Consider the following 54893-nt stretch of genomic DNA (forward strand, 5'->3'; position numbering starts at 1 on the left):
GTTCCCCTTGAGCTCGCTGCAGGCGATCGTGGTCGTCAACGACGCCGACGAATATTGCGGACTGGTGCTGCTTCCAGAACTTTATTCCGTCGAGCTCGATACCATCGCGGACGACATCCAGGTGGTGGAGCTCGCGCGCTATTTCGACGACGTGCTGCTGCCCGAAATGAACGTGAAGACCGCGATGGCCGTGTTCGACAAGGCGGAGGCGGATCTTCTGGCCGTGGTCGAATCCGCCGATAGCCGAAAGGTGATCGGCTATTTGCCCGAGTCGCTCGCGCGCCGTCGCTATCTCGAAGAGATCGACCGAGCAACCGGCGGCGTGCTCGGGGCAGTGTGAAGAGTTTTAGCAAGGGGACCACCGGACCGGCAGCAAGCCGAGTAGGAAAGCCTCGTAACTGGTCCTGGACTTGCCTCGGTGCTCGGATCAGCTTGCCGAGTGGCTTCTGGCTTCGCAGGCAACGGCCGGCTCTTCGCTCCTGACCACCACAGAGTTTCTCGATCTCGGGCTGGCAGGCGCTGCGAATCTGTCCCTCGCTATGTGGTGTCCCCCCGATCCTTTGCGCGAAACCAGCCACGATTTCCTCAGGCTTGCGGCCTGTCCTTGCGAAAAACGCCGACGATATTGATCGACCCCAAATTGGTCGCATCGACCCCGATTTGTCCGGGGTGGCGCTCCCCACGCTGTACTAAATCACGCTGTGTCGCGGCCCTCCGCGTTGCTGCGGCCCTAACGGGTGCAGTCCCGATCTTTGAAGGACGGAAACGATGTTTTCTTGCTTGGAGGTTCATCGATGAAACTAACAAAGTGTCTTGTCCTCGGTTCTGCGGTCATGTTTGTGGGCGCCAGCGCGCAGGCAGCCGATCTTCCCGTGAAAGCGAAGGCCGTCGAGTACGTGAAGATTTGCTCCTTGTACGGAGCTGGATTTTACTACATCCCCGGCACCGATACTTGCATCAAGCTCGGTGGTTATGTGCGAGCCGAGGTTGGATTGAATACAAACGCATTGCACGATACTACCAATACTGGTGTCGCTGGTGCGCAAAACCGCCTCCGCAATTACTATACCACCAAGGCCCGTGAAGACCTGAACATCGATACGCGCACCGCGACCGAATACGGCGTGCTCCGAACCTTCTTCGATGGGGCCTTGACTTGGACGTCGGGCGGCTATGCAGGTACCGGCACAACGGCTGTGAATGGCTCGACTGCCTACAGCGGAGCTGGTGTCGCTGGTGGTACGCTCGGTGTCTACTACGCGTTTATCCAGTTCGCTGGTTTCACAATGGGCAAGGCGGTCTCGCAGTTCTCCTCGCCTTGGGTCAACTATCCGGCCAATAACTTCGACGGTCTGCCCGGTGCTGGCGGCTCGGTTACTGGTGTGAACCAGTTCAGTTACACGGCTGAATTCGGCCAGGGCATCACGGCTGCGATCTCCGCGCAGGACCAAGTTCAGTATAATACGACCAACATCTGGAACGTGAGCGGTGCAACGGTCGCCGGACTTGCGACCGGAGCTTACGGCGCGAACGACATCGGAGGCGCGTGGTCTCCTGACCTTGTCGCCATGGTTCGCGTTGATCAAGCTTGGGGTCTCTTCCAGGCGTCGGTCGCCGCGCATGACAACCATGCCGCCTACTACGGCGCCGACGAAACGACTGGCCATCCGGACGACAAGTGGGGCTGGGCCGCTCAGTTGGCCTTGTCGATCAAGAATCTGCCCACCGGCGCGGGTGATACGATCAACATGTCTGGCGTGTATACGAACGGTGCGAGCCGTTACAACTTCCAGGACCTGATGACGACCACATACGCAATGTACGGCGGTACCCGTTTGGCGGGTGCTTACCAGAGCGTTGGCCTTGCAGGTCTGTCTGACTCCGTGTTTGTGGCTGGCTCCGGCCAGCAACTGACCACGACTTACGGCGTCCAGGGCGGCTATACGCACAACTGGAATCCGTACTGGAACACGGGTATCTATAGTGCTTGGGCCGCTGTCCGGTATAACGGCACAGCTAAAGGCTACATCTGCGGCGCCTTCGTTGCAGGCCTAGCGCTCTCGAGCGGCGTTGCCGGTTGCAACCCCGATTTCAACTACGGGGTAGTCGGTGTGATCACGCGCTGGACACCGGTCAAGAACCTGACCTTCTCGGCCGACCTCGCTTACAGCATGCTCGACCAGAAGTATGCGAGCGGAAGCAAGGTGACCCTGCCTCTGCAGTCGGCTATCGCGAAGCCCGGCGCCATGTATGAGCTTAAGGATCAGAACGCTCTGACGCTGCTGATCCGCGCTCAACGCACCTGGTGAGGCTCTGACAAACTAGTTGTACGCCAAAGGCGGTGCGGCTCATCCGCTGGCGGCTGCGTCCGACGCGCCGGGTCTCGGCATCGATTGGGACTGGGACGCGATCGGTGCGATGCGCGTCGATCAAACCGGAGCGTATCGCCGAGTATAAGCGGCTGCATGGGGCCGCCTGGCCAGAGATCCTGGCCAGGATCTCCGAATACAACATCCGCAACTGCACGATCTTCCTGCGCATGCCGGAGAACCTGTTGTTCGGCTACTGGAAATATCACGGCGAGGATTTTTCCGGCGACAGCGCGCGGATGGCGGCCGACCCAAGGACCCGCGCATCGTGGGCGCTTGCGGACCCGATGCAGGTGCCGCTCGTGAGCCGCGCGGAGGGAGAGCATTGGTCGACGATGGAAGAGGTATTACACCATGACTGAATCGCTGACCGAGCGTTTGTCGCGCTGCTACACTGGCGTCGTGCATGACGTCATGCGCGGCAGGGGCCTCGCCGACTTCACGCTGCCGCCGGAGATCACGCCGCTCGTTCCGGAAAAGGTGCTGTGCGGGCCGGTCTTCACCATCGAGGGCCACGTCGACGATCGCGCCGAAGCGCACCAGACCTTGCTTGAATGGACCGGGCTATTGTCCAAGGCTAAACCCGGCCACATCTGGGTGTGCCAGCCGAACGACCGCGTCATTGCCCAAATGGGCGAATTGTCGGCCGAAACGTTGCAGAAGAAGGGGGTGCTCGGCTGTGTGATCGACGGCAATATCCGCGACGTGAACTTCATCCTCAAGATCGGTTTCCAGTGCTGGCGGCGCCGGCATACGCCTCGCGACGTTGTCGGCCGCTGGCTCCCGCGCGGCTTCGACGTGCCCATTACCATCGGCGACGTGCTGATCCGGCCCGGCGACTATCTGATCGGCGACCGTGACGGCGTCATCCGCGTCCCGCAAGAACTCGTCGGGGCAGTTACCGACGAGGCCGCCGTCGCGATGAACACCGAAAACAAGGTACGCAAGGCGATCCTCGACGGGATGGACCCGCGAGAGGCCTATCTGACATACGGCAAGTTCTGACCATGCGGATCGCCACGGTCGACATACGCTGTTGTCATCACCGCGAGGTGTCCCTTGCTGAGGATACGCTGCTCGGCACCAGCAATCGAGATGGGTTTGAATTCGTCGTCTACACACTGACGACGGAAGAGGGGCTCTCGGCTTCGATGTTCGGCTTTGCCGGCCGCTCTGCACGTGGCTCAGGCGAGCTTGCGGCGGCCGCATTGAAGCCACTTCTGATTGGCCGTAATGCGCTCGACCGCGAGGCGCTCTGGCACGAGTTCCGGAAAGTTGACCGCTTCTGGAGCCATCTGCCGATCTATTCCTACGGGCCGGCCGATGTTTGTCTTTGGCTCCTGGGCGCTGAAGCCGCCGGACAGCCGCTGCATCGCTACATTGGCGGCTGCCGGACGGAGGTGCCGACTTACTTGAGTTCGATGTTTCTAAAAACCGCGGACGACTATGTCGCCGAGGCGGTTGCGGCCAAGGCTGGCGGCTATGCGGCGTACAAGCTGCATCCGCCGGGCCGGTCCGTCGGCGAGGATATTGAAATCCATGCCGCCGTGCGCGCAGCGGTAGGGGCCGAATTCACGTTGATGAGCGACCCGGTCGCCTTCATGACGCTCGACGAAGCGATACGCTATGGGCGAGCTCTCGAACGACTTGACTATCGCTGGCTCGAAGAGCCTATCCCGGATGAAAACTTCTCTGCGTTGCGCGAGTTGTCGCGGGCGCTCGACATTCCGGTCATTGGCACTGAAGTTTTAGCCAAACATCCCTACAGTGTGGCCGAATGTGTCGCTGGTCGCGTCGTCGATGCGGTTCGCGCCGATGTCAGCTGGGCGGGTGGGGTGACCGGCGTCCTGAAGACCGCGCATCTTGCCGAAAGCTTCCACATGAATTGCGAGATTCATTCGGCCATCTTCCAGCCGCTTGAACTCGTCAATCTTCACCTCTGCGCAGCCGTGAAGAACTGCAGCTATTTTGAGCTGCTTTGCCCCCGCGAAAAATTCGAGTTCGGGCTGGCGTCTCCGCTGCCGGTCGAAGGCGGCATCGCAACATTGCCGGAAAAGCCAGGTCTCGGCGCCGAGCTTGATTGGGATTTGATCGACAATGCCACTGTCGCGCAGCTCTGAGGCGGAGGCTCGGAGGGAGCAATCTTTTCGAGTCTGACAATCACAAACAACACTGGGAAGACGTTCATGACCTTCTCTATCCTTGCGTTCTGCCCGAAAAGACACGCGGTCAAATTATGAGCGCGGATCAGAAAGCTGCTGGTGCAAGCTACCGCGCCAGCGCCCTTGAAGCCTGCGCCAGTGCTTTGCTCGAGCGTGCCGGGCTTGCTCGTGACCGGACAGCCGATATTGCCTCGGTACTGGTCGAGGGCGACTGCTTCGGGAAATCGACCCATGAGCTGGCGCTACTGCCTCTCTATCTGCGCGAGATTGAGAGTGATGAGATGTCTGTTGTGGGCGAACCCGAAATCGTCAATGACTTCGGCGCGCCTGACTTGGGATGGGCACAAGCTTCCCGGGCCCTGGCTGTTGCGGCGCGCGACGCAAGAAGCAATGTCGCGGGCGGCCCGGTTCGGGATGGGGGCGATCGCCATCCAGCGCAGCCACCATACGCCTGCCTCGGCGCCTATCTGAGGCCGGCAGTTGACGCCGGCTACATGATGCTACTGACACTGACCGATCCCGGCCATAGCAGCGTCGCGCCGTTCGGTGGGGTAACGCCGGCTCTGACGTCGAACCCGATGGCGTTCGGCACACCCGCCACCAATGGACCGGTGATGATCGACATGTCCACCGCGCTGTTGACGAACGGCGCGATCGCCGCCTATCGGCAGCGCGGTGAGCAGCTGCCGCACCCCTTTTTGATGGATAGCCAAGGCCAACCCTCGACCGATCCCAACATCATGGCAGCTATCCCGCCAGGTACGGCTCTGCCTCTCGGCGGTCTGGAGGCCGGCCACAAGGGCTATTCCCTCGGTCTCATCGTAGAACTGCTGACGGGCTGCCTTAGCGGGCGGGGACGTGCTGACGCAACCGACGGCTGGAGTGCGGCGGTTTTCATCCTCGTCATCGACCTCGCCGCATTCGGAGGGGCCGACGCTTTCCGGCGTCAAGTAGCGGCGCTTGCCGGCATGTGCCACGCATCTCAGACGCGGCAAGGCTTCGAACGTGTCGAACTGCCAAGCGCTCACGCTCTTGCGCGGTGGGAGTGGCAGCTTCGGGACGGCGTCCGACTGTCAGCCAGCATCAGCGCTGAAATAGTGGAATGCGCGAGGCGCTTCGAGGTGCCGATGCCGGATCCGATTCCTTGAGACCGGTGCCGAGCAAGACCCGATCGATCCAGAGAAAAACATATTTGAGGAAACACCCATGACGATGTCCATCGCGGTAGACAAGGCGCCCGCCGAGCGCGCCAACATCAGACGCGCCGTGACTGCGGCGACCATCGGCACGATTATCGAGTGGTTCGACTATGCGCTTTACGGCGCCGCGTCGGGCTTGTTCATCAACAAACTGTTCTTCCCGCAGTTCTCCGCCTCGGCGGGAGTGCTGGCGGCGTTTGCGACGTTCGCCGCCGGCTTCTTCAGCCGGCCGCTCGGCGGCATCCTGATTTCGCATTTCGGCGATCGCTTCGGGCGTAAGCCCGCGCTCATCTTCACGGTCTCGCTGATGGGCCTGTCCACCGTCGCGATGGGTCTCTTGCCAACCTATGCTCAGATTGGGGTGTTAGCTCCCATCCTCTTGGTCATTTGTCGCCTGCTGCAGGGTTTCGGCGCTGGTGCGGAATATGCGGGAGCCGTGACGCTCGTCTCCGAATACGTCCCCGCTCATCGCAGGGCGTATTTCACTGCCTATCTGTCGTCGGCGACTGTCGCCGGCATCATGTTTGCGACGCTGCTCTTCCTTCTTGTTGCCTATCTGCCTGAAGAAACCCTGTTCGGCTGGGCGTGGCGCGTGCCGTTCCTCGTCTCGGCACTCCTCATTGGCGTCGCGCTCTACATTCGCCAGAACCTCGACGAGACGCCTGAATATGTCGAGGCGATGGAGCGTGCCGCCGCCCACCGCCGCGAAGCGCGGGTGCCAGTCGGCGAACTTATCCGCAATAGCCCGCGAGAGGTCGTGTGCGGCTTCCTTTCGATCACTGGGCACAACGCGAACGCGTACATCCTCAGCGCGTTCAGCCTGAGCTACATGACCAACACGCTGGGCATGGCCCGGACGGACGCGCTGACGGCTGTTATCATCGCGACGCTGACCGGCATCGTGCTGACGCCGCCTGTTGGTGCGCTCGCCGACCGCGTCGGCCATGCGCGAGTCTATCTCTTCGGCGGCGTTTTCACAATGTTGTACGCGTTCCCAATGTTCGCAATACTTGGCACGAAGAATGTGGTGCTGGCGACGCTGGCTCTGAGCATCGGCTTCGGCATCGGCTATAGCGGGCTTGCCAGCGCGCAGGGCGCGTTCCTCGCCAACCTGTTCCCGACCCGCTACCGTTTCTCTGGCATCGCGCTGGCGCGTGAACTGAATGCTCTCCTGATCGCCGGTCCGACACCGTTCGTGGCATCGGCGCTCGTGGCCGCCGGCAATGGCAAGCCGACGTGGGTCGTTGCCTATCTGATGGCTTGCTGCGCGATCACCGTCGTTTCGGTTACCGCCATTCGGTCGCGGTCCTACGAGCGAGGCAGCGACTGACACGGGTGCAAGGGTCATGCAGATCCACGATCGAAAGGGAGGGTCGATTGAGGTTTGTTCCTAATGACGGGGGTGGGCGCGCGAACGCCAAGCCTGAACAGAGCGACTCGCGGCTCCTGCTGCTTTCCAGCGCCGACAATGTGCTGGTCGCACGCGGCAAGGTCGCTGCAGGGGAGACCATAGTTGTCGATGGCGTGGCGGTAACGCTCGCGATCACGATCTCGCTTGGCCACAAGATCGCCCGCTGCGGCATCGGGCTAGACGAAAGGATCGTCAAATACGGTGTGCCGATCGGTTCGGCGACGGCGCACATTGCGCGCGGCGAACATGTTCACGTCCACAACGTGCGAGGATTTGCAGGCCAGCCCGCATGATAAACAACCGGCGTGTCGCGCAGGCGATCATGGATCTTCGCGACGACCTCGATCCGCGCCAGCGCGGACGTAATCGCCGCCTGCACGTCGGCATTAGGGTCCGACCGCGCCTGCAAACGGAGGATCGACATGATGGTCGCGAGGTCGTTCCTGGTCCGGTGAGCCAACTCCATCATGAGAACGTCCGCGTAGGCCTTCGCCTCCGAGTGCTTCTGGAGCGCTGCGCGCAAGGCTTCCGTTACCCCTGCAAGACATAGCCCGCTCGCCAGGAAGATGAGGAGCGGCAGGATCGCGGCGCTCGGCGGCGGAGGGATAAAATATCGCGCCGCCAGCGCCGCGCTCGCGCCGGTGGCCAGAAAGCCTGAACCGCGATCGAAGATGACAGAGGCCAGGAAAATGGCCGGGATGAACAGCACCAGCGGATAGGGTCTCAACTGATCGTCCAGCAGGAGCTTGGCGACAAATGCCAGCCCGACGAGCCCGAGGCTCAAAAGGTACCGCGCCCACAGGGGAATATCTGGGCGTGACGGACATGAAGCGAAGCAGGAGCCGGTCCATTGAAAGCAACGAACCGGCTTGTCGGCCCGTTCCTGTCGCTTGCTTCAAGCGCTTCGGCCGGCGCGTGGACTGTTGAGCCTAGACCAAAGTCTGGACGCTGTTTGCCGCAGGGCCTGCTGAGGAACGATTCAACAAAGCTTGAGTTCGTCCCAAAAGAACCGACCAAAAAATCCAAGAGGGTAAAATCCAAGAGGGTAAAGCCATGACGCGATCAGTGGAGGAGCTGAGGCGGCAGTCCGAGCGCAGCCGTGCCGAACTCGCGGTGACGGTCGATAGGTTGAGGGAGCGGATATCGGATACCGCTGACGACCTCCGCCACAAGGTCTCGCCGCAACACATCAGATCGGAAGTCTCCGATTACATCAGCAACAAGACCCAGAGTTGGGTCGAGGCGCTGAAGCAACAAGCGATGGATAATCCGATGCAGGCGGTCGCTGCGGGGACTGCGGTCGCAATCCCGCTTCTGCGCCTGGCGCGCGGTTTTCCAGTGCCCCTTCTGATGATCGGGGCTGGCCTTGCCCTGACCTCGAAGACGGTGCGCGACCGGGCCACGGAAGCGGCTGCACCGGTGATGGAGAAGGCGGGAGAGATGCTGGATCAGGCCGCCGACCGGGCCGACGCGATGAGCAGCGACGTGAGAAACCGGCTGACTTCGGCTCAAAACCAGGCCGGCGATATGGCTGGCGACGCGCAAGATGCCGCCGCCGCCCTGGCCGACGACCTTGGCAAGCGAGCGGCGCAGGCCGCCGGCACCGTCGGCGATACGCTCAAGAGCGGCATGGATGCCGTGAAGGACAGAGCGGGCGCGGCCAAGAACGCGGCGGCCACGGTGCCTGCGAAGGCCCGTCAGGTCATTGGCGACAATGCCGCCTTGATCGGCGGTCTTGGGATCGCGATCGGCGCCATCCTTGCCGCGGCTCTTCCCGAAACCAGCGCCGAAGCCAAGGCGGTGGGCCCGGCGAGCAACAGCGTGAAACGAGCGGCGGGCGAGGCTGCACAATCCGGTTTCGAGGCGGCCAAGGACGCGACGATGTCAGCGGCCGACGCGGCGGCGCGAAGCGTCGGCGAGGCCGATCTCGGGGGGCATGCCGGCCGGATGACGGAAAACGTGGCCGACAGGCTCAAAGAGGCTGCCGACGACGTCGTCAGGGCGGCCTTCAGTCCTTCCCCAAACCCGAACACCTGAAAGAACGATCATGAGCGATGTGGACCTGAGTAAAGAGACGAATTCCACGCAGAACCGGAATACCGACCCCTCGCAGACCCTCAAGGAGCAGATGGCCGATGCCGGCGCCGAGGTGAAGCAGCGCGCCGGCGATGCCGTCCGAGCGTCGACCGATGCCGCCAACGACAAGTTCAAGGAGGCGGCTGATGCCGCCAAAGACGTGGCTTCCGGAACGGTGGACCAGATCGAGGGCCAGGCGCGCGACAAGCAGCGGTCGGGCGCGAACTTCATGGCACGCCTTGCCGGTAACATTCGCGAAGCGGCGCGCGCCTTCGAGAGCGATGCGCCGTTCGCCGCCCGTGGCATGACTTTCGCCGCCGAATATGTCGATGACGCGGCCGATAAAATCCGTGACGGAAGCTTCCGCGACCTCGTCGACGGCGCCACCGATTTTGCGAAGCGGCAGCCGGCCGCGTTTCTGGGGATCTCGGTCCTTGCCGGTTTCGCGGCAGTCCGTTTCCTGAGGGCGTCGGGCGGGCGGTCTTCATCCTCGAAACGGCGCGAACAATCGTCATCCTCGCAACAAAGCAATGTGTCATGAGCATCCAGAACGATATCAAAACGAGTCAGAACGATCTTCGAACCATCTCGACATTGCTCGGCGATGCGCTGTCGCAGTTCGCCAAGCTGTTCCAGAACGAGGTGGATCTCGCCAAGGCCGAATTCGGCGAAAAAGTTCAGAAGGTCGGCGGCGCGCTGGTCTTCATCGTTGGCGGCGCCGTCCTTGTGATCCCAGCCCTGGTGATGGCGCTGCTCGCCTTATCGGCGGCAATGATTGGGGCAGGTTGGTCACAGCCGCTCTCCTATTTGACGTCGGCGATCATGGCCGTGATGATCGCGGCCGTACTGTTCGCGATCGGTATCAACCGGCTAGATGCCCGCAACCTGGTGCCGCGGGAGACCATTCGGCAACTCGATAAGGACAAGGACACCGTGAAGGGGATGGTGAGATGAGCAGCACGCAGGCGGGCTTTTTCGACAGTCTGGTGACCGCGGTGCGGGAAAATCCCCTCGCCGCAGCACTTATCGGAGGCGGTGCGTTCTGGCTGTTGGCTGGCGACGAGAAGCTGAAGAGCGCGGCGCGATCGGCGACCGCGGCGGCTTCGCCGATCGTCGATCGCGGCGTGCGCAATGTTCGCGCGGCCGCCTCCGAGCTCCAACGGACTGCCGCGCCACCGACCGCGCCTGAAACGGATCACGACGACGCTACGGGCTTCGGTGAAACCGTACGCGAGGCCAGTAGCGCGGCTTCAGATGCCATGTCGGGAGCGGCCGACGAGATCAAGGACCGGTTCGACGAAGGTATCGCCTATGCGCGCGAGAACCTCGGCATGCCTGGAAAAGAAGCTCTCACGAAAGCGCAATCATCGTTGGCCGACGTGCTTGACCGGCAACCGCTCGTCCTTGGCGCCGTGGGCTTGGCAATCGGTGCGGCCATCGCGGGTGCGTTCCGGACTTTCGATCTCGAGAACGAATGGGTGGGCGAGCTCAGCGACGATATCAAGGCTGATTTGAACACGCGCGCCGACGCGGTATCGCGAAGCCTACGCGAAGCCTCCGATACGTTGAAGGCCGAGCTCGGCGACGTCGGCACAGAGGCCGTCGATCGGGTGAAGCAGGCTGGCATCGATGCTGCGGATGCTGCACGGGAAAAGGTGAAGTCGCCATAAAGGAGGCGGTTCCAAGCCTCATAAGCTGCGGATTCGCCTAGGACGATGGCCTCACCGTCAATCACGAACTGCTTCTGGCGGTTCTTCAGCGCGGCCTTCACAATCCAAGGGAAGCGCTTCGTCCAGTCATGCCGCCCTTCGTGATCAGCCGGACGCGGTCTCCGTCGCGCTCGACGCGCAGGCGGTAGCCATCGTACTTGATCTCGTGGAACCACTCCGGGCCGGCCGGAACCAACTTTCCAACGGTCGGCAGGCAGAACTCGAATTTAGGCATGACCGGCACATGGGTATGTGTTGCCGGTTTTGGGAATCCGCAGCAGAGGCCCCGATGTGGCGCTTCTCCGGGGCCTCGGGTTCTCGGCCTGGAGAGGAGGAGTTAATTCAAACTCCCATCGACGACGGCGTCAAGTCTCGGGAAAAAGCGGAAATTGTCTCGCCGGGATTCACATGGTTTATTTTCGGACCGGAGCGTCGTTTGGGATGATCCGAGCAACAGGGCAGCTAATTTTCATTTCGTATTTTTTCAGCCCTAGAACGACGACCGTTGCTTCCTGGCGAGCGGCTCGGCGATCCAGCTTGGCCCCAGCATGATCCGGATGCTGGGGTCTCTTTTATGAGTAGGAACGAAGCGCAAGCATTGGCATTGGTCGCCCTGTTCAGTGCCGCACCGCTACAGGCACCGAGACGCCCAGCTACACACTGGCCCCAGCTTCACCGCTGGGCCCTTCCTTATTACGCCGTCCAGACAGGACACTTGCTGGGGCCGTTTTCTGTTAGAGGCCGCCAATTGGGGCAGCCTACACAGGCCTAATTTTCGTTTTCAGCTTACGATCGATCAGCATCTCGGCCCGGCGCTTTGCTAGTTCTGCCAATCGTGTGCGCACGGTATGGCGGGTGGTTTCTCCGCCGATCTCAATGATGATCTCGAACTGATCATCATATAGGCGTTTTACCTCGAACGTGACGCCCCTGTGGGTGAAGGTGCTTGCCATACGCAGGGGATAGCAAATCGATGTGCGGTCCTTGCACCGGGATGCTACGGGAAATTGTCCCACTGTAGGAATGGAGCCATGCAAGGCCGCTTGCGGAGGTGGCCTTAATCTCCCGCGTCGCTGGTTAGCGGACTTCCTAGGTCGAGGCCTTCATGGTCCGCTCGACCTCATCAGCTAGCTCCCGGTGGTGGGCCGCCAGCTTGGCAAACAGTTCTTTCTGTCGGATTGGTCGCCAGCTTGCTGATCAGCTCGCACTCCTCCGCTTCGACGCGAAGCTTCTGTAAGTGCGCCTGCATGTCCTTCATTTTGGGCTCCCGTGCCGAGATGTTATCACGGTTCCTGCCGACAGAATCTTGGAGAAAGTGGCAATTGCATAAGGGCGTGCTAACGTTGGTTCGTCGGGTCCGCACCCGACCATCCCGCTGGCCTCAGCGACGGCCTTAAGGCCCCCAAAGGTGCTGGGGCCTTTTCTATGGCTGCTAGGAACGAACGTAGCCGAAGCTTGTTCGTCTGTCATCCGAATGCAGCTCTCACCATCCCGCCGACCAAACCGCATTCGGACAGTGTGCGTGGAAAGCCGATGGCCCCAGCGTGCTCCCAAGCGCTGGGGCCGTCTCTTTACTTCAGGACACCCAATGCCGGCGCACTTCTCCGGGCTCCATGTTGAGCGCTAGGACGTATTCTGCGGCGAGCTGTCGCTGATGAGGCTAACAACCCATCCTTCCGGGATGATTAGGAACAGGCAAGCGCGAGGGCGGTTATCGGCAGGTCCGCATGCTTTCCCCCGAGGCATCGGACACCATGGAGCCACGAACCCCAGCGACGCGACCGCTGGGGTTTCTCTGACCCCGGTCACGCGAACAGGTCTTGCCGGCCTGCGGCGTACTCCACGTCAGCCCAATACTCAGCCGGCGTCGCCTTGTCCTGTTAGATCATAGAAGGCATCTGGATCTAGGGGTGCAGAAGAGAAAGCAGGCGCTGGCGAAGCCTCTCGCGATCAAGCTGTACTTCGCGCATTACCGCAAGCTCGGCTTCAATCTTGCTCGTGTCCTCATTCAGCCGCCTACATTCGATGAGCTGCGCTTCTTTCTCCGCCAGCCGCCTTTCTCCTTCGACTGTCGCGAATTCAATCTGCCTTAACTCGTCAATGATCGGCTCTTTGTACATCTCGTTGCGATGGCTGAACCGTGCGTCATGCTCGTTTGTCTTGCAATCTCCAAACGGCTCAACAACGCTTCAAGTTCCTAATGAGCCTAGCGATAGGGGGAACGACCGCAAGCGCTGCACCTGATGTGCGCCGAGTTTTCAGGCGAGTCCCAATCCAGGCAGATCGGCGAGCTTCAGCCGGCCGTTGTGCTGGCACCCGACGCAGAACATGAGCACCGTCTTCCGCCGTTGCGATCGACGGGGCCGGACAGTAGCGGAGATGACGAGCGGGCTTGCGGCGCTAGGGCATGCGCCAATGATCGCGAATATCTCGCGCCGAGTGAAGCCGCTAGAGTTCGCGACCGCGATGCGCAGTTATCGCTAGCGATTGGTCAAGTGGCGGCGTCCTTTTCAGTCGAGGGGCCGCCTAGCTTTTTCATGATCCATTCCATGGCTGGATTAGGATAGCGAGAGTCCGTCGAATTGACATCCATTCGAGTGGCTGGGTTGAACGTCAGTTCGTAGAACGCCGTTGCCGCTATCCCTTGCTCTAGCTCTGGTGCCTGCTTCTTGAAGCCATCGACCGATGAGGCCACGGAGAATTTGTAAGCGTAATGCTGACGCAGTCTAAACAAGCGTTCATGACGGGCGCCGGCAAAACGAACTAACCAATGCCAAGAACCCCAGCCCAAGCGCTCCGCGGGCATATCGAAAATGGTCGCGTCGGGCTAAGCGGCTGGCGGATGATCTCGAGCTTACACCCAAGCTTGAGCACTATGAGATGGCTCAAAAGTGCTATCGAGATGCGCAGCATGGCATCGGTTTAGTGCGGGCCAGAGATCTCTCCGAACTTGCTGTAAAATCGATGGCCTCCATGGCTTTTGAGGGGGCGGCCTTGGGCGACGCCAAGGCGCAGTATCGCCTGCGCGACGAGAAGCAGATCGTCGCATGGTCCGTCGCGTTCGATCTCATATTGCTTGCTGGTAACCCGGTTGCCGCCTCAGCGTCGAATCGAGGAGGGCGATCACCGCAGGGCACTGATCCGGCTTTGGAGGCCATCGCAAAACACCAGCAGGCGGACGCGGACCACAATGCAGCCATCACGGCGACCGACGCCACCGAATATCGCTCTGAGGCCTATTGGCAGGCCGACGACCATCAAGGAGCATGCTGCCATGCGGAGGCCGATGCAGGTTGGGATCTGGCCAGGACAATTCCGACGACGTTGGGCGGCGTTGCTGCGGTTCTCGAGTACGTGAAGCAGTACGAAGACAAGGGCGAGGAATGGCCCAACAGTGACTGCATCGGTCGGGAGGGCTGGCATTATCAGCTACGGCAGATGATGGCCACTGCAGCCGTCAACTTAGCCTAGCGTGAAGGCGAGGCGCCCGCCGGTTCACGCCGGCGGGTTTTCCCCTGGCTCAATTTCCATCGTTTCCGGTGTTCGACGGTGGCGCGCGCTATGTTCGGCCATGGCTTTCACCGCCTCATCTTCGTCGGCGCAAAAAGCGATGCTTCGCCGATCGGCAAACACGAGCCACTGACGAAGGCCAACTTCCCTGATGACATACTCGGTCATTTTCGAGCGTCCCGCAGCGAGTGGGCTGCATCTTATGCAAACGACGTTGCTGTTCCATTAATCAGAGCCGGCCCAGACGGTGAGCGCGGGCGGCGGCCTGGATCTGATCAAAAAGTACGCCGCCGGGCTTGAATGCAGCATCCCGGCGGCGGTCTTCCAGCTGGCCCTGCGATCCCAGCAACACTGCGGTAGCAGGGCGGTCACACACGCGAGTGATGCAGATCAATCTGCCCGCCGGATGATCCTACCGACGGGCTTTTGCGCGAAATCACCAGCGGCGATAACCGCCGTGATAGCCGTAACCCCTATGATAACCGTAGCCCCTGTGCACGTATCCGTAGCGACGGACGCCGTAGCCACGATAGCCGTAACCGTAGCCGTACGGCCTGTAGACGGGCGCCGTGCGGACACAGCCGTTCGGGCCGCAGACTACGGCGACGTTCTCGATGTTTGAAGCGGGAGAAAGTGTCGCGAGCGGCATCGCTGACGCGCTTCCTGCCGCAGCAAGGCTGCCGAGCGCAGCAAGTCCAACAAGTGCAAATTTAAGCTTCATGGTTTCCTCTCGTGGAATCTAAGGCACCCCACACTGTAGGAAGTTGAACGTGAATGCTGGATGAGCAGGCCAGCCGTTTTTGCGTGATGAAAATGCGGCATGCTTGTGCTCTGCGCGGGGTGTCCCCAAGCGGTCCCCTAGGAGTATCCGGAACGATGAGGGCGCCAAGGTCAGACTAGCTAAATGCGACAACGAGCAGGCCCGAGCACAACAGCACAAGGCAGGTCGCGATTAGCGCGAGGAACCCATCGGACACGAAGTCATGATTACGCATGACACACCTCCCTGTCGCGGAAGGAAGCTGGTCCGAATTTATTAAAGATTTCGGAATCGAGTTTTTGAAGGGCGGGCAACTACTGTCTTTGCTGCCCAACTTCACGAAAGCCGTGTGGATCATCGAAATAGTCCCAAGAAAAGACGCCGCCGGTCTCAAAAATACACGCCCGGCGGCGTTTCCTTCCTGAACCGGGGGCCCTGAAATCCCCAGCGCAGAGTCAACCGCAGAACCTGTGGCCTCGGTGATCGGCCGAAGGGCACTTCTTGTTACGCACTGTGATGTTGCGAGAGGAGCAGGAACAAGTGGCAATGTCGGGAATCTTACACAGGCTCCCGCGATAGGTTGCCCCCGACCGGGAGTTTAAACGGCCTTGGCGTTCCCCGCGCCAGGGCCGCTATCGTTGTTGTGCGGCATCGCCATCCTCAGGAACAAGTGGTCGGGCCAATGAGTCCCTTCATTGCTCCCGGAGGCAGGTGGCGCGCTCGACCGGGAGTCTGGAATGGCGGCCTCGGCGCGCCGCGTCGGGGCCGTTCGTGTTTGTGGGCTGGACTGTGGGCTAATTTCGGTAGCTTAGATTAATTGTATTGTTTTCAGCAGCTTAGGTGTGTATTGATCGGCTGATGCCGCAGCGGCGCCGACTACCGCAACAACTGTTTCCTTGGCCAGTCCAGATGCCGAGCTGATCGACCTGGGGAGCCGGTTCGTCGAAATATCGCGGCTTCGGGATGCCGCGAACGATGAAACGGGCCGCCTGGTTGAGATCGCCCGCTGGTCATACCCGCCCGGGACCTATCGGGACGCGTGTCTGCGCGGCGAGGAGGCGCGCAGCGCGTACAATGCAGCTATAGCCGACGCTAACGAGCAGTCGGGCTTAGCAGCGGCGCAAGAGGCGTTTGATGGCGCCATGGATCAGTTGCGCGCGCACTACGCCCGCATGATCGCAATGCGCCCGACGACGATCGACCATCGCTTCGGCGGTATTCCATTTCGAGTGGGATAGGGTCGAATACGCCGAGGGGGCCATCGAAGACGCAGCGCTCGCCGTGCTGGTCGCCGGCCTACTCGATAAGTCACTTCCGGATCATCTGCCAGTGTCGAGGCGGAAGAGTGCGAACTAATCAGCAAGCTCGCGACCAACGCGGCAAAGAAGGCGCTGTTCGCCAAACTGGCAGCGCATCACCGAGCACTCGCTGACGAAGTCGCGCGCGCAATGATTCCTGCGAGAGGATGCGCAGCGCACCGCCTTGCGAGGCGGCAATCCCCACAGGCCGAAAGCCTACTCTCGGGCCGCCGACAGCCTGGCGGCTCTTGCCGTCCCGCTGGACGTGCTCATCGCCGAGGATCGTCTTACGGAGATCCCGGGCGTCGGCAATGCGATCGCCGACATCATCACCAAGCTTCAGAAGACGGGCAGTCATCCCAGCCTCGAAAAGCTGCGGAAGGAGATCCCCACCTTCGCTTTCGCAGAGCTTAAGACGATGCCCGATGCGATCCGGCAAGGTCGGCAGGTGATGCCGCCGCAGAAGGCTTCGACCGCGCTGGTCTCGGCGGCGGCAGAACCGACGCCGGAAATGCAAACTGTCTTCATGCTGCGCTCTGCGTGGTTTCGTGACGAGCATGGGCAACGGAAGTTCGCGGGCCAATACGAAGATGCGACCATGCCGATCGCAGCGGCACTCCGTGCCCTGGACCAATGCATCGCGGTCGACGTGACCGATCCGCGCCGCGCACAGCTCTGTGGCGTGCGCGGCGGGGACTTCAATCCGCAGGCGGCTGATGTGATCGATCTCGACACCATCGAGGAGCCGATGAGCGCGACGCCCGTCGAGCTCGATCGGGTGCTGCGCGATGCCGTCTTCACCGTGATCGACCGCAGCGCAGATGCGCGCACGATCCAGATTGAGGTGCCGCGCCTGTGACCGCGAAAACCGCACCTCCCGGCTGGGCCATCGCATCGAAACGCGTATCGACGGCTACATCGCAGCGCGGGGAGACCGCATCCCGGTCGCCGTGGCGAAGATGATCGCCCGCGCTACGCGGCAGCCGGGGCATGGCGCCGTCGCAGCTAGGGGAATCCGATTCCCTCAACGTGTCGCAGGTCTGAAGCCGGGCGACCAGGATGCGGCGCGGCATACGGCTACAATAAACGTGGTCCGGATCGTGCCGACGGCTCGGGAGATCGCCCAGGCCGGGACCGTTGCGGATTGGCCGGCATTGTTCGGGCATCAACAGCGCGACGGCGCGACAAAGCGGGTTGAGGAGCGCCGATGATCACCTTGCCGATTACACGAAGCCGATCCGGATTCAGCTGAAGTCTGAGGCCAGCCGTTGCTAGGCTGCAGCGCTCGGTGCCCGCCGCGGTCGAGAGCGCTCTCTGGGATGCCTGATGGAGGCATAGCGACGACTGCCAAGGCGGTTCAATGCGACCTGGTCCTCCATGCAAGGGGGATGGTTCGTGGTTGGGTCTGAAACGGCCACAGCAGCGGTCGAACTGGCCTTGGTGCGCATTCGCTCGTTGGCAGCCATGGCATGGCACGACCAGCTAAAACGGCAACACCGGGAATAGGAACAATCCCTTAACCGGTCGGTTGATCGTCTGTTCAGTGCCGACCGTCATCGGCGTTGAACAAGGGATGACGTAGAAAACTTGGTCTCGGCACTTAACCGTCTCGTGCTGAGGCCTTCCTTTGCGCGAAGCGATGCGATTTGAGAGAAAGCTGTATGACGCCTAATGAACGCCGTGACATGCCATGGATTATTGGGGCTGCTGCTTTGGCTTTTGTCTTGTCGATCGTTGCCGGCGGCATGACGTACTTCCGGTAGCGGCCGGTCGGTTAGCCCGGGCGAGTATCGGGACCATTCACGAGTTGGCTCTCTAGCTCGGAAGCGCGACTTTCCAAGTCATTCATCTCGAGCCGGATTTTGAGAGCTAAATCCGTGTCCTTGCTTTGCTTAGCCAGGGCGAGATCCGTCTCTAACTCGCTCAGGTCCATCAAAATCTTCCCCAATTCCACGCTCGTCGCATAGGTCGGATCATCTTCAAGGTGGCTGTATCGGCTCCCGACCGCTGTACGAGATCGAGCCTCCTCATCGCGTTCGCGGTCGCCGATTGCGGAGAGAGCGCTTTGCGGGCTAGCGTTCTCGTGACGTTCATCGGCGATATGTTGTCTTTGGCTATCGCGCTCACGCCGGGTTTTCCTCGCCAGCAGGTAAACGACCATCACAGTGGCTAGGCCGATAACGATCGCAATGGCTGGACCGATGACGCTCATTTGTTACACCCTTATCCTTCTCCACAGGTCCAGACCACGAACTGACTTTCGACGCAGCCGATATTTGCTCGCAAATCAGCTTGAGTGAATAGATGCGCCCGCGGCACAGCCGCGGAGGGTTTACCGCGCGTTTTCAAATGAGCACGCCAGAAGACGTTCCAAAGAAGAGAGAAACAGATGGCGCACGGGATCAAAATCGGCTGCTGCAAGAAAGGCACGCCGAACAAGTTTTCAGGGCAGCTGAGCGCTGACCGAACCCGCGCGGTATCGCCAGGCGCGACCGTCCCGCCGGCCCGCACCACGCCAAGCACCCCGGATTTGAACGGAGGGTCAGTTTCCGCCGACGAGAGCATGTGCCGCTTAAGGCCGGCTCGGAAGCGGTCCATGAGGACGCACGGCGTCTGGAGGCCAGTCAGCTCTATGATCGCCGTGGGTCCGAGCTTGATGAGGGACCCGAGCGGCATTCGCTCAAGGTCCAGGCCGGCAATATGTTCTCGGCGAGATCGCCCGCGCCGACGTCGAAGCCAGCTTCGAGAAGGGATGCGAAGATTTCGGATTGGATCAGATGGACCTGTCGGAGATTGGGTAGGCGGGGCTGGCGGCGGGAGAGATAGCGGTGCCGGACGAACGCCGGCGTGGGCGTCGCCTTCGACGCCGTGACCTTCCACCAGGACTATGCAGTCCTGCGTCGGTTTGCTGAAGTGGTGCCCGCGGTCAGCCGCGACCGCCACCACCGTTCCTTCGAGCGAGTGGTCTTGTGCCAATGGCATTAGGCGACGCGGAAGAGCGAGCGCCGCCTCTGGCCGAGGTAGCGCGTGATCTCGGGAAGCGTCATCGCGTTCAGGACCCTGTCCGGCGGCACACCGCCTTTGCGCGCCATCTCTACACCCCAATGCATGTGATTGAGTTCAGGCGCCGAGTGCGCGTCCGGATTGATGCTCATCATGCAGCCGAACTCGAGCGCCGCCTCATGCCAACGCCAGTCTAGGTCAAGCCGCCATGGGTGGGCGTTGGTCTCGACGGCCACGTCATGCTTCACACATGCCTGCAACACTTTCTCAACGTCGATTTCGTAGCCTGGCCGCCGCTGGATTTGCCGTCCGGTCATGTGGCCGATGATAGTGGTTTGAGGATGCGAGATGGCCCGGAGCATGCGCTGCGTCTGGGCCTTGTCGGTTCAATTTGAACCGGCCGCGAATGCTCGCGACCACGAAGTCGAATCGCTCCAGCACGTCGTCGGCATTGTCGAGCGACCCGTCGGCAAGAATGTCGGACTCGATTCCTTTGAGGATCCGGAAATCCTTGCCGAATCGCTTGTTCAGCCGGTCGGCTTCCCTGTGCTGCTGCGCGATCTCCTCGACAGAAAGACCGCCAGCATAGTGGCCGCACGTGGAATTGAGCATCAGCCGAACGCCAGCTCAGGCGGACGGCGTCCATCACCGAGGTCGGACAATTCCTGCGGCCTTCCGTCATGGAACCTGAAAAGATGGCTAGGGAAGGGCCGTGATGCGGTTCTTTGTTCCGCATTGTGTTGACGTTCTGAACGAAATTTCGTGCCCCCACCGTACCCGCTCGAAAGGGAACTCACCCCTGGGACCCTGCGTTGGCCAAGTGTACTTCTACAGCCTCTGGGGGCCGTCAAGAAAGTCGAGCTACTGACGCCGGCCTGCCTCCTTCCGGGATGTGGCATCCGCACTTTTGTCAGGGAGCATCGATGATCGAAGCTGACGACCTCACAAGCGCGCCCGATGAAATCAGCGCGGCCCAGTGGCGTCAGATCGTCAATGGCGCGACTGATACGGCCATCATCAGCGCCGATGAACGCGGACTCGTTACCAGCTGGAATACCGGCGCGAGCCGGATCCTTGGCTGGAGCGAACCCGAAATGCTCGGCAAGTCCTTGGACCGGATCTTTGCCGCAGACGCTGGCCAGGCGCAGTTGCGCAAAGAAATGGAAGATGCGACCGCGCACGGTAGGGGCGGCGGCGAGGAAGGCTGGCGCCTCCGCAAAGACGGGAGCCGTTTCTGGGCGGTGGGCGAACTGAGCCCGATCCGCGAGGGCGGAAAGATCGTCGGTTTCGTCAAGATCCTGCGCGACCGCACGATCCAGCGGGAGGCCGAGGAGATGATCCGTGAAGAGCGGCATTCGCTCGAAGTGCTCAATCGTGCCGGATCGGCCCTTGCCCTCGAGACTGATCTCCAGCGCCTGGTGCAAATCGTAACGGATGCGGGCGTCGAACTCAGCGGTGCCGAGTTTGGGGCGTTTTTCTACAACCTCACCAACGAGGCCGGCGAAAGCTACATGCTCTACACGCTTTCGGGAGCGCCGCTGGAGGCATTTTCGAAGTTTCCGATGCCGCGAAATACCGAAGTGTTCGCGCCGACCTTCAACGGCGAGGGCATCGTGCGCTCCGACGATATCACCAAGGATCCCCGCTATGGCAAGAATGCGCCGCGTCGAGGCATGCCCGAAGGCCATCTGCCCGTCCGGAGCTATCTCGCCGTTCCCGTGATTTCGCGGACGGGGGATGTGATCGGAGGCCTGTTCTTTGGCCACGGCAAGCCTGGCGTCTTTTCGGAGCGCTCCGAGCGGGGCCTCTCGGGGCTCGCCGCCGAAGCGGCCGTGGCAATCGACAATGTCCGTCTTTCGCAGGCGTCGCACCGCGAAATCGCAGAACGCAAGCGCGCCCAGGAGGCGCTCGTCGAGTTGAATGCCACGCTGGAAAAGCAGGTGATCGAGCGCACCGAACAGCTTAAGCGCAACGAGGAGGCGCTGCGGCAGTCCCAAAAGATGGAAGCGGTGGGGCAGTTGACGGGTGGGGTCGCCCACGACTTCAACAACCTCCTCCAGGTGATCATGGGAAATCTCGACACGTTGCAGCGTAATGTTCCTTCGGATTCCGCGCATCTGCAGCGCGCCGTGCGTCACGCGATGAATGGCGCCCAACGGGCGGCCTCGCTTACCCAGCGCCTTCTCGCGTTCTCGCGCCGCCAGCCCCTCGATCCCAAGCCGATCGACGTGAACGTTCTGGTCAACGGCCTTTCCGAGATGGTCCATCGCACGCTCGGCGAGACGATCGCCGTGGAGACCGTGCTCGGCGCCGGGTTGTGGCGCGTGGAAGCCGACCCCAATGAGCTCGAGGCTGCCATCCTCAATCTCGCCGTCAACGCTCGCGATGCCATGCCAAATGGGGGAAGGCTGACACTTGAGACCGGTAACGCCCACATCGACGAAGCCTATGTCGCGGCACATAGGGAAGTGGTGGCGGGCCAGTACGTCGTCATATCGGTCACCGACACCGGCGTTGGCATGGACCGGCAGACCGTGGCGCAAGCGTTCGAGCCCTTCTTCACGACGAAACCCGTCGGCAAAGGCACGGGACTTGGGCTGAGCCAAGTGTATGGCTTCGTCAAGCAGTCGGGCGGTCATGTGAAGATTTATTCGGAACTTGGGCAGGGCACCACCGTCAAAATTTACCTGCCTCGCCTGTTAGGCGACTCGTCGGATGACACCACACCTGATGAGACGCTCAATCCGGAGGCGACCCAGGAAGAGACCATTCTCGTCGTCGAGGATGACGCCGACGTCAGAGCCTACTCTGTCGACAGCCTCCGCGAGCTCGGCTATCGCGTGCTGGAGGCCCATGATGGGCCGGCGGCTCTGCGGATTCTAGACCGGCAACCCCGAGTGGATCTCCTGTTTACAGACGTGGTCCTTCCGGGCGGTATGACGGGCGCGCAGGTCGCTGCTCAAGCCAGAGCCATCCGCCCCTCCTTGAAGGTGCTGTTCACTACCGGATATGCCCGCAACTCGATCATTCATCACGGCCGGCTCGATAAGGGCGTGCAATTGATCGTCAAGCCCTTCAGCTTCAATGAACTGGCCGCCAAGGTACGCGACGTGATGGATCAAGTCGAAAACTGAGCGAGGGGGCGCGCAGCAGAACGAGTTGGTTTTTCTGCCGTGACACGACAAGGATGATCATCGGCATCGAGCATTGGCCGTGGCGGCACCGATCGGGTCAAGTCAGCGCGGCGGCCGACGCTCGCCAGCCCACCGCATCTGACTTCACAGGGTCAACCTCGATCGTAACCTTTTCCGTCCTGCCGCAGGTAGAGCACTCGAACGTACGGTCCTCGAATCCCCGCTCGCCGGAAGAGATACGCGACAGCGCGAGCCCGTGCTTGCACACCGGGCACATCGGACGATCGTTTAGGGACTCCATGCGACTGGTCTCGAAGGCAACATCGCAGGCGCTGCGGAGGACGGTTCGACTCTTACGCCTGGAGGAGGCCGCCGCCTTTGGTTATCCTCGCGAGCGCTAGTTCTGAATAGCGGGCCGTGAGACCTTTGGCTATCCGCGACAGGCGCCGTAGTTCAACGGCCGGCGACGGTCCCTGCAATTCAATGGGGCAGCACTATTATCCTTCGACCTGCCCCGGTCGCCGCTGAAACCGCCGACGTCCGCCGACGTTGCTTTCAGGAGGTGGGTCGCAACGAGATTGCTCCGATGCTGGGGGGCGTCGACATCGGTCCGCAACACAGCGGGTCAATTGTGCGGGAATCGGCGGGCGGCTGCATCAAGGAAAAGCCGGAATTGTCGCCCGCCCTGCGTCTGCAATTGGAGCGGCTCCCGAAAACCGAAGCCCCCTGACTCGGCCCCCTCGGCTCGCCGATCTGTGATTCACGCGGTAGCCGTCGCCCGCCCGGGGTCGGTGATGCGATACTCGATATCTCCGGATGGAAGTGGTTCGGTTTCCACGTGACCCGGCTCCACGAGCCGCGCCAGATTTCGTGGTCGAACGTCGGCGGGTTGACCAAGGATTCGCCGGGGAGCTTCCTCAGAAAATCGCGCTTCAGATCGGTCAGCTCCATCTTCGCGCTCCTCTGCGATCTCTTCCGGGCGCCGCTGCGGGACCCGGTCGGCGCAAGAAGGACTCGATTCCGGAACCCGACGCGGTTCACCTGCAGTTCAGGCCGGAACACCTAGTCTGCATGGGGCGTTGCAGAAAGAGGGCCGTGATGGGTGCACCCGAGACTTTCGATGCCATGGCCATCGTCGTCGATTTGCTCAACGCGTGCCGGGACCGGCGAATATCCGATCTGCTCGGCCTGTACGACGAAGACACCACTGTGGAATGCTGCGAAGGCGGAAGGTTCGAGGGCAGGCGGGCATTGCGTTCCTATTGGACGCTGAGGTTGGCGGATCAGCCTCCCGGCCCCTTCCAGATCGAGGCGATCGTGCCGGAAGACGGCGGCATCTACCTCGAGTACCGCGATGCAGGGGGACGGCTGTTCCGGACGCGTCTCCGCTTGAACGCCGCCGGCAAGATCGTGCACTTGACCTGCAATCCGCTGGTCACCAACGATGAGGCGTTTACGGTTTGATGCCGTGACGACTGTCCGTTCGCGGCGGCCTAAGCCGACCGCTCCATTGCGCCGTCGCCCCTCGCGTCTGCTCGGTCGCTGTGCCGGGATCGCGCGTTCGAGCAGGCGTGGCGGAGGCGCGGTCAGTGCATCGGGCTGCGGCGGCGCGGATACAGCTGAGACCTCCGGCGCGACCGGCTGGGGGGCCGACGATTCCGCAACACTGAGGATCTCGCGGCCGGCGTCGGTCAGCTGCCAGCCCGTTTCGTCCCGCAGCACCAAGCGCGGCCCGAGGTCCAGCATCCTCACGAAGGTCCCGCTTTCGTGATACTCGAGCCAGCCCCGATCCTTCGCGTACTCCAAGCCAGCCCAATACTCAGCCGGCGTCGCCTTGTCCTGGTAGAGCATCGGATAGTTGATCTTTTCGATGCAGATCCGGCCGATCCTGGATCGGCTCGAAGGCCCGAGCGTGCTCCATGATCCTGCGCGCGGCTTTATCGGATTCGGAGTAGGGGCGGTCGCCAACGTGTTTCATTGCTATGAATTTAGAGAGTTAGAAACGGCCGCAGCAACCTTTGGGGGCCAAGAGGCAGTCGCTGGGGCCGCTGTCTCGGCCGGTTCGCTCCGGCCGACTCGCGAATGAAACCGTGTCAGCTTTGCACGAGCAGAGCAATTGCAACGATTGCGAAAGGGCAAAGCCCCAAAAGGACGATGCCTACGCGGACGAATGTTTCGGCCATGGCACACCCCGACAGTGCAGCATTTGTCACATAGCTTAAGCCCCGGGCGTCTCTCGCTGAAAGCGCAATTTATGCCGGATGCACGTAGCCCGAATAGGCTATAAAACCGCGCGTCCAAAGCGCTCCTCGCAGACGCTAGGACTTATTGTTTTAATGTCTTGCGTTCAAATCGGCGGGAGAGCCGCCGACTCGGCCCCAAGGGGCTGCATGGAACTTCCGCCGCAAAAGCCACTAATGGCGAGCCAGATTGGCAGGTTCCTACCTTCGAGATGCTTGTCGATTGTCCGTTTCGCTGCAGCGATCGCTTCCTGGGTACGTTGATAGGTCATTGTTCTGATCGTTTTCCGCCAGCGAGAGTGCGCCAACCACGCAAGCTGGCGGACCGCGCGGCTACGATGCAGGCAAGCGCATCTACGGCCGCAAGCGGCACATTGTGACTGATACCAATGGCCTCCTCCTTGGGGTTCATGTTCATCCCGCCAACGTTCAGGACTGCCATGGCGCCGTACCGCTGCTGAAGAACGTGCGGATGAACTTCCCCCGGCTGCGCCACGTCTTTGCCGACCGGATCTACCGCGGAAATCAACTCCTCGACGCGCTCTCAGACTGCGGTCCATGGACTGTCGAGATCGTCGAGCGGCCTCAAGGCGTCAAAGGCTTCCAGCTTCTGCCGAGGCGGTGGGTGGTTGAACGCACATTCGCTTGGTTCGGCAGATGCCGCCGCCTCGCCAAGGACTTCGAGGCGACGGTGGCAACCGAAGCTGCCTGGCTGCTGATTGCACACATCAGGCTCCTGACCCGCAGACTCGCGGCTGCAGCTAAGGTTAGGTGATTTATGAGTCAGACTCTAAGAAGGAGTAGGCTCTGGGCTTGACCGAGGCCTTGGGTCGAAGCTGGCACCGAAGCGCTAGCTGTCGTGGGATTGAAGGTCGCACGCGACGCAAAACAAGCCGCTAGGAATTCGCCATTCCGCGCAGGATACGCAAGCGTGGGTCAAGGCGCGCCGCCGGTCAATGAAAGAGTTTTTCGAGCTCCACGAGAATATGCATATGATCCTTCGTGGTAACCGTCATCGCGCGCTGCGACCGTGTTGGATCTTGTCGGGGTTGACTGGCGAAATGGTGATCACGATTGCGGGTTGGACCACGCAGACAATGGACACCGCCCGACATTGCCGGGTGGGTGGCCGCGGGTCGATGCTGAACTCATCGGGCTCGCTGCGAAGTTTGAGCCGTTAGTGCGCGAATACTACGCGCGGCATGCAGAGTGGGCGCGAAGGCAAAAGCACTCGTTGCATTCTGGCACGCCAGTCCGCTTTGTACGGGTGATCGCGAGTTCTACTTTCAAGACGAAGCCGCCTTTCAGAATCTGTTCGTTGCAGTCGCTGAGTTCTGTGGGCTTGCGGGTAGTCATCGGGCCACGGGGTACGCAATGCCCGAGTGGCCGAACGTCGAGCAGCAAGATGAAGACGACGAGGCGGCCTGAAACGGGCTAGCTCGCACTGGTTCAGGAAAAAGACGCCGCCGGTCTCAATAATACACGCCCGGCGGCGTTTCCTTCCTGAACCGGGACGCTGAAATCCCCAGCACCAAGCAAACTGCAGGGGCTGTGCCACGGGCCAATGACGCATCAAGTGCGCGTGATATGTGAGGCCGTTCACACGCGATCATCGCAAGTCGGCCTAACGCACCGATGGGTGGCAACTCGGTGTCGGAGAATTGTGATGCCGTTTTTCAGCAGCCAAAGCTTGCCGTCAGCAGCCGCCGCTTCAGTGCTCAGTATTCTCGTCGTGGGAGCGCTCGCCTTTTCGGCCGTTGGTTATGTGGAGTGGTCATCGGGCGTTAATCTGACCCATTTCATGGGCCGGACTGCCGCGGATGCCTCAACGCTGGTTCTACCGCTCAAGGGGCGAACAGGTTGCGAGCAGGGCAATAGGCCGCTGCCCGCGCTTTCTCTACCGCTCGAATGACGCCGACCTAAAGCGACAGCGCCCAATCTACCAAGTAGGGGGCCTCATCGCCTGCTGGCGACGTGCATCGGCGAATTTGTGCCTGGCTCGGGCGCCCCCATAGTTGCCCATATGGCAATGCCTATGGCGAGCGCTAACAGCACGGTCTTTGTAGCAATCTTGTCGCCAGACATCTTGAGACGCCTCTCATGCGTCAGCGTGGCAAATCTCAAAAACTACGCCGCCGGGCCCGAAATGGTTTGTCCCGGCGGCGCCCTGTCATTCCCAGCGCTAGGGCCCTGAAATTCCCAACGTCACTTGCTTAACAGGTACCCGGAGTGACGGCTGTTGCCTAACTCACACAAGGTCCAAAAGAGGAGCCGACGCTCAGGGCCGGTGCGCCAGCTCCTCCGAAACGTGACCGTGCTGCGTCCCCAACGGTCCCGTCCCTCAGAGAAGCCTGCGCCGATCACGTTGCTGATTTGCTAACGCCTCGGGAACAAGTGGGAATGCGAAGAGTCAATTCGTTGCTCCCGCGATCAGGTGCCCCCCCGACCGGGAGTTCAGTGGCGACCCTGGTGCCCCCAGCGCCGGGGTCGCTTGTATGCGTCCCCCTGAGGCCCTCGGCAAGTGCGCTGCTACGTCGAGTGCAATTCAGGCTGCCGCGGATGTACCGGCATTCTGCCTGAACCGAGGTGGCTCTTGCTCACCGGCGCCCGCGCCCCCAGCAGACGAAACGACGGCCTCAGCGATCCCCAAGCTGGGGCCGTTTTCGCGTTTTGTGTGTAGAATTGGCCGCGGGCGCGGAAGACACGCCATCGGGGCCCGGGCTGTTGCGGCGAACAGGGAGGCGATTGGGGAGCGTTTGTCGTCGACCAGATGGGCTTACAGGCACCTGCGGGATTGCTTGCCATCCACACCAACATGCCCGCCACCGTTCCAGCCGACGTCGACAAGGCTTTCAAGGCCGGCAACCCACCGCCGTCCAGTCTCTCCGCAGAGGAACGACGCGCCTATGAACAGCTGGTCAGAACTCTGGCGCGAACATGCTCACCGGAGGTCACCCATGAAAAGATTGGAGGCGATGCGCCAGTTTTCGGCGTAGCTCGAGTGGTAGGCTTTAGCCCACGAGCGATGGGAGTGCTGCGGTCACCATTGTCAATTGGGGATTGGAGGACGTTTCATTAGTGCTCGACCAAATGCGCCGATCATTGCTGCCGCCTCATGATCTCCACGATCATCGAGAATGCGATGAAGCGTGCTCGCACTTTCTTGGAATACGGGCAAAAGCGATGGGTCACGTTCGCACAAGACACCTGCGATACACAGTGCAAGGGCCTCCACACCCATCTTCGCTTGAGCTAACGGATCTGCTGCCATCTTTTCCTGCCTTCATCGACAGTTTATTCGTACACTGCGCGGTCCCGGGCTCAGTTTTTGTGATGACGCTCGCTCCGGGAGGTGATCAGGCCCTTCAATTCCTCGACAAGACGCCGCCTGATGAAGCTGCGTTCTGCGTCAGTCAGTTGAGTGTCCAACAGCTTTCGGTACCGCCGTACATTTGCTTCGCGAGTCCACCGAGCATCCGCGCGGGATACTTTCAACGGCCGATGCCGCTTCGTCGCAGCATGTCGTTCGGAATCGCAAACGGCGCGCACCGGCTTGCTCAACCGAGGCAGCTGCATCGCCATTCCGCCGCGCGGCGGCGGATCCTCCTCGTCGTCCAGCCGCTTCAGCGCCGCCAGGATGTCGGCAAGGCGCAACCGGTGCGGAATGCCGGGCACCTCCCGAAGAGCCGGTTGGGATTCGACGACGTACATATCCGACGCCCAGGACGAGAGGATGACACGCTTCTCGTCCGTCGAGAGCCCAGAGTCATTCAATACATCGCCCGGTGAATTGTAGTGGGATACTGAATGAAATAGCGACTCATTGATGTTGGCATTGCGATTGACATGGCTCATGTCGTGCCTCCTGTTTCTCCTTTCGCCCAGAGGCGCGTTGCTGAAGGCTTGGATATAGAGGTCGGCGACGGTCGTACGCCGCCGACCTCTGGCCTTAGTTGCTGTTGATCGCGATACGCTTGACGTTCGACCGTGACTGCTCGGACCTCGGTAGCGTCACGGTGAGGACGCCGTTCTTGAAGTCGGCCTTCGCCCTATCTTCCTCGACGCCATCAAGCGGAATCTGGCGCTCGAAAGAGCCGTAATATCGCTCGCTGACGAACTTGGAATCGTCGCTGCGTTCTGCTTTCCTTTCACCCCGGATTGACAGGATGCCATTGGCAATTTCAACCTGGACATCCTTTTCGCTGAGGCCTGGAAGCTCGGCGGAAACCGTAACCTCCTTGTCGGTTTCATTCAGTTCAAGGCGTGGCCAACTAAACTGGCCCTCCATCAACGGAGCGTTGATGCGACCGAATGAGCCGAAGCCGCGAAAGGCGTCATCGAACAGACGGTTCATCTCACGGTGAAGCGTGAGAAACGGATCGAATGCCTCTCGTCCGGTTGAGAGTTCTTGCCCTTTGCCCCAGGGAACGAGATCCCGAATACCCATGATATCCTCCTTAACTTGACATGCAGCTGGTCAGCGCACGGACGGGTACCGTCCGTGCGTGTTTTGGCCCAATAGGAAGCGGGCTCAGGCCGCCTTCTGCGTGATTTGTCCGCCAGGAGCGCCACTTCCGATGGCAATACGCCGAGGCTTCATGGCCTCGGGGATTTCGCGCACGAGCTCGATCCGCAGCAGACCGTTCTCGACCATTGCCGATTTGACCTGCACGTGGTCGGCGAGGCTGAACTGTCGCTTGAACGGACGCGCCGAGATACCCTGATAGAGGTATTCGTGCTGGTCCTTGTCGCCCTTGCGGCCTTCCACGGTCAGCACGTTCTGCTCAGCCGTCACCGAAATCTCGTCCTGGTTGAAGCCGGCCAGTGCGACCGAGATCTGGTAACGGTCCTCTCCGAGCCGCTCGATATTGTAGGGCGGGTAGTTGTCTTCGGACCGTTGCTGGGTTTCGTCGAGAAGATCGATGAGGCGGTCGAATCCAATACTCGAACGCCACAGGGGAGCGAAATCGTATGTCCTCATAGCCAAGTCCTCCAGAGAGCAAGATGGATACGAAGGAGCGCAAGACGATCGGTGCAAGACACCTGTCCGGCGCCCTGGTTGCTTTGCCGAGCCCAACCTGGCGCCCGGCACCGCCCGTAAGCGGCAAAAATCCAATTAGAAAAACGGCGATCAGTTTCAAGAGCGTTCGCAAAAATTTTTTGGCTTGGTTTTAGTCGGGTTATTCCGGCCCGCGCACCGGAACCGAGTTCGGGCAGTTGGCTCGCGAGGGCACGCCGGCCATCTGCGCCGGGTCGGGAGACCGCTCAATGCTGAATCTCGCGCGGGAACGGAGAAGTTTGCACTTTGTCCCCGGGCGTGCCAGTCCCATTGCGGTATTTCCATTTGCTCTGGGGCCGGCTGCCGTGCAAAGGCTCACCACGAAGGCACGCGTCATGTGAGATCCGTTGCGCAGCCGGCGCGGAAGCCTAGCTTGCAACTGACCTGTCAGAATTTCAGCCGGCCAATCCGGGCAATTCGCTCCGCAGGCCAGTCATAATGAAGTTCACGCCTATCGCCGCTACAATGAGCGCCATGGTGCGGGTCATAACGTTGATCCCCGTTTTTCCCAGGAACCGCTCAATCGCCGCCGCCGTCCAGAGTGTCAATCCGATCAGGAATGTTGCGATGATTGACGCCGCAGCAAGCAGCGCCTTCGAAAGCCAACCAGGATTATCATTGGAAAGGGTGATCATGATGCCGACTTCGGCTGGTCCGACGAGCAAAGGGAATGCAAACGGTGTTATCGCCATTCCATGGATATCTACCTCGCTGCTGTCAACTCCGCTGGATTGCAAGAATTTCCCATACTGTGCCTGAAACATCTCGAGCGCGATGACCAGTGCGAGCAACCCGCCCGCGATACGAAAGTCATCGAGGCCGACATTGAAGAAGCCGAGGATCTGCTTGCCGAGGACCGCGGCCCCCACAAAGAAAACCGCAACCGCCGTGCATGCCAAGACGATGATACGATGGATATTTGCGCTTCGCGCCTGCCGCGTGATCGCAAGAAAGACTGGAATGGCTCCGACCGGATTCGTCAGCGCATAGAGCAGCATCGTGATTCCGACGAACTGATTCCAAAGCATAGTCGCAGCCCACCTTGGACAGCTGAACGCCGCCGCCCTCAATCCTTTTCGATGGTAATTTGTGACTCAGCTGCGAGGCCAGCCAGCCAGTGAACTCACTATTGTACGACGCAAAACGTCATCTGGAATGTCGGCGGATTTACACACGATAATGCGTGGCGCCTCGCTACGACCGGCCCAGACCAGGCTGTATTTGTGAATTAAACCGCCCGACTTGATGCTTTCAAGGGCCTCGGTAAGTAAATCGTGAAGCTGTGCCGTCATGATGGAGCCCGCAGTTAGGTGCCCGACGTCTCCAATTCAGTCATTTCCAATTCGCAACATCGCGCGAGAGAGCTCGAGCTCACTGATTGCCTGGCGCAATGCCGGCGGGCCGCACTCTTGTCGCCGTTCGCACAGGCTGCGCTCAATTCAGCAAGGTGTCGACGCGCCGTGTCCGCGTGCGCCACAAGATCCGCAGCCCCTGCAAAGCTGGATCCCCGTTTCGGGTCCATGGTCAAATTGTCTCCGAGGACCTTTCGGCAAGCTGAAGCTTGCCCACAACAGACGATAGGAGCAGAGTCAGCCATTTCAAGGGTTCTTGGCTGTGGTCGCAGCCCGGAAGGCTTGTGATTGTAGAGCCGACCGCCTCGAGATCATCGTTACGAAGCAGCGAAGCGAGCCCACTGACTCGTCAGGGGTATTCTGTGACCCCGCAGCACAGCTATGCGCTCGACTTGGTCGCGACGATCACGCGGCTGCAGGCATCGTTGCCGACCAAGCTGGCGGTGCGCTGCCCTCTGGGTGCCGAACCGCGCGATCGCGACCAACATCTCCAAGCCGGTGCAATGCGACATGATGCCGATCAAGCGGGCAGGTGGGTGGTACGAGGCGCCGGGCGCGACGATGGAGCGGGCGGTTCGGCGCGACGATGCTTTGGCATGATTATCTTCTGCGGAGATGGCGAGATCAGGCAGCGTGACAAATGCATAGCGAAAGTGTCATTAGGAGACGAATGAGTATTTTGAACCGTTTGAGTATTTTTGAATGAAAACAATTATTTACGCGAGTAACGTGGGATATAGAAGCCCGCCGCTGCCCCTAGTATTTATTCCTCATCACCGCACGGCTTTGGGTATCTATCGGTGATGAGATCGCCGTCAACGCGCTCCCGCCTTGTGCAACGGAAAGGAGTGCGCTGTGGTCATCAAGCGTCGCAATCGAACGAAACATACCAAGACATTCGAAGAGAGATTGGCCGAGGAGGCCGCTCGCTTCAGGGTCGCTGCTGCGCAGCTCCCGCCGGGCACTCAGCGCGAGCTATATCTCCGCCGAGCGCGTCAGGCCGAAACGGCAGCCCATATCAACGAGTGGCTGACATCGCCAGGGCTACAGCCGCCTAAGGCGCTCGAGGACGTACACATGAGGAAGTAACATGACCCCCAGAGAACGCCGTGACATGCCGTGGATTATTGGAGCTGCCACTTTGGTTTTTGTCCTGTCGATCGTCGTTGGCGGCATGACGTACTTCCGGTAGACAGCCGGCCGTGTGGAGCGTAAGCGCGATTTTCCCCGCACGTCGACGCTGGCGGTTTGGCGGTTTTTGATGGATTGCCCCAGTATCGGGCGATACCGGGCCGTTCAGGCAGTTGCGGCTTTGTGGAAGTTGAAGGGCAGCAGGTCGGTAATATCGGCGTCGTCCGCGCGCTGAGGCAATTCGGTGAGGACGTGGCGCAACCACGCTAACGGCTCGACACGTGAGGCGCGGCAGGTCAGCATCAGGCTGTAGACGACGGCACTGGCCTTGGCTCCGTCGACGGTGTCGCTGAACAGCCAGCTTTTTCGGCCAGTGGCAAAAACCCTGATGTCGCGCTCCAGAAGATTGTTGTCGATCGGCATCCTGCCATCTTCGGTGTAACGCGTCAGATAGTCCCATTGGTTCCGGGTGTAAGATACGGCGTCGCCAAGCTTGCTGTCCGGCAGGACCTTCGGGGCGATTTGATCGAGCCATTCCTTGAGGGCGTTCAGGACAGGAATGCTGTGTTGCTGGCGGAAGCGACGGATGCATTGATCCGGCGTTTCGTCTCTGTCCGGTTTCTCGTCCCGCGCCTGCCTTTCAACCCGGTAGAGCTGCTCGAAGAACCGCAGCGCCTGCTCGGGCGGCCCGCCGCCCTTCTTTCTCGCTTTGAGGGCGTCGACAAAACGCCGCCGGGAGTGGGCCATGCATCCAATGTGGGTGGCCCCTTCCAGCGTGCGCCATGCGCTATAGCCGTCACTCATCACGATGCCACGGTAATCGCCGAGGAAGACCTGCGGGTGGATTTGGCCGCGGCCCGGCTGATAATCCAGAAGAACGATCGGCTCGTGACTATCCTTGCCGCTGCGATACGCCCACATGTACGATGTGCTGGTGGCCGCTTTGTCCTTCTCCTTGAGGACCTGAACCGTCGTCTCGTCGCCATGGATGAGAGGCTGCGATCTGAGCCGCAGCTTCAGGGCGTCATAAATGCGATGCAGATGCTTCTCGCTCGAGCCGATCACCCAGTGGCCCAAAGCGCCGCGGCTGACAGGAACGCCTGCGCGTTCGAAGGCCTGCGCCAAGCGGTAGAGCGGCGTGCCGTCGACATATTTGTGAACCAGCGCGAACGCCAGCGTCGAGGCCGTGGCAACGCTGCCCGGCAACGGCTGCGTCGGCATCGGCGCGGTCACGACAGGGGCGTTGATCCCGGTGCGATCGCAATGGCGGCAGGCATATTTGAAGCGCACATTCTGTAAAACCTTCGCCTTCACCTCGATATGAAGTTGCTCGGTGACAGCCTCGCCCATGCGATGCATCTGGCCACGGCAGCAAGGACACGCCTTCTGATCGTCGGGCAGGTCATACTCGACGCGCTCGCGCGGCAGGTTTGCCGGCAGCGGCCTGCGGCCGCGCTTCTTTCCCGTCGTGCTTTCGACCGATGGCAGACCCGTGTCCGGAAGTTCGGCGGTATCGTTCGTTTCGCTGCCGGCGTCATCCTCATCGGCGGCCTGCTCGGCTTCATTGAAGAGACGGTCGACGTGCTTTTCGCTGCGCGGCGCAAAACGATGCAGGCGTGCCAGCGCCAGTTCTTCCTCCAGCTTGACGACGCGCTCCGTGAGCTGACGATTCTCCGCCTCCAGCGCGGCAATGCGCGCCAACAGCACCTCGACACTCGGATTGCCGGTTCGATTCATCGGATTCTTGAATCTGAACCGTTCCGACGCGTCAACCGCTCAACTCAAGAGCTCAGCCGGCAACCTGATATTGCCGCACCGGATGACGGACCATCGCATCGATATCGATGCCGTCGAGGATCCAGTGCAACTGCTCGGTCGTAAGCCGGACGACCGCCTCCTGGCGGCGCGGCCATCGGAACTTGTCCTCGGTCAGCCGCTTCAGGACCAGCACAAAGCCGGACCGGTCGAAGAACAGCAACTTCATCCGGTCGCAACGGCGATTGCAGAACGCAAAAACCGCCGGCACAAACGGATCGAGCGCCATCGTCTCCTGAACCAGAACCGCAAGGCTGTTGATGCCAGCTCGGAAGTCGATCGGCTCACGGTGCAGATAGACCTGCAGGTCACCGCCCAGTCTGAACATGGCCCAGGGCTCCAATGATCGCCGTCAATGCATCCACATCCCCGCATTCCAGCGCGAGCTTCACGCCATTCGGCAGCGACGCGCTCACCTTGGCCGGAGAACAAAAAGCTGGAGACCCCTTGGATTCCGACCCACCCACTTCATCGCAGGTCGCCGGCAAATCCACCGCCTCCACACTGCCTTGCCGCGACAAACCCCGCTCGGCGGCCCCCTCAAGGTGAACCGGGATGAACGCCGAGGGTGACGACGACGGCGCCGACCTGGCCGCGGCGTCCTTCTTGATCCACTTCCGAAGCAGGTTCGCGTTGACCCCATGTTCGAGCGCAAGTCTCGATACCGAAACGCCAGGCTCAAGGCAGGCCGCCACAAGACGCTCTTTCGATGCCGCCTCGTAGCGCCGGCGACCGTTCCGGCCAACAAGCCTGACCCGCAGTTTCTGATCATCCGCTGCCATCACAAGGTGTCCACCTATTTTAGTGGACACCTCATGCATCAGAGCACTCAAAAGCAAAAGGTGCGGAGAAATTCGCGCTTACTGTGGAGCGAGATCCCCAGTGGATTGACTTTTGCAGTCGTAGCCAATATTCGCGCGCAAATCAGCTTGAGTGAATAGATGCGCCCGGCGGCTCCCGTCCGGGCGTCTCTCGTTTCAGGCAGCTTTCGCGTCGATCGGTTTGATCTTTTCCAGGTCGCTGCCAAGTTCTTGTTCGGCCATCTGCACGTCATAGGCATTCTGCAGGTTCAGCCAAAGCTGAGCAGAGGTTTTCAGCGCCTTGGACAGGCGAAGAGCAGTGTCCGCGGTAATCGAGGTCTCCTCGTTCGCAATACGCTCAATCCTGGTACGGGGAACGCCGCAAACCTTGGCGAGCGCACCGGCCGAAATGTCGAGCGGGATGAGAAATTCCTCGCGTAGCACCTCACCGGGGTGCATTGGGGGCAGTTTCTTTGCCATATGACCCTCCTTGGTCTGGCTAGTGGTAGTCAACGAACTCGACCTCCTTTGGACCTTCAGCGGTCCATGTGAAGCAAATGCGGAACTTATCGTTCACGCGGATGGAATATTGCCCCTTGCGGTCGCCTTTCAGGGCTTCAAGGTGATTGCCGGGAGGGGCCAAAAGGTCGCGTAGGTTCACAGCTGCGTTCAGATACTGGAGCTTACGGCGAGCTAGCTTGAGCAGATCGGCCGGAAAGCCTTTCTTGGCTTTGCCGTTGAAGGCTGCTTCGGTCAGCTCGTCCTTGAAGCTCTTGATCATGATCGGAGTGTATCATACGGTGATACGCCTCGCAAGAGGTTTGTATCATAATATGATACGTTCTTGTAGATCCGCAAGTTTTCCGATGCGGAATCCTCCTACCGAATAGGTGGGAGCCGCGGGATTACCACGCCGCTCTGGAGTGCGCTTTGAAGCCGGGCGTCGGCGCGCGATCGGGATTTGGCATCGTCGAGCCGGCAAGGATGACGTTTGCCTGCACTGGGCGGCCGCGTCGGCATTCGAGCGGCCCGCAGGGGCGCAAAGCGATCTTTTCATTCGGTTCAAGAACGGGGCGACCTGTCAGGTCGTCGGCTCGGATAGCTATAACTCGACGTCGGGTCTCCTCCAGCCGGTGTGACATTCTCCGAACGGGCGCTTGCGAACCCAGCAGCGTATGCGTATCTCGCCCCGATCCAACCACGTCAAGTCGATGCTGGACGTGGCGCGCGAGAGCTCTGACTGGTTCGCGCAGGTTCTGACTGTCGACAACACGGGCGCGATCTCGCGTGAAGCCGTTGAGATCCAGCGCAGGGAGTATCTACGGCGACGAGGCCGGCGATGCGCTGATCGAGCAGGAATATTTCTGTTCCTTCGAGGCTGCGGTTCTCGGCTCCTGTTGGGGCAAGCAGATCCGAGAGGCAGAGCAGGGCGGCCGGATCCCCGATGTCGCGGTGAATCGCTATCTGCGCGTGAACACCGCGTGGGATATCGGTGTCGACGATGCGATGGCGATCTGGTGCTTCCAAGTCTATTTCATGTTCCTAGCCCGGTGCTCCATGCGATCCCGGCGCTCAAGAGCTTCTACGCTGAAGCCAACACGTTCTGGGGCAAGGTCTGGGCGCTCACGGGGCGTTCGGTCATGGTGCTATGGGGCTTGTTCCTGACCGGCATCGGGACCGTATTTCAGTGGCTTGATCCAATTGCCGCGGCGCTTGGCGATCCTGATCTGAAGGCCCAAGTGATGGAGGCGCTGGAGGACAACCCGCAGTACCTCGCTTACGTGTTGATGGGATCTCAGCCATCACTATCGCGGCTCGGCTTCGATCGGTTGGGAAGGCCTGACCGATGTGGGAGACCGTCATTGGATGGTTCTTGAAGGGGCCGCTTGACCGCATCTTCAGTACCGTGGACAACCCGATTAACAATGAGACGACCCGAGAGCAGGTCAAGGCCGATCTCGCGAAGTCCTACCTCTCGTCTCAAGTCGCTATTTTAACCGGTCGCGGATGGTGGTTCCCACTACTGTTCATCGTGCCAGCAGGCTTCTGGTTTGCTGCTGTATGCATCTATTCAGTCCTTTGGTGCAAGGCATGCGCCTTTCCACAGTCGTGGACGATTGCTGCGCTTCCCTCCCCACTGGATCAATGGATGGGAGCCATCTTTGGCTAGCTGTTCATCGCCAAAGCTGGCGGCGAAAATTGTCGCGCGACTTAAGCGGTAGGGCAATGCGAAGTGGAAAGGATATCCGAATCCAGCTGCTCGAAAACCAGCTGACCGAAAGCTATGACAAGCGCGTGTTGGCTGCCGATCGCCTCGCCGAAGCCATTCACAGCACGCGTACCGCGTTGGAAGCCCTGACCTCAGAGATACGGGCAAAGCGATGAACCAGATCATCAATCAGTTTCGACGCATCTTCGCCGGCGACGGGCGCGGGGACAAAGATTTCACCCAGCAGGAAGAGCGGTTGAAGAAGGCTCAGGATGAACTGAAGGAAGCATCCGCTTCATTGGCGCGAGCCGCTAACCATCTCGCCGACTTCATCAAAGCCAGGATGTGATGGAGTTCCAGCCTTCATGATCGTTCTCTCGGTTCTCACCATCGCCATCGCGTTCAGGAGTGGCGCGAGTGGCGAACGAATCCGCCTGATCTTCTGGACAGGCGGTACTCGGCCTGATGCCTTCACGCCTGTTTCCCTCCCTAGACTTTCCCAGCGCCCTTTCGTTCACGCCGAGATGTTGAGGAAGTTACGACCTTGCCCCCGGGTGTGATTCTGATGCTGTGCCCATTAGGGCAGCTGAGACCGGATATCGTCCGGGACGCGAAGGCAAGCGTTGCTGCCGAAAGGATCAACGCTAGCTCGCGACAAATCGGGCACAGATACTTTTTGTCTGTAGGCGGTATTGGCGACGCCATCGGGCTCTCCGCCAAAACACTGCCGGGAAAACGCAGGTTAGGATTGCGGGTTCCCGTGCTGGCTCTCCTCTTGCGGGAAAGGATCGTGCGTTTTGCGGCCGAGGAAGGTGTCAGGCGGAGGTAGTTTTTAATAGTTCAGCCGCCTTTGCAATGGGTTCGCGGACGAATGCGGTCTGCTTGGATATTTGGGCGGCTTCATCGTGAACCCGATGAACAGGTTGGATTGGCATGGCTGTGCTCCTTGGCTTTGCAGGCGGGAGCGCTCTCGGTCTCTCAGCCACCGACGCCTACGGGCAGATGACGCTGGAGCGATTTTGCTCAATAGTGAACATAAGCTGGCGCCTAATCGGCGTCGGGCTCTTCTTTGTGCCTCGCCACTGAACCATCAGGTGCGTGTTCGCCCTGCGAGAAAGGTAGGATATCTCGCTGTAACAAATTGATGCAGAAAGTGCGCTCCGCCGGGCGCAAGATTCACTTCGGTTATTTCGGGAACCCTACTTTGCCAAGATCCTCCATGGCATGGGGCAGGTGATTTTCATTTCCTATTTTTACAGCCCTAAAATGACGACCGCTGCATCCTGGCGGACAGCGGTTCGGCAATCAGTCTAGGCCCCAGCCAGTCCCCTCGCTGGGGCCTTTTTTTTGGAACAGAGGGCCACAGGCGCGGTTCTAGTCTCGCTTTGATGAGGAGTGGGACGACCCCTCGGCCTCAGTGCTCTTCCCGGGCGCTGGGGCCGTTTTTGCAGTTTGAGGTTAGCTCACTTTGTTGCGGCTGATCGCGAAGGAAAAGCGGACCGTCATAACGGGGCCGGCGTCGTCCCGGACCTCGATCTCCATTTGCTCAGCGCCGCTACCGCTGAGGGTCGCTACGGCATCACGGGCCATGCCGCCTAAAGATCGCGCAGCCTCGTCCTGTGCCGCGTCCAGATCCCGAAGATCGAGGCCTTCCTCGTCAGGGGTTGTTCCGTTGCCATCCTTTAAATCGAAGTAATACCGAGGCATTGAGCGCGCCCATTCATTTCCTAACATTTCAAAGCGAAATTCGGAGGCGCGTTCCTAGTGGCCCCGCTTTTTGAAATGCGGGCGGCCTGTTTGGGGAGCACAGGAACAGGTCCTCATTCGGCGGTTGGGTCATCGGCGGAGCTGCACCTCGATCACATCGCGGGTCGTGCCGGCATGCGGCGAGACGATCGCGACCTCGCGCTTGGCGAGCTGATTGATCAGGGTTGATTTGCCGACATTCGGCGGACCGGCGATCGCGACCACCAGGCCGTCGCGCAACCGCTCGCCTCCGGACAAGTCGAAGCACAAGGTCAATTTCGACAACCTCACGCCGCTGTTTCCCAATCAGCGTTGATTGGCGGTGATGGAGTGCGCGATGTTCTGCATCAGCACCGTTTTGCCGGTGCGCGGCGGCGCCACGATCAGCGCGCGCACTGCCCCCCGCGGCATTCCGACAACGACGGAAGCCGAGCTCCAGCGACGCCCCCGCGCTGGGGCTACTTCTCTAGGCCATCACCCGAACGGGTCTTTGCCTGGCTGAAGAATGGCGCAGGGCGCGCTTCCAGCAGTTGCTGGATGGACCGGCACCGAGAATCGGCATTCGGGGCGGCGCGACTCTATCTGGAGGTTGGGGCGCGGCGCATGGCAGCTGAGCGGGGGCTTGTTTAGCGAACCCTGGTAGGCTTGCTCATCTCCGCAAGCCCGCCAGCAGTAATGCGATAGCTGACCTTTCCGTCAGCTTCTCGAATCTCAATCCACTGATGGCGAAGTAAGGTCAGCTTCAACTTTGCCTGATCTGGCAGATCGACAGCGGGGACCCATTCACCGCCCCGAAGGTGCTCCAGAAATTGCCGATGGCGATGATTGAACGAAGTGGCCAAGCCAAGCCCAAAGAGCAAAAATTGTTCAGAGTGGACGAATCCAGCAGTCCAGACATTATGGGCATCGAAGGCCCGTCCGTCGTGATCCAAATGGATCACTGACTTATCCCGCGCGAGGCCGACCCGTGAAATACAGCGACAGAACGCTCCCGACGCGATAGAGTGAGTTGTTGAACACAACCGAATGCGTCAAGTGGCTCGTGTATTGGGAGATCGTTCATGAGATTCTTTTTCCTCGGTATCGCAATGGTCGGAATCGTAGTCGGGACACAAGCAAAGGCAGGCGCGAGCCGAGACTATGAAGTTGACTACTACGCGGAGCGACAGCTTCAGACGCAGGTTGGAACGTTCTACAAGCCATGCGGTACCGGCGCCGCCACAATGAACGGGCAGCGAACGCACTACTTCAAGAAGTCGCAATCATCATGTCTGGTCACTGGGGGACATCCGCCGCCAGCGACAATAAGCTGCGAGTTCACCCAAGCGGGTTGCACAGACGCTCTCGCACATGCGTTTCCGCTCATCCCTCACGCACCCGGCTTCAGCCTGAGCATGGGTGCTGCACCCGCGTTGTTCCAAGCTAGCGCCGTTGACCAGGAGCTTTATAAGCGAAACAAGCGCGATTCCGGCGTGAAGTAAATCGGATTGGAGCTTTACGCGACTTAGGTGGCCTCCGGATTAGCCGCATTTGGAGCCGCCGCCTTTGCCGCGGCCAGTTCATTCGCCTTGTTAGCGCTGAGCGCGTTGATTTCCGCCAGCCGCATTTCTCGCTTATGCTTTTCATCAAAAAGCATCTCGATCAAGTCACAACATCTGAGCCTCGCCGGGCTCGATGTCGACGATTAGATTCACGTCCTTTTCCATGTGGGCGCCAATATTGCCAACGATGCGAACCGCGTCGATCGCATCCACGCTCTCGTGCGTTACGCCCTTTGGAGCCGTATGATCGTCTAGCTATTTTCGTCGATTAACGGCGGAATCTGCCTCCTAGAATTTCAAAGTCGTGCGTAGGCCGAAGACTGTTGCGTTCTTGAGCGCTCGGCCCGGGATCGGCCCCGCCGGGTCCGTTGCTCCACCCCCGGGATGAATGATGTATTGGAAATTTGGCTGCAGGGTCCAGCCGTCCCGTAACTGATATTGATACACCGCCGTCAACAGTCCTTCGAAGCTGCGCACCGGCCATGTCGGACCAAAGAGTACGCGATAGTCGACGTCCAGTGCCTGAGCCCGCCTCGAGACGTGGGCGTAGCCAGCAGCGATGCCGAATTTGTCGTCTGGTCGTTTGTCGCTGAGGCCGATGAACTCGAGTCCGGCGTCAGCGTAGAGATCAATCAGATTGCGGTCCGCGGGAGCGCCGGAGATGCGAGCGAAAACGCCGATTCCCCGATCATCGCTTTTGGGCACGCGATAAATCTGCTGCTCGAAGACTGCCCATCCGCCGACATCGCCTGTCAACATCAGGGGAGTGCCGCTGCTGGCCGGCGCCGCAAGCGAAACGCCGTTGCTGGCGAGTTGAAGATCGGAGAATGGCCCGAGGTGACGCCACCCGCCGAACTTGATCTGGCCCGTCAGATTGGGATCGCCCTTCGTGTTGTTCCAGGAGTACTGGATTTGGCCCAGCAGAAGGGGCGGATCGTTAATCCGGAAGTTGACGCCATATCGGTTGCGTTGTTGTGGATCGCCTGGGCCCGGACCCGCCTGGTTGCCGTCGAAGACGCCGCCAAGAATGGATAGCTGATCCGTGATGTTGACCAGCAGCCGGGTGCCCATTGCCGCCAACGGCGGCGACGGACCGCCGCTGGGCAGGTCGAGAGATGTGATTGCCGGCCACCCCATCGATGCGTTGGTGAAGACATCTGTATATTTCGTGTTGAAGAACTCGCTATCGGCGGCGAGCTGCCCGAACTTCAGGGAGACCTTTTTGTTACCCCACTGCTTCTCGAAGTAGGCTTCGTAAAGTCGCGTCGACGGCAATGCCTCGATGCCGCTGACGACGAAGAGATTGTCGAGATAGTTGCGCGACAGTCCCGCACCGTGAATCTGGAACATATTGGCGTGGAAGGTAAGCTTGTCGATGCCGGCGAGCTTCTGCAGGTCGACATCGACGGCAAGGTTCAGCCGGCCTTCATAGATCGCTCCCTGCTTCAGCCCGCCGGAGAAATTTCCGAGCGTCTCGCCGATGTAGGTCGCGGCGAATTTGATCCCGTATTTTTGAAACGGGTTCGGCAGAAGTCCAAGCGTCTTCTCCTCGATGGTGCTCTCGCCGGTGTCCGGATCGGCAGGCTTGTCTTCGTCGGTCTTCTTGTCTTCCTGCGCGAAAGCGTGGGTGCCGGCGAGAAGCCCCGCAACAAGGACCGTCAGCGTCAGGCATCTAACGACCATGTTCAATCGAACCGCATAGCGAGGAGTCCGCAAGACAGGGGCACATTGGGACACGGTCGAATAGCAAACTCAAGAGGGCGCGCCCGTTGGCCGGTTCCGCCCAGGTGATTTTCCAAGCCCGTGATTTTTGCGGCAGCGCGAGAGGCGAGCCGGCTGAAAACGGCAACCCCGGGAACAATCGGAACTTTGCCTTGACGCTGCCGTTCGTGAGTGGGGCCAGAAATGGAGGAGAGTGAGATGAATAAGCTGATCGTCTGCGGCGCCCTTGCCGCTTTTGTGCTCGGTGCGCAGGCTGCGAGCGCCGCCGAATTCTACATCGTGCGCGATGCCGCGACTAAGAAATGCACGGTCGTCGACACAAAGCCGACAACTACCACCACGACGGTCGTTGGCGACGGCGTCTATAAGACCAAGACGGAAGCCGAATCCGCCGTGAAGACCACCAAGGTCTGCACCGAACAGTGATGATCCGTCGGCCATGGTTCGGGCCGGTCGGAAGGACAAGGAGGATGAACGATGCCTGTATTTCTGTTGTGGGCCGTTCCCGCCGTCACCGTGATCGGCGGCGCCGGCTATTGGCTGATTCACATACACTGATCAAACTACGATGATCACGAAGCGGCCCGTCCGGTCATGTCAGGCGAGTCGCTTTTCTGCCGGGCCGGCGCCCTTTTCGGACGGGCAGCGGACGAAGCCAGGCAACCACGCCAACCGCCGTACGTTGACCCTCGAATGGGGCGCAGCTACGGAGCCGCCGATGATCGAAACCGATACCCTTTTGGTGAAGCGCCTCAACTGCGGCGCTTGGCCTATGGCGGCGGGCCCGAACGCCCCCTATTCCCATCAGGACGTTCGGCTGAGATGCGCCAAGTGCGGCCATGGCGAGGATGGCCGGCTACGACGCTCCACGTCCGTCGAACGCCCCCCACAGCAGCCGCATGCCGTTTGAATCATGAAGATACGCGCGCACTTGCAAAGCCACATCGTCGAGCTCGATGACGGCTCGAGATGGCAGATCTTTCCGGGCGATCTCGACTTGACGTTGAACTGGGAGCCCGAGACGGACCTGATGGTTCTCGATGCAGACGACGAAGTTGCGTCTCATGTCCTGGTCGGTAGTGGCGCAAAGGTGCGCGCGAGGCCCGTGGGCGACAGCTGGCCTGCGACGCAAGTCAAGGACGCGCTGAAGGGCGGTTGAGCGCTTTTTTGCAACCCGCCGGTTGGAAGACGAGTTTGGCTCGCGGAGGCGTAGGGATGCCGACGCCTGGCGTTGTCGATCAGCGATCTGGATACTGTCGAGCGGCTAAATGCGCTGGGCGATCCTGCTCCGGAAGAGCGTGACGAAATCCAGAAGCTGCTCGCGAAGATCGACACCGCGCTGAGCTTGCTCGAGCCGCGACATGTTGCCGGACCGAGCAGCGAATGAACCGGCGCTGCCGCCAGTCAGCGCGCGGCAAGCTGACAGAGCGATCTCGGACGATGATCGTCTCCGTGTGGCGCAGGGCTGGCTAGGCCTACTCCGGAGACGCCCGCAGTCGGAGCAAGAGGCGTTCGAAGCCAGAAGCAAAGCCGAGGGCACAGGGCAGCCCGACTCGGAGGCCTCGAACTAGCGATAATTGGTGAACAATTTCCGAGAGGAACGCGCCTTCTGTCCAAAATTAACAGAGCATCGCTAATGGCAGTGGAGCAACGCATGCAAAAGCGGCGTCGTTTCTAACAAGAGCATTCTCTAGAAGTGCGGTTGACAGAAGAGGCCAAGAGCCTGCGCGACGAAGCCAGCGGGCTTCCTCCAGGTATCGAGAAAGAAGAGCTGTTGAAGAAGGCCCGACAGGCTGAGACTGGCGCTCACATGAGCGAGTGGCTCCCCTCCCGGACTCCAGCCGTCCACCTAGCTTGACCTACGTCAACGTGGCTTTAGCTGCTGGCCTGAGAGTTCGCGTTGATTTGGCTGCGGATGTCGTAGAGGCCGCCTCAGTTGGCGGCCTCTTTCATCCTGGATCCAATTCATGTGTTGGCCGAAAATCCGGCGAAGTGCCATCATATTGGGATACTGAATACCCAAAAGATGACCGAGGTATTGGCGCAGCGCTCTCATTCCGGTATCTGACAGGAACTGCTGGTCTTGCGGTCCTTCGGGCCCTGAGCACTTGCGGCCCCGCCAGCCGGCGTTATTCGGCCTGTTCGATCGCGGCTGGCATTTTGGCTACCGACATCAGAGATCGAGCGACTTGGTTTAGCAACTGATCAGAATTCTCCTCTTCCGCAAGTGACTTCGACAACAGCGCGACGACTGCACTGTGGCGTAGCTGCTGGGCGAGATTCTTCGCCGTGGTGTAAGCCGAGATTTCATAGTGCTCCACACGCTGTGCAGCTCCGATTAAGGCGAGGTCCGCGGCCGCGTCTTCCTTTTCCTCTCCCTCAGCCATGATTTCCTGTCCTTCCTCGATAAGCCCCATCATTCCCTTGCAAGGCTTCGCTCGGACGGTCTTGCCGAGCAACTCGAAGCATTCATTGATGCGCTCCACCTGGTTTTCGGTCTCGACGAGATGTTGCTCAAACAGCTCTCGCAACTGATCGAAGCGAGCTGCCTCGGCCATCTTCGGAAGCGTCTTGGTGAGTTGCTTTTCGGCATGCAGGATGTCGCGGAGCTCATCGATCAACAAGTCGCCAAGCCCGGCTTGGTCGTCTGGCGGCGAACTTTCCGCGACGATCGCGGCGGACGCGCCGGGGTCAGCCTGGATCGCTGGCGATTCCGTGAAGACCCAGCCATTGCCCTCGTTCCACGGACCGCGGGCGTCGATCTCTCCGTGGTCGCCGGCCCCGGTGGAGTCGTTGAAGAACTGGTCGACCAGTCCCGGTGTTGGTGCGATGCGGCCGATGCTGAAAGCGGGCTTGGCCATGCTCTCGAGCGCCAGCGCGAACGCTCTCATGTGTGTGATTTCCCGCGTCATCAGGAACTGCAGCGCGTCCTTGGTACCGGCGTCGTCGCAGAAATTGATTAGGCGTTCATAGACGATCTTGGCCCGCGCTTCGGCGGCGATGTTGCTGCGCAGATCGACGTCGAGCTCGCCGGTTATCTTCAGGTAATCGGCCGTCCACGCATTGCCCTGGGAATTGAACAGGTTCACGCCGCCGCCACCAGCGATCGCAATCAGGGGATCGGCTTCGGCGGCCTGGCGATCGAACTTCGCCGGCTTGAGATGCATCCGGGCGAGTGTCCCCACGACTTCGAGGTGACTCAGTTCCTCGGTGCCAATATCCATCAGCAGGTCCTTGCGATCCGGATCCTCGCAGTTGAGCCCCTGTATTGAATATTGCATCGCGGCAGCGAGTTCGCCGTTGGCACCACCGAACTGTTCAAGAAGCATGTTGCCAAAACGAGGGTCTGGTTCGTCGACGCGGACAGTGAACATCAGCTTCTTGACATGGTGGTACATCGAAAGGCCTTGCAATGAGAGGGGAGATCATCCCGAACGGAAGCCAGGATCGTTTGTTCCTATCGGACGGAGGATTCCTGCCCGGACGCCGAACCGCCGACTTTCCTTGTTTGGAAAGCCGGGGGAGGACCTCGACGGCACGTTGAGCGTTGGGGAGGTACTTACCTTTCCGATCGTTGAGACATGTTCAAGATCGCTAGCTTGTCAGCAAGGCGCCTTGGCCGCAGTCCAAGCTTTCCGGTGAATGTTAGACCGACCAGAGCGGATGTCGCGGTGGCACATTCAATCGCCCGCAGCACTGCGCCGGCCCCGGAGCAGGTGGCCCGCGCCCTGACCTGGGGCGCAGATGAGAAGCTTCTTCTGGTCCTCACAGCCGTCGGCCGGCTTGCCTCGCGCGGTTGTGGGGTGCCGCTGCGGCGCGCAGGAAACCATGCTCTGCCAGTGACGGTCGCTGCGTCGCTGCTGCCCCATGATCTAAAACTCGTATTCGACCAAACTCGGCCGGATCGTCGGACGGTGATTGGGCATATGCATGGCGTCTCGCTTTCCGGCAAACGAAAAGATGCGTTTCCCTCAGGCCACGCGCTGCACATGGGCGCACTGGCATCGGCGGCCAGCGGGTTGCCGGCTGGTCTCCGGCGGGCGATCCGCGCGATTGCGGTCGGGCTGTCGCTCACTCGCATTGCGATCCTGGCGCATTGGGCGAGCGATGTCGTTGCCGGCTTCGCACTCGGGGCGATTCTCGAACGGGTCCTCCGGCTTTGGACCGGCTACTCGAACGGAATTTCAACGGAGGATGATCATGCCGACTCTTGAAGACCTGAAGGGATACATGGAGCGCGCAACCGGTCTGAAGCGCCCCGGCAAGCGGAAGGCTGTGGATCTCGCGCGAGCGCGAAAGCCTGGTACAGTTCGCTTTAAGGACGACGGTCTCATTCCAAATCACCCGCGATGGCCGCTCATACTGTATCGAAACGCGGTCGCTTTCGACGAGGACCTGGACGCCGCAGCCGTGATCGAAGACCTATTTGAAGCGAACGGATGGGGAGATAGCTGGCGGGATGGCATCTACGATTACGCGCATTATCACTCCAGGATCCATGAGGTGCTCGGCATCGCGCGCGGCAAGGGCCGCGTTCGGTTCGGCGGCAACAAAGGGAAGATCTTCACCCTGAAGGCTGGGGACATCGCGGTTCTTCCCGCCGGCACAGGCCATCAGTGCCTTTCCGCGGGCGATGAGTTCCTCGTCATCGGGGCATACCCGCCGACCGGTACATACGACGAGTGCACGAGCGTCGAAGACCGTCAGCGAGCGCTGAAAGCCATTCCGAAGGTTTCGGTGCCGCGTAAGGATCCGGTCTATGGGGCCGGCGGGCCGCTCTCGAAGCTCTGGAAGAAAGCGAAATGACCGAGTACGTCATCCGCTTCGTCCTCGGGGGCGCCGTCGTATCGGCCTTCGCGATGCTGGGAGATCTCCTGCGTCCAAAGAGCTTCGCCGGCCTGTTCGGAGCAGCACCCTCGGTCGCGCTCGCGACGCTTGGGATCGCGGTGTATCAGCACGGGGTCAATTACGCCGCCTTGCAAGCTCAGGCGATGATTGCGGGAGCGGTTGCGCTCGCCATCTACAGTGTCGTCGCCTGCCATCTGCTTGTCCGCGCAAAGCTGCGAGCGGTGACGGCGACCCTGCTGTCACTCGTCATTTGGCTGGTCGCCGCTTTCGGGCTGCTGGTTTTCGCTGGAAGTCAGACGTGAGCCCGATCCGCTTTTCAACATCATCTCTCAAGGAAGGCCGCTGGTACGAATATCTGATTCGCTTCGTGCTTGGCGGCGCTGCGACCGTCTTTACCGGCCTCATCAGCAGTCGCTATGGAGCAGTCATCGGTGGCGTTTTTCTTGCCCTTCCAGCCATATTCTGCGCGAGCGCAACGCTGATTGAGAAGCATGAAATTCGCCGCAAGCGCGAAGCGGGTCTCGCCGGCAAGCGCCGCGGGCAAATGGCGGCCGCCGTCGATGCCGCTCTCGCCTCCCGTGGGTCGAGATCGACAGTTTCAACCTCGAACTTAAAGATGAGGACGAATTCCTGGGGGACCGTGCCAGCAAGGGCGCCTTCCGGGAAACTCTCGAAAAATGGCGAAAGCCGCTGCGCAAATTTGGCGAAGATCCCTTCGGGAAGGAGCTTTCCGAAGATATCAGCAAAAAGGAGCTCGACGCGGTCCTTGGCGGCGACGATCCCGAAGCCTCCGTTGTCGTCCACAGCGCCATTGAGGACTTTGCACAGGAGCTCGCCCGCGTAACGCGGCGGTTCCTAAAAGCCAAGGCCCGGGGAAAAAACCGAGCGCATCGTAGTGGGCGGCGGTTTTCGGGACAGCCGCCTCGGCGAACTCGCCATCGCCCGGGCTGAAATCCTCCTGAAGGCGGACAACTATAAGGTCGAGATGCTCCCGATCCATTCTCATCCGGACGACGCCGGCCTTATCGGCGCGCTATATCTCGCTCCATCCTGGATATTCGAAGCGCACGACTCCATCCTTGCCGTGGACATCGGAGGCACGAACATCCGCTGCGGCGTCGTGGAAACGCGACGCAAGAAGGCGCCGAACCTCTCCAAGGCGTGCGTGTGGCAGTTCGAGCTATGGCGTCATGCCGACGACGAGCCGTCGCGGGAGAACGCTGTGAGGCGCCTTGTCAAGATGCTCAAAGAACTGATCGCGAAGGCGGAAGACGAGGGATTCAAGCTCGCGCCGTTCATCGGCATCGCATGCCCAGGCGTTATCAAGAGCGACGGCTCGATCGAGAAGGGCGCGCAGAACTTGCCCGGCAACCGGGAGAGCAGCAAGTTCAATGTACCCGCAAGTCTCGTCCAGGCGATCCCGCAGATCGGGGAGAACGACACCGCCGTCATCATGCACAACGATGGGGTCGTGCAGGGACTTTCTGAGGTCCCCTTCATGCAAGACGTGAAGCGTTGGGGCGTGCTGACGATCGGCACCGGTCTCGGCAACGCCCGCTTTACCAACCGCAATGGCAAAGGCGAACGCTGAGGTTATGGGAAGAAGGTGGCTCGATATCCGGTAAAATGAGGGCCGATCGTTGGCTGGGTTGTGAAACGCGTTTTTGGGGGAGACCAAGATCGGCATCTCAGGAGGCAGCTGAAATTTCCTTCCTGAACTGGCATAGGCGGCGGTCACCACCGCGATTTCGTTCGGCCAAGGGCGACTTTTTGCCGCTCATAGGGCAAGGTTTCAACGGAGGAACCTCGCTGACTTCGCGGGTTTATCACCGGAAGGAGGGATCGGCGCTAGCGAGTGGAAATGACTGCTGTGATAGCGGCGGCCGAGCGTGTCGCTGCCGACTAACCGTCGAAGAGGCCGTGATTAGCGGAAACCCAGCCCACGATCCCTACAGAGTTGAAGGAGGCACGTGGTGACCCAACCGACCGAAAAGGAAATCGAGAAGCGCGCCTACGAGATATGGGAGCGGAGCGGCAAGCCCGAAGGCAGGGAGGAAGAATTCTGGCGGTTGGCGGAGCAGGAGTTGCGAAACGAGGACAAGTCATCTCCCCTCCGCACTCCAGATAGCCTGTAAGCAGAGAAGAAGCGCTAACCGGATGTCTCATTCCGCAGCAGCCGAAACTGTATTGCTGTACTTTGTGCTGCCCCTTTGGTTATTGGCGGGGTTTGCTGATTATCTTTGCCATCGCGCATCTCGGATTGAGACGACAAGCGGCTATAAGGAAACCCTACTTCATCTGTTGATGTTGATCGAACTTGCGATACCATTGCTGGCGGCGATTTTTTTTGAAATCAACGCTCTTATTATTGCGGCTATGATCGTGGGCTTTGTTACGCACCAGCTGACAGCCCTCTGGGATACAACATTCGCCAGCCATAAGCGGAACATCACGCCCATCGAACAGCAGGTCCATAGTTTTCTCGAGCTGATGCCTCTCATGGCGATGGTGATCGTCATCATCTTAAACTGGCCGCAATTCCTCAGCCTCTGGGGGCTGGGTTCTGGGCCCGCACGTTACGAACTCGCCCTGAAGCGAGAGCCATTACCATGGACGTATGTGGCGGCGTTTCTATTCGCGGTCCTGCTGTTTGAAGTCCTTCCTTATATGGAGGAATTCGTTCGAGGCTTACGGTCGCGGAGGAGGGCTTAGCTCCGAACGCGGAGCACCATCAATGAAGGTTGCCGTCATCGGAGCGACAGGACTTTTAAGGTCCGCTATTGTGGCTGGCTTTCCTCGCAGGGCCATTCGGTCCTTTCGATGAGTAGAATCGCCGACATTAGGTGTCCTGGCACGATCTCAACGAGGTGCGGATTGTTCTTCACAGCCAGCGCTGTCGTTGCACAGCCCGTCACAGGCTCGCTGCTTGTGCTGCACGTCGGTTACTCCTTCTGGGAAGGATGGATCGTGGTCGATGGTGCTGTATCTCTCGTCTCACCGAATCTGCTGGCTGTGGTTTGCCTTCGGCATTCCAGTTTTCATGGCGGTGGCCGCTATACTCTGGCTGATGATAGCTAAACCTTAACTTGAGGTGTTTTGAAGCGTGATGGCAGTGCCGAGCTCGCCAGGATGCTCCGCTCGCGGTGGCATGCCAGCTTGCAGTAGTTGCCGGGGAGCGCGCAGGCCTCCGGGATGGTCGAGCGGATAGGAGGGGATACCTGTTAGGCCGCCAAAGCGCCCGTTGCTCAGGCGCGCCTCCGTTATTGGCCAAGAACTCTGCGTGCGAGATGAATATACGCAATCGCTCCGGATGAATGTCCCGGTGGTCGAAGTTGCTAGCCTGTCAGGATCCGACCGGGCGGACGTGGTCGTGGTCGGTTCTGGCATTGCTGGGCTGCCGGTGGCGTAGAGCTTGTAAGCCGTGGGCGCTTCGTGATCGTGCTGGATCGACACCGGCATTACGGCGCGCACGACCGCGCATCTCGCCACAGCGCTGGACGACTATTCCAAGGAGCTCGTGGGCGCGCGCGGCGAGGAATGTGCGCCTTACTACCAAAGCGTCGTGACCGCGATTGACCGCTGAAGCTATCCTGGAACTCGAAAACGTCGACTGCGATTTCTGCCGGGTCGACGGAATCTGGGTGCATTGCCGAATCCCAGACCGGGCGGCCAACCGCCAGCGGCAGCAAAAGGGGAAAGGAGCCGCCTCGCAACGGCTCCGTCCTTCCGCTAATTCTTGCCCTCGCCGACCGTAGCCGCGGGCTTCTTGTCGAGATCCTGCGCCATCTCAAGATGATGCTTAAGCGCCGGCAGGGTTTTGCCGGCCCAATTCTTCAGATCCGCGTTATCGCCGCCCTTGGCATAGCGCTCGAACAGGTCGACGGCATCCTTATGAGCGCTGACCTGCATCGAATTGAACTCCGAGCTGAAGTCGTTACCGTTGGCACTCTTCAGCTTGTCGAGCTTGCTTTGGTGCGATGAATCGAGAGCGCTGGGCAATTCGGCTTTCACCTTGCCACTGGTGACAAGTCCCTTCAGCTCGGTGCTGGTTTTGGTGTGGTCCGTTACCATCTGGGAAGCGAAAGTCTTCTCCGCTGCATTTCCCTTCTGCTGTGCGAGCTTGTTAGACTCGATTTCAAACATGTCCGATATCGCGACCTGCTTGACAAAATCCACCGTCGAGGGGCTGACCCCGAGCGCGGAATTGACCCCGGTCTTTTCGCTGACGGATTGCGCCATGACCGGTGTCGCCAGCAAAATGCACGCGATTGCTATTATAGTGCGTCTCATGTGTATCTCCATCAGTTTGCGGTCTTGCAATTGACGCCCTTGCGAGGCGTTAGTTGAGCTTAGTCGCCGTCTGCTCGTCGAATTTGACGGCGAGGGATCGAACGATATCGTGTGGCTGAGCTTTCCATCCAGGCGATCAAGACGTCGTAGTGGCGATCGGCCGCAACAGGAGACCCGCCAGATAGCAGCGGCCTCAAGTAACCGGTCTTGCGGCATCTTCGACCGCTCGGGCGGTGGAACGATCCCGTGACCAAACGAGCCTGTTGCGGGTGCAGACCTCCTTGCGGTTGAGGTGGAACTGGACGCAGTAGCCGTCGCATTTGCGCTTTTCGCTGATTCCCGCCCCGTTCTTGGCCAAGCTATCGTCAAAGGCGAGGTGGTGGTTGGCCTACGCACTACCCTGAAGTTTTAAGCCGAGTGCCGGTAAACGTGGCGGAGGTATACGCGTCACTACGCAGTGACCTGTACATCGGCTCCATTACTTCTTTTTCTTGGGGACTTTCTTGCCTTTTTTGCGGGCCTTGGAAAGTCCGATCGCGATCGCCTGCTTCTTGCTTTTTACCTTGCCGCCCTTTCCGCCACGGCCACTTTTGGCCGTCCCCTTCTTGTACCGTCGCATCTCGCTCTTGACGTCCGAGCCCGAGCTCTTCGAGTAGCGACGCTTCTTCTTGGCTTTTTTTGCCATGGGTTCTTCTCTTTTCCACTAAAAGACACTGCTAGTTGAACTGCCAGAAGCATGACTTCCGCGCTGTCGGCTTTCCCATCCACCGCATCGACAATCTAGATGGCGCTGGCAAGTTCCAACGCACCATTCCGAGCATCCGTTAGAGGATATACCGAATGCGGTGTCCTCATAGGAACGCTGTCAGATGTTTCACGCTTGATAGGTTGGAGAACCTCGATCGATGCGCCGCACCAGAATTCGGCTCAAGCACCAGCCATCCGACCAAGCCGGCCGACGCGGTTGGCGGCTTAGCACCGAGGAAGATGAAGAAGGTATCGAGGATTGGATGGTCGGCGGAGGCGACAGCCCGTCAGCTTGAACGGCAAAGACTCCAGGAAATTGTTGCTGCATCAACCAAGGGATCAGGGTAGCCACACGATGGTTCGTCCCAAGGGTTCACCTCCTATTTCGAGCCCGATTCAGCGGGCCAGCCGTTTGATGGTCTTGGCCGCACGGCTGGGACCATGCCAGCCGAGAAACTTCAGCTCCTTGTCCTCCAGCGCATTCGTTGCTCGAAAGAACTGTTCGAGGTCATCGCGTGCATGGGTGGGAAGATCGCGGATATCCTTGAGATCAGTTTCGAGCGGTGATCTATCAGGCACCGCAAACACCCGATCGTTGCGCTCCGTCTCGCCCTTTTTCTTCTGTTCGACTTCGAGAATGCCGATGGGACGGCAGCGCAGCACGACGCCCGGATAGGTCTGCGCGTCATGCAAGATCAGCACATCCAGCGGATCGCCATCCTCGGCCTTGGTCGAGGGAATGAACCCCCAGTCGTAGGGATAGGTCAGCCCGGCCATCAGTGGCTTCGCCAAGGCAAAAACGCCAAGCTTCGGATCGAAATCGAGCTTGCACGAACTGCCGCGCGGCGTCTCGACCACGGCGAAGATGTTGTTATCGTCGGCCCAACTCGGTAGTTTTGTCAGATTGGTCATGGCGGACGACTCGGGCCTCGAAAGGAGCAGCGGGCCCGACGGAAATCGATCCGCCGAGCCCTGCCGGGAATCAGGCGGAGGTGGAGGCCTTCTTGTTGACGCCCTTGCGCAACGCAACCGTATTGAGCTTGGCGTTCGCGGTCTTCTCTTCGTTTAGGTTCGTGGTAAGGAAGCGCACGATATCGTCGTGGCCGAGCTCCTCCGCCCAGGCGATCAAGGTGCCGTAGCGGCATATCTCGTAGTGCTCGACGGCCTGCGCGTTGGCGACGAGCGCCGCATCCAGCACCGTCTTGTCCTCGATCTCGCCGGCCGTCTCGTCGGCTTCCTTGATGATCCCGTCGATGGCTGGGCATTGCGTGCCGCTTGGCGATTGGCCGAGTTTCTCGAATACCTTTTCGAGACGCTCGATCTGCTTGTTGGTCTCCTCGAGATGGTTCTTGAGGCCCGTGGCCAGATCCCGGTTGGTGGCTTTGTCGATCATCTTCGGCAGGGCCTTGGTGATCTGCTCCTCGGCATAATAGATGTCCTGCAAGCCATGCAGCAGCAGATCATCCATCGTCTTGATGTCTTTGGTGAATAGTCCCATGACGCCGCTCCTCGCTCCTAAAGCGGGGGGAACGCATGCTCGCCGTGCTGGTTCCTGGGCGTGAACGCCACAGCCGGCCGGGAAGATTATGATGGTGGGGCGTCTCGTGCGTCCGCAGGAACTCGCGCAAACAGGCCGCGTTTTGCCTCTTTGGGTGGAGTTCAACATGGTCAGCACCTCGCTCTGGATGGAGACCGAAATCCTGCCGGAGGCGGGTGCCCTCAAAGGCGATGTGCAATGCGATGTCGCCGTGGTTGGTTCGGGCATCGCCGGACTGTCGACAGCGTACGAATTGATGAAGCGCGGCCGCTCGGTCATCGTCATCGACCGCAAGGGTATCGCAAGCGGCATGACGGCGCGCACCTCGGCGCATCTTGCACCGCTCTGCGATGATTTGATGAGCGAATTCAGGAAGCTGCGCCGCGCCGAGGCCGCCAAGCTGTTCTACGAAAGTCAGGCCGCCGCCGTGGATCGCATCGAGGAAATCCAGACAAGTGAGAAAATTGCCTGCGACTTTCTCCGTCTTGACGGCTATCTTTTTCAAGGCAATGGCATGCCGGCCGACATATTCGATGAGGAGCTGGAAGCGGTGCGCGAGGTCGGCGCACCGGTGCACCGGCTGGTCGGCGTGCCGCTCAAGGGCTGCGAGAGCCGGCACGTCTTGCGCTATCCGCGCCAGGCAAAATTCCATCCCCTCAAATATCTCGCCGGACTTGCTGCCGCTTGCGCAAGCGGCAGCGTCCGTTTCTTTGCCAACAGCCCGGTCGAGGAAGTCGCCGAACATGACGGCGGCGTCACGCTGCGAACCTCACAGGGGCAGATCACGGCCGCGCATGCTGTCATCGCGACCAACGCATCAATCGCCGACCGCTTTCAACTGCATACCAAGGTTGCTCCTTACCGCACTTACGTGCTCGCCTTTGCCATCGCGCGGGGCGAACTGCCCGACGCGCTCTATTGGGACACCGAAGATCCCTACCATTATGTGCGGTTGCAAACGGGCCCCGAGGAGGTTGATTTCGTGCTGGTCGGCGGCGAAGACCATAAAAGCGGTGAGGCCAACGATGCCGACCAGCGCTTTGCTCGGCTGGAGAACTGGGCGCGTGAATTGATCCCGGCTTTGGACCGCATAACCCATCGCTGGTCGGGTCAGGTTCTCGACACGATCGACTATGCCGGCTTCATCGGCCGCGAGCCCGGCAGCGAGCGCATTTACCTTGCAATGGGCGATTCAGGCCAGGGTCTGACCCATGGTGTGATGGGC

At 60.2% G+C, this 54893-nt stretch carries 56 protein-coding genes and 9 pseudogenes (2 of these 65 cut by a window edge); 38 read left to right on the top strand and 27 right to left on the bottom strand.

Features of this window, described 5'->3' with window-relative positions:
• The 8 genes and pseudogenes from ACVWZM_RS27010 to ACVWZM_RS27045 form a co-directional block, all read left to right on the top strand.
• Nucleotides 1-340, top strand: a pseudogene (locus ACVWZM_RS27010) (chloride channel protein); it begins 1451 nt to the left of the window's first position.
• Between the two features lie 454 nt (nt 341-794).
• Nucleotides 795-2309 carry a porin gene (locus ACVWZM_RS27015; RefSeq protein WP_253589115.1) on the top strand — a complete coding sequence of 505 codons (1515 nt, stop codon included), beginning with the start codon at nt 795-797 and terminating at the stop codon, nt 2307-2309.
• A 104-nt stretch (nt 2310-2413) separates the two neighbouring features.
• A complete protein-coding gene (locus ACVWZM_RS27020) occupies nt 2414-2731 on the top strand; it encodes an L-rhamnose mutarotase (RefSeq protein WP_141340634.1) in 318 nt (105 codons plus the stop codon).
• Nucleotides 2724-3374: an RraA family protein gene (locus tag ACVWZM_RS27025; protein WP_141340633.1), complete on the top strand. Its 651-nt coding sequence runs from the start codon at nt 2724-2726 to the stop codon at nt 3372-3374. The genes ACVWZM_RS27020 and ACVWZM_RS27025 overlap by 8 nt, the downstream gene beginning before the upstream one ends.
• A 2-nt stretch (nt 3375-3376) precedes the next feature.
• Nucleotides 3377-4489 carry an enolase C-terminal domain-like protein gene (locus tag ACVWZM_RS27030; RefSeq protein ID WP_141340632.1) on the top strand — a complete coding sequence of 371 codons (1113 nt, stop codon included), beginning with the start codon at nt 3377-3379 and terminating at the stop codon, nt 4487-4489.
• 116 nt (nt 4490-4605) lie between these two features.
• Nucleotides 4606-5679, top strand: coding sequence for an Ldh family oxidoreductase (locus ACVWZM_RS27035; RefSeq protein WP_456855320.1), 1074 nt, complete (start codon nt 4606-4608; stop codon nt 5677-5679).
• Between the two features lie 58 nt (nt 5680-5737).
• Entirely contained in the window at nt 5738-7060 is a 1323-nt protein-coding gene (locus ACVWZM_RS27040; protein ID WP_141340630.1) for an MFS transporter, read from the top strand.
• Nucleotides 7061-7107: 47 nt separating this feature from the next.
• Nucleotides 7108-7434, top strand: a complete 327-nt coding sequence (locus ACVWZM_RS27045; protein ID WP_141340629.1) for a UxaA family hydrolase — start codon at nt 7108-7110, stop codon at nt 7432-7434.
• Here the strand turns inward: ACVWZM_RS27045 and ACVWZM_RS27050 are convergent.
• Entirely contained in the window at nt 7392-7925 is a 534-nt protein-coding gene (locus tag ACVWZM_RS27050) for a histidine kinase dimerization/phosphoacceptor domain -containing protein (RefSeq protein ID WP_141340628.1), read from the bottom strand. The two genes, ACVWZM_RS27045 and ACVWZM_RS27050, sit on opposite strands and share 43 nt — an antisense overlap.
• Nucleotides 7926-8194: 269 nt before the next feature.
• On the opposite strand from ACVWZM_RS27050, the gene ACVWZM_RS27055 reads away from it, so the two are divergent.
• Genes ACVWZM_RS27055 through ACVWZM_RS27070 form a run of 4 tightly spaced genes read left to right on the top strand, consistent with a single transcriptional unit; the run spans nt 8195 to nt 10887 of the window.
• A complete protein-coding gene (locus ACVWZM_RS27055; protein ID WP_456855321.1) occupies nt 8195-9178 on the top strand; it encodes a DUF3618 domain-containing protein in 984 nt (327 codons plus the stop codon).
• 10 nt (nt 9179-9188) lie between these two features.
• Nucleotides 9189-9758 carry a hypothetical protein gene (locus ACVWZM_RS27060; RefSeq protein WP_076826799.1) on the top strand — a complete coding sequence of 190 codons (570 nt, stop codon included), beginning with the start codon at nt 9189-9191 and terminating at the stop codon, nt 9756-9758.
• A complete protein-coding gene (locus ACVWZM_RS27065) occupies nt 9755-10171 on the top strand; it encodes a phage holin family protein (RefSeq protein ID WP_456855322.1) in 417 nt (138 codons plus the stop codon). The genes ACVWZM_RS27060 and ACVWZM_RS27065 overlap by 4 nt, the downstream gene beginning before the upstream one ends.
• Nucleotides 10168-10887 (top strand): hypothetical protein, encoded by a 720-nt coding sequence (locus ACVWZM_RS27070; RefSeq protein ID WP_456855323.1) that lies wholly within the window; start codon nt 10168-10170, stop codon nt 10885-10887. Before ACVWZM_RS27065 ends, ACVWZM_RS27070 begins: the two co-directional genes overlap by 4 nt.
• Nucleotides 10888-10984: 97 nt before the next feature.
• Here the strand turns inward: ACVWZM_RS27070 and ACVWZM_RS27075 are convergent, their stop codons facing one another.
• Nucleotides 10985-11161, bottom strand: coding sequence for a hypothetical protein (locus ACVWZM_RS27075; RefSeq protein WP_456855324.1), 177 nt, complete (start codon nt 11159-11161; stop codon nt 10985-10987).
• An 888-nt stretch (nt 11162-12049) separates the two neighbouring features.
• Nucleotides 12050-12184, bottom strand: a complete 135-nt coding sequence (locus ACVWZM_RS27080) for a hypothetical protein (RefSeq protein ID WP_256527838.1) — start codon at nt 12182-12184, stop codon at nt 12050-12052.
• A 652-nt stretch (nt 12185-12836) separates the two neighbouring features.
• Between ACVWZM_RS27080 and ACVWZM_RS27085 the strand changes: the two genes are divergently transcribed.
• Nucleotides 12837-13019: a hypothetical protein gene (locus tag ACVWZM_RS27085; RefSeq protein ID WP_158074179.1), complete on the top strand. Its 183-nt coding sequence runs from the start codon at nt 12837-12839 to the stop codon at nt 13017-13019.
• Nucleotides 13020-13417: 398 nt separating this feature from the next.
• Here the strand turns inward: ACVWZM_RS27085 and ACVWZM_RS27090 are convergent, their stop codons facing one another.
• Nucleotides 13418-13732 (bottom strand): hypothetical protein, encoded by a 315-nt coding sequence (locus tag ACVWZM_RS27090; RefSeq protein WP_456855325.1) that lies wholly within the window; start codon nt 13730-13732, stop codon nt 13418-13420.
• 74 nt (nt 13733-13806) lie between these two features.
• Here ACVWZM_RS27090 and ACVWZM_RS27095 point away from each other — a divergent pair, with 74 nt between their 5' ends.
• On the top strand, nt 13807-14397 hold the full coding sequence (locus ACVWZM_RS27095) for a hypothetical protein (protein ID WP_456855326.1): 591 nt from the start codon (nt 13807-13809) through the stop codon (nt 14395-14397).
• A 24-nt stretch (nt 14398-14421) separates the two neighbouring features.
• Here the strand turns inward: ACVWZM_RS27095 and ACVWZM_RS27100 are convergent, their stop codons facing one another.
• Both ACVWZM_RS27100 and ACVWZM_RS27105 read right to left on the bottom strand, forming a co-directional pair.
• Nucleotides 14422-14604 carry a hypothetical protein gene (locus ACVWZM_RS27100; RefSeq protein ID WP_076826811.1) on the bottom strand — a complete coding sequence of 61 codons (183 nt, stop codon included), beginning with the start codon at nt 14602-14604 and terminating at the stop codon, nt 14422-14424.
• Between the two features lie 268 nt (nt 14605-14872).
• Nucleotides 14873-15157 carry a hypothetical protein gene (locus ACVWZM_RS27105; RefSeq protein ID WP_076826812.1) on the bottom strand — a complete coding sequence of 95 codons (285 nt, stop codon included), beginning with the start codon at nt 15155-15157 and terminating at the stop codon, nt 14873-14875.
• 272 nt (nt 15158-15429) lie between these two features.
• Between ACVWZM_RS27105 and ACVWZM_RS27110 the strand changes: the two genes are divergently transcribed.
• From ACVWZM_RS27110 to ACVWZM_RS27120, 3 genes and pseudogenes are all read left to right on the top strand, one after another.
• Nucleotides 15430-15621 (top strand): hypothetical protein, encoded by a 192-nt coding sequence (locus ACVWZM_RS27110; protein WP_253638711.1) that lies wholly within the window; start codon nt 15430-15432, stop codon nt 15619-15621.
• Nucleotides 15622-16092: 471 nt separating this feature from the next.
• Nucleotides 16093-16434: a hypothetical protein gene (locus ACVWZM_RS27115; RefSeq protein WP_456834781.1), complete on the top strand. Its 342-nt coding sequence runs from the start codon at nt 16093-16095 to the stop codon at nt 16432-16434.
• A 217-nt stretch (nt 16435-16651) separates the two neighbouring features.
• Nucleotides 16652-16885 (top strand): annotated as a pseudogene (locus tag ACVWZM_RS27120) (DNA polymerase/3'-5' exonuclease PolX); the annotation flags it as partial.
• Between the two features lie 1383 nt (nt 16886-18268).
• Here ACVWZM_RS27120 and ACVWZM_RS27125 read toward each other — a convergent pair.
• Both ACVWZM_RS27125 and ACVWZM_RS27130 read right to left on the bottom strand, forming a co-directional pair.
• Nucleotides 18269-18706: a hypothetical protein gene (locus tag ACVWZM_RS27125; RefSeq protein WP_076826817.1), complete on the bottom strand. Its 438-nt coding sequence runs from the start codon at nt 18704-18706 to the stop codon at nt 18269-18271.
• A 769-nt stretch (nt 18707-19475) separates the two neighbouring features.
• Nucleotides 19476-20103: pseudogene (locus tag ACVWZM_RS27130) on the bottom strand (PHP domain-containing protein); the annotation flags it as partial.
• Between the two features lie 317 nt (nt 20104-20420).
• Here ACVWZM_RS27130 and ACVWZM_RS27135 point away from each other — a divergent pair.
• The 6 genes and pseudogenes from ACVWZM_RS27135 to ACVWZM_RS27160 form a co-directional block, all read left to right on the top strand.
• Nucleotides 20421-22631, top strand: coding sequence for an ATP-binding protein (locus ACVWZM_RS27135; protein ID WP_076826819.1), 2211 nt, complete (start codon nt 20421-20423; stop codon nt 22629-22631).
• Nucleotides 22632-23217: 586 nt separating this feature from the next.
• On the top strand, nt 23218-23361 hold the full coding sequence (locus ACVWZM_RS27140) for a hypothetical protein (protein WP_016844177.1): 144 nt from the start codon (nt 23218-23220) through the stop codon (nt 23359-23361).
• 368 nt (nt 23362-23729) lie between these two features.
• Nucleotides 23730-24095, top strand: a complete 366-nt coding sequence (locus tag ACVWZM_RS27145; protein WP_456855327.1) for a hypothetical protein — start codon at nt 23730-23732, stop codon at nt 24093-24095.
• A gap of 1068 nt (nt 24096-25163) precedes the next feature.
• Nucleotides 25164-25646: pseudogene (locus tag ACVWZM_RS27150) on the top strand (IS5 family transposase); the annotation flags it as partial.
• 891 nt (nt 25647-26537) lie between these two features.
• Nucleotides 26538-26783 carry a hypothetical protein gene (locus ACVWZM_RS27155; RefSeq protein WP_456855328.1) on the top strand — a complete coding sequence of 82 codons (246 nt, stop codon included), beginning with the start codon at nt 26538-26540 and terminating at the stop codon, nt 26781-26783.
• Nucleotides 26784-27605: 822 nt separating this feature from the next.
• Nucleotides 27606-27797 (top strand): annotated as a pseudogene (locus ACVWZM_RS27160) (epoxide hydrolase); the annotation flags it as partial.
• 395 nt (nt 27798-28192) lie between these two features.
• Here the strand turns inward: ACVWZM_RS27160 and ACVWZM_RS27165 are convergent.
• The 3 genes from ACVWZM_RS27165 to ACVWZM_RS27175 all read right to left on the bottom strand — a co-directional run bounded on the left by ACVWZM_RS27165 (nt 28193) and on the right by ACVWZM_RS27175 (nt 29852).
• On the bottom strand, nt 28193-28726 hold the full coding sequence (locus ACVWZM_RS27165; RefSeq protein WP_456855329.1) for a hypothetical protein: 534 nt from the start codon (nt 28724-28726) through the stop codon (nt 28193-28195).
• Nucleotides 28727-28820: 94 nt separating this feature from the next.
• Nucleotides 28821-29318, bottom strand: coding sequence for an Hsp20/alpha crystallin family protein (locus ACVWZM_RS27170; RefSeq protein WP_456855330.1), 498 nt, complete (start codon nt 29316-29318; stop codon nt 28821-28823).
• A gap of 84 nt (nt 29319-29402) precedes the next feature.
• On the bottom strand, nt 29403-29852 hold the full coding sequence (locus tag ACVWZM_RS27175; protein WP_253589127.1) for an Hsp20 family protein: 450 nt from the start codon (nt 29850-29852) through the stop codon (nt 29403-29405).
• Between the two features lie 23 nt (nt 29853-29875).
• Between ACVWZM_RS27175 and ACVWZM_RS27180 the strand changes: the two genes are divergently transcribed.
• Nucleotides 29876-30046, top strand: a complete 171-nt coding sequence (locus ACVWZM_RS27180) for a hypothetical protein (RefSeq protein WP_158074180.1) — start codon at nt 29876-29878, stop codon at nt 30044-30046.
• Nucleotides 30047-30325: 279 nt separating this feature from the next.
• Here the strand turns inward: ACVWZM_RS27180 and ACVWZM_RS27185 are convergent, their stop codons facing one another.
• The 6 genes from ACVWZM_RS27185 to ACVWZM_RS27210 form a co-directional block, all read right to left on the bottom strand.
• A complete protein-coding gene (locus ACVWZM_RS27185; RefSeq protein ID WP_301322286.1) occupies nt 30326-30958 on the bottom strand; it encodes a MarC family protein in 633 nt (210 codons plus the stop codon).
• Nucleotides 30959-32578: 1620 nt separating this feature from the next.
• Nucleotides 32579-34150, bottom strand: coding sequence for an IS66 family transposase (gene tnpC, locus ACVWZM_RS27190; protein WP_456855331.1), 1572 nt, complete (start codon nt 34148-34150; stop codon nt 32579-32581).
• Between the two features lie 52 nt (nt 34151-34202).
• Nucleotides 34203-34556 (bottom strand): IS66 family insertion sequence element accessory protein TnpB, encoded by a 354-nt coding sequence (gene tnpB, locus ACVWZM_RS27195; protein ID WP_076834308.1) that lies wholly within the window; start codon nt 34554-34556, stop codon nt 34203-34205.
• Entirely contained in the window at nt 34537-35010 is a 474-nt protein-coding gene (gene tnpA, locus ACVWZM_RS27200; protein ID WP_456855332.1) for an IS66-like element accessory protein TnpA, read from the bottom strand. Before tnpA ends, tnpB begins: the two co-directional genes overlap by 20 nt.
• Before the next feature lie 195 nt (nt 35011-35205).
• Entirely contained in the window at nt 35206-35508 is a 303-nt protein-coding gene (locus ACVWZM_RS27205) for a HigA family addiction module antitoxin (protein ID WP_092088747.1), read from the bottom strand.
• Nucleotides 35509-35527: 19 nt separating this feature from the next.
• A complete protein-coding gene (locus tag ACVWZM_RS27210; RefSeq protein ID WP_092088745.1) occupies nt 35528-35809 on the bottom strand; it encodes a type II toxin-antitoxin system RelE/ParE family toxin in 282 nt (93 codons plus the stop codon).
• A gap of 769 nt (nt 35810-36578) precedes the next feature.
• Here ACVWZM_RS27210 and ACVWZM_RS27215 point away from each other — a divergent pair.
• Both ACVWZM_RS27215 and ACVWZM_RS27220 read left to right on the top strand, forming a co-directional pair.
• Nucleotides 36579-36905, top strand: coding sequence for a hypothetical protein (locus ACVWZM_RS27215; protein WP_456782568.1), 327 nt, complete (start codon nt 36579-36581; stop codon nt 36903-36905).
• A gap of 504 nt (nt 36906-37409) precedes the next feature.
• Nucleotides 37410-37586, top strand: coding sequence for a hypothetical protein (locus ACVWZM_RS27220; protein WP_158074210.1), 177 nt, complete (start codon nt 37410-37412; stop codon nt 37584-37586).
• Between the two features lie 1109 nt (nt 37587-38695).
• Here the strand turns inward: ACVWZM_RS27220 and ACVWZM_RS27225 are convergent.
• The 5 genes and pseudogenes from ACVWZM_RS27225 to ACVWZM_RS27245 form a co-directional block, all read right to left on the bottom strand.
• Nucleotides 38696-38944: a DUF6894 family protein gene (locus tag ACVWZM_RS27225; RefSeq protein ID WP_028344455.1), complete on the bottom strand. Its 249-nt coding sequence runs from the start codon at nt 38942-38944 to the stop codon at nt 38696-38698.
• A 138-nt stretch (nt 38945-39082) separates the two neighbouring features.
• Nucleotides 39083-39232: pseudogene (locus tag ACVWZM_RS27230) on the bottom strand (GTPase); the annotation flags it as partial.
• Between the two features lie 377 nt (nt 39233-39609).
• The gene (locus ACVWZM_RS27235) at nt 39610-39924 is read right to left on the bottom strand and encodes a hypothetical protein (protein WP_158074209.1); all 315 of its coding nucleotides are present in this window, start codon (nt 39922-39924) and stop codon (nt 39610-39612) included.
• Between the two features lie 563 nt (nt 39925-40487).
• Complete coding sequence (locus tag ACVWZM_RS27240) at nt 40488-40628, bottom strand: hypothetical protein (protein ID WP_456855333.1); 141 nt, start codon at nt 40626-40628, stop codon at nt 40488-40490.
• 184 nt (nt 40629-40812) lie between these two features.
• Nucleotides 40813-42207, bottom strand: a complete 1395-nt coding sequence (locus ACVWZM_RS27245; RefSeq protein WP_076829462.1) for a carbohydrate porin — start codon at nt 42205-42207, stop codon at nt 40813-40815.
• Between the two features lie 237 nt (nt 42208-42444).
• Here ACVWZM_RS27245 and ACVWZM_RS27250 point away from each other — a divergent pair, with 237 nt between their 5' ends.
• The 3 genes from ACVWZM_RS27250 (at nt 42445) to ACVWZM_RS27260 (ending at nt 43633) form a co-directional block, all read left to right on the top strand.
• Nucleotides 42445-42672: a hypothetical protein gene (locus ACVWZM_RS27250; protein WP_076829459.1), complete on the top strand. Its 228-nt coding sequence runs from the start codon at nt 42445-42447 to the stop codon at nt 42670-42672.
• Nucleotides 42673-43159: 487 nt separating this feature from the next.
• A complete protein-coding gene (locus ACVWZM_RS27255; protein WP_076829456.1) occupies nt 43160-43405 on the top strand; it encodes a hypothetical protein in 246 nt (81 codons plus the stop codon).
• Nucleotides 43406-43477: 72 nt separating this feature from the next.
• Nucleotides 43478-43633 (top strand): hypothetical protein, encoded by a 156-nt coding sequence (locus ACVWZM_RS27260; protein WP_456827997.1) that lies wholly within the window; start codon nt 43478-43480, stop codon nt 43631-43633.
• Between the two features lie 742 nt (nt 43634-44375).
• On the opposite strand, the gene ACVWZM_RS27265 is transcribed toward ACVWZM_RS27260, so the two are convergent.
• On the bottom strand, nt 44376-45644 hold the full coding sequence (locus ACVWZM_RS27265) for a DUF892 family protein (protein WP_229190175.1): 1269 nt from the start codon (nt 45642-45644) through the stop codon (nt 44376-44378).
• Nucleotides 45645-45827: 183 nt separating this feature from the next.
• Here ACVWZM_RS27265 and ACVWZM_RS27270 point away from each other — a divergent pair, with 183 nt between their 5' ends.
• The 8 genes and pseudogenes from ACVWZM_RS27270 to ACVWZM_RS27305 all read left to right on the top strand — a co-directional run bounded on the left by ACVWZM_RS27270 (nt 45828) and on the right by ACVWZM_RS27305 (nt 50172).
• The gene (locus ACVWZM_RS27270) at nt 45828-46460 is read left to right on the top strand and encodes a phosphatase PAP2 family protein (protein ID WP_456827995.1); all 633 of its coding nucleotides are present in this window, start codon (nt 45828-45830) and stop codon (nt 46458-46460) included.
• The gene (locus ACVWZM_RS27275) at nt 46447-47052 is read left to right on the top strand and encodes a cupin domain-containing protein (RefSeq protein WP_456855334.1); all 606 of its coding nucleotides are present in this window, start codon (nt 46447-46449) and stop codon (nt 47050-47052) included. Before ACVWZM_RS27270 ends, ACVWZM_RS27275 begins: the two co-directional genes overlap by 14 nt.
• A complete protein-coding gene (locus tag ACVWZM_RS27280) occupies nt 47049-47396 on the top strand; it encodes a DUF3147 family protein (RefSeq protein WP_253589136.1) in 348 nt (115 codons plus the stop codon). The genes ACVWZM_RS27275 and ACVWZM_RS27280 overlap by 4 nt, the downstream gene beginning before the upstream one ends.
• Nucleotides 47393-47680 (top strand): annotated as a pseudogene (locus tag ACVWZM_RS27285) (DUF3147 family protein); the annotation flags it as partial. The gene ACVWZM_RS27280 and the pseudogene ACVWZM_RS27285, both read left to right, overlap by 4 nt.
• Nucleotides 47662-48685: pseudogene (locus ACVWZM_RS27290) on the top strand (ROK family protein); the annotation flags it as partial. The pseudogenes ACVWZM_RS27285 and ACVWZM_RS27290, both read left to right, overlap by 19 nt.
• A 382-nt stretch (nt 48686-49067) precedes the next feature.
• Nucleotides 49068-49229, top strand: coding sequence for a DUF2934 domain-containing protein (locus ACVWZM_RS27295; RefSeq protein ID WP_075968978.1), 162 nt, complete (start codon nt 49068-49070; stop codon nt 49227-49229).
• 22 nt (nt 49230-49251) lie between these two features.
• The gene (locus tag ACVWZM_RS27300) at nt 49252-49806 is read left to right on the top strand and encodes a hypothetical protein (RefSeq protein WP_253589139.1); all 555 of its coding nucleotides are present in this window, start codon (nt 49252-49254) and stop codon (nt 49804-49806) included.
• A 108-nt stretch (nt 49807-49914) separates the two neighbouring features.
• Nucleotides 49915-50172 (top strand): DUF2269 family protein, encoded by a 258-nt coding sequence (locus tag ACVWZM_RS27305; protein ID WP_456855335.1) that lies wholly within the window; start codon nt 49915-49917, stop codon nt 50170-50172.
• A gap of 651 nt (nt 50173-50823) precedes the next feature.
• Here ACVWZM_RS27305 and ACVWZM_RS27310 read toward each other — a convergent pair.
• From ACVWZM_RS27310 to ACVWZM_RS27325, 4 genes and pseudogenes are all read right to left on the bottom strand, one after another.
• Nucleotides 50824-51384, bottom strand: coding sequence for a DUF4142 domain-containing protein (locus tag ACVWZM_RS27310; protein WP_456856780.1), 561 nt, complete (start codon nt 51382-51384; stop codon nt 50824-50826).
• Nucleotides 51385-51871: 487 nt separating this feature from the next.
• A pseudogene (locus tag ACVWZM_RS27315) lies at nt 51872-52069 on the bottom strand (DUF6496 domain-containing protein); the annotation flags it as partial.
• A gap of 458 nt (nt 52070-52527) precedes the next feature.
• The gene (locus ACVWZM_RS27320) at nt 52528-52989 is read right to left on the bottom strand and encodes an inorganic diphosphatase (protein ID WP_253589142.1); all 462 of its coding nucleotides are present in this window, start codon (nt 52987-52989) and stop codon (nt 52528-52530) included.
• A 124-nt stretch (nt 52990-53113) separates the two neighbouring features.
• Nucleotides 53114-53629, bottom strand: coding sequence for a YciE/YciF ferroxidase family protein (locus tag ACVWZM_RS27325; protein WP_225648791.1), 516 nt, complete (start codon nt 53627-53629; stop codon nt 53114-53116).
• A 166-nt stretch (nt 53630-53795) separates the two neighbouring features.
• Here ACVWZM_RS27325 and ACVWZM_RS27330 point away from each other — a divergent pair, with 166 nt between their 5' ends.
• On the top strand, nt 53796-54893 hold the 5' portion of the coding sequence (locus tag ACVWZM_RS27330) for an FAD-dependent oxidoreductase (RefSeq protein WP_253640965.1). Its footprint extends 408 nt past the window's final position; 1098 of the gene's 1506 nt are visible here — the first part of the coding sequence; its start codon is at nt 53796-53798; the stop codon falls past the right edge of the window.

The sequence above is a fragment of the Bradyrhizobium sp. USDA 4501 genome (assembly GCF_054062115.1).

Coding starts and splice junctions, on each gene's coding strand:
- ACVWZM_RS27015 (WP_253589115.1), top strand. CDS start 795: ATGAAACTAACAAAGTGTCTTGTCCTCGGTTCTGCGGTCATGTTTGTG.
- ACVWZM_RS27025 (WP_141340633.1), top strand. CDS start 2,724: ATGACTGAATCGCTGACCGAGCGTTTGTCGCGCTGCTACACTGGCGTC.
- ACVWZM_RS27030 (WP_141340632.1), top strand. CDS start 3,377: ATGCGGATCGCCACGGTCGACATACGCTGTTGTCATCACCGCGAGGTG.
- ACVWZM_RS27035 (WP_456855320.1), top strand. CDS start 4,606: ATGAGCGCGGATCAGAAAGCTGCTGGTGCAAGCTACCGCGCCAGCGCC.
- ACVWZM_RS27040 (WP_141340630.1), top strand. CDS start 5,738: ATGACGATGTCCATCGCGGTAGACAAGGCGCCCGCCGAGCGCGCCAAC.
- ACVWZM_RS27055 (WP_456855321.1), top strand. CDS start 8,195: ATGACGCGATCAGTGGAGGAGCTGAGGCGGCAGTCCGAGCGCAGCCGT.
- ACVWZM_RS27060 (WP_076826799.1), top strand. CDS start 9,189: ATGAGCGATGTGGACCTGAGTAAAGAGACGAATTCCACGCAGAACCGG.
- ACVWZM_RS27065 (WP_456855322.1), top strand. CDS start 9,755: ATGAGCATCCAGAACGATATCAAAACGAGTCAGAACGATCTTCGAACC.
- ACVWZM_RS27070 (WP_456855323.1), top strand. CDS start 10,168: ATGAGCAGCACGCAGGCGGGCTTTTTCGACAGTCTGGTGACCGCGGTG.
- ACVWZM_RS27075 (WP_456855324.1), bottom strand. CDS start 11,161: ATGCCTAAATTCGAGTTCTGCCTGCCGACCGTTGGAAAGTTGGTTCCG.
- ACVWZM_RS27080 (WP_256527838.1), bottom strand. CDS start 12,184: ATGAAGGACATGCAGGCGCACTTACAGAAGCTTCGCGTCGAAGCGGAG.
- ACVWZM_RS27090 (WP_456855325.1), bottom strand. CDS start 13,732: ATGCCCGCGGAGCGCTTGGGCTGGGGTTCTTGGCATTGGTTAGTTCGT.
- ACVWZM_RS27095 (WP_456855326.1), top strand. CDS start 13,807: ATGGCTCAAAAGTGCTATCGAGATGCGCAGCATGGCATCGGTTTAGTG.
- ACVWZM_RS27100 (WP_076826811.1), bottom strand. CDS start 14,604: ATGACCGAGTATGTCATCAGGGAAGTTGGCCTTCGTCAGTGGCTCGTG.
- ACVWZM_RS27105 (WP_076826812.1), bottom strand. CDS start 15,157: ATGAAGCTTAAATTTGCACTTGTTGGACTTGCTGCGCTCGGCAGCCTT.
- ACVWZM_RS27110 (WP_253638711.1), top strand. CDS start 15,430: ATGACACACCTCCCTGTCGCGGAAGGAAGCTGGTCCGAATTTATTAAA.
- ACVWZM_RS27125 (WP_076826817.1), bottom strand. CDS start 18,706: ATGAGCGTCATCGGTCCAGCCATTGCGATCGTTATCGGCCTAGCCACT.
- ACVWZM_RS27135 (WP_076826819.1), top strand. CDS start 20,421: ATGATCGAAGCTGACGACCTCACAAGCGCGCCCGATGAAATCAGCGCG.
- ACVWZM_RS27140 (WP_016844177.1), top strand. CDS start 23,218: ATGCTGGGGGGCGTCGACATCGGTCCGCAACACAGCGGGTCAATTGTG.
- ACVWZM_RS27145 (WP_456855327.1), top strand. CDS start 23,730: ATGGGTGCACCCGAGACTTTCGATGCCATGGCCATCGTCGTCGATTTG.
- ACVWZM_RS27155 (WP_456855328.1), top strand. CDS start 26,538: ATGCCGTTTTTCAGCAGCCAAAGCTTGCCGTCAGCAGCCGCCGCTTCA.
- ACVWZM_RS27165 (WP_456855329.1), bottom strand. CDS start 28,726: ATGAGCCATGTCAATCGCAATGCCAACATCAATGAGTCGCTATTTCAT.
- ACVWZM_RS27170 (WP_456855330.1), bottom strand. CDS start 29,318: ATGGGTATTCGGGATCTCGTTCCCTGGGGCAAAGGGCAAGAACTCTCA.
- ACVWZM_RS27175 (WP_253589127.1), bottom strand. CDS start 29,852: ATGAGGACATACGATTTCGCTCCCCTGTGGCGTTCGAGTATTGGATTC.
- ACVWZM_RS27180 (WP_158074180.1), top strand. CDS start 29,876: ATGGATACGAAGGAGCGCAAGACGATCGGTGCAAGACACCTGTCCGGC.
- ACVWZM_RS27185 (WP_301322286.1), bottom strand. CDS start 30,958: ATGCTTTGGAATCAGTTCGTCGGAATCACGATGCTGCTCTATGCGCTG.
- tnpC (WP_456855331.1), bottom strand. CDS start 34,150: ATGAATCGAACCGGCAATCCGAGTGTCGAGGTGCTGTTGGCGCGCATT.
- tnpB (WP_076834308.1), bottom strand. CDS start 34,556: ATGTTCAGACTGGGCGGTGACCTGCAGGTCTATCTGCACCGTGAGCCG.
- tnpA (WP_456855332.1), bottom strand. CDS start 35,010: ATGGCAGCGGATGATCAGAAACTGCGGGTCAGGCTTGTTGGCCGGAAC.
- ACVWZM_RS27205 (WP_092088747.1), bottom strand. CDS start 35,508: ATGGCAAAGAAACTGCCCCCAATGCACCCCGGTGAGGTGCTACGCGAG.
- ACVWZM_RS27210 (WP_092088745.1), bottom strand. CDS start 35,809: ATGATCAAGAGCTTCAAGGACGAGCTGACCGAAGCAGCCTTCAACGGC.
- ACVWZM_RS27220 (WP_158074210.1), top strand. CDS start 37,410: ATGAACCAGATCATCAATCAGTTTCGACGCATCTTCGCCGGCGACGGG.
- ACVWZM_RS27225 (WP_028344455.1), bottom strand. CDS start 38,944: ATGCCTCGGTATTACTTCGATTTAAAGGATGGCAACGGAACAACCCCT.
- ACVWZM_RS27245 (WP_076829462.1), bottom strand. CDS start 42,207: ATGGTCGTTAGATGCCTGACGCTGACGGTCCTTGTTGCGGGGCTTCTC.
- ACVWZM_RS27250 (WP_076829459.1), top strand. CDS start 42,445: ATGAATAAGCTGATCGTCTGCGGCGCCCTTGCCGCTTTTGTGCTCGGT.
- ACVWZM_RS27255 (WP_076829456.1), top strand. CDS start 43,160: ATGAAGATACGCGCGCACTTGCAAAGCCACATCGTCGAGCTCGATGAC.
- ACVWZM_RS27265 (WP_229190175.1), bottom strand. CDS start 45,644: ATGTACCACCATGTCAAGAAGCTGATGTTCACTGTCCGCGTCGACGAA.
- ACVWZM_RS27270 (WP_456827995.1), top strand. CDS start 45,828: ATGTTCAAGATCGCTAGCTTGTCAGCAAGGCGCCTTGGCCGCAGTCCA.
- ACVWZM_RS27275 (WP_456855334.1), top strand. CDS start 46,447: ATGCCGACTCTTGAAGACCTGAAGGGATACATGGAGCGCGCAACCGGT.
- ACVWZM_RS27280 (WP_253589136.1), top strand. CDS start 47,049: ATGACCGAGTACGTCATCCGCTTCGTCCTCGGGGGCGCCGTCGTATCG.
- ACVWZM_RS27300 (WP_253589139.1), top strand. CDS start 49,252: ATGTCTCATTCCGCAGCAGCCGAAACTGTATTGCTGTACTTTGTGCTG.
- ACVWZM_RS27305 (WP_456855335.1), top strand. CDS start 49,915: ATGAGTAGAATCGCCGACATTAGGTGTCCTGGCACGATCTCAACGAGG.
- ACVWZM_RS27310 (WP_456856780.1), bottom strand. CDS start 51,384: ATGAGACGCACTATAATAGCAATCGCGTGCATTTTGCTGGCGACACCG.
- ACVWZM_RS27325 (WP_225648791.1), bottom strand. CDS start 53,629: ATGGGACTATTCACCAAAGACATCAAGACGATGGATGATCTGCTGCTG.